Here is a 57,671-nt window from a genome sequence, read left to right as displayed (position 1 = left end):
CCGGTTCTACGAGGAGCCGCCCGCCGAGGGGATGGAGGTCACCACCCACTGGGCCGACCTCTGGCTGAGCGCCGAGGACTGGTCCGACGCGTTCGACGCGCCGGACCCGGGCACCCCGCACAACGAGGCCCGCGAGCAGATCTGGGAGGAGCTGGCCACGATCCTGATGGACAAGCTGGACGAGGACGCGGGGGTCTCGCCCGAGCTGTTCGGCCGGTCGCTGCGGCAGGACCGGGAGCTGGCCGAGACGCTCAACCGGGCCTGGCCGCTGATCGACGCGGCCGACCTGGTCGGTGACCTCTGGTCGGTGCCCGCCTACCTGCGGATGTGCGCGCCCTGGCTCGCCCCCGAGGAGGTCCGCAGGCTCCAGCGCAAGGACGCGCCCCAGGCCTGGACGGTGTCCGACCTGCCGCTGCTGGATGCGGCCCGGCAGCGGCTCGGCGATCCGGAGGCGGACCGGCGCCGGCGCCGTCGGGAGGCCGCGGCCGCCGCCGAGCGCGCGCGGATGGCCGACGTCATCGGCGACCTGCTGCAGGCCGACGACGACGGCGAGGGTGCGGTGACGATGCTGCGCGGGCGCGACCTCCAGGACACCCTGGTCGACGAGACGGCCCTGCCCGGTGCCGACCCGGAGCCGCTCGCCGGGCCGTTCGCGCACATCGTGGTGGACGAGGCCCAGGAGCTGACCGACGCGGAGTGGCAGATGCTGCTGCTGCGCTGCCCGTCCCGGAGCTTCACCATCGTCGGGGACCGGGCGCAGGCCAGGCACGGGTTCACGGAGTCCTGGCAGGAGCGGCTGGAGCGGATCGGGCTCGACCGGAGCACGGTGGCCTCGCTGAGCATCAACTACCGGACGCCGGAGGAGGTCATGGCCGAGGCCGAGCCCGCGATCCGGGCCGCGCTGCCGGACGCCAACGTGCCGACCTCCGTCCGCAGCAGCGGCATCCCCGTTGTGCACGGGTCGGTGGCGGAGCTGGACGCCGTCCTGGACGGCTGGCTCGCCGAGCACGCCGAGGGGGTCGCCTGTGTGATCGGCGCCCCCGGCTTCGAGGCGCGGCCAAGGGTCCGGTCGCTGACCCCGGAGCTGTCCAAGGGGCTGGAGTTCGACCTGGTCGTGCTGGTCGACCCGGAGGCGTTCGGCGGGGGTGTCGAGGGGGCGGTCGACCGCTACGTCGCGATGACCAGGGCCACCCAGCGGCTGGTGGTCCTCAGGAGCGTGTGAAGCGTCAAGCGTCGGAAGAGACGGCGAAGAGACGGCGAAGGGAGCGGGGTGCGGACGGAGGGAGCGGAGGGGCTGGAACGCGCGTCGCCCGGTCGGGTGACGCAGGTGTCGGGTGACGGCGTCGGGAGGCCAGACTGGGGCGATGGACGAGGAGGAACCGCTGGCGTCGTGGGCGGCCAGGCGGGAGCAACGGCTGCGGCCGGTCGGGCAGTTGCGGGTCGTACGGCTCACGGTCGGGCGGCAGCGGGGCGCCCATGTGCTGCCGGGCGAACCGAGGCTGATCGTGCGTTGGGACGGCTACCAGTGGCTGCCGGAGACGGTGGCCGAGGACTACGCCACCGCCCAGCGGATCCTGTACGGGGCCGAGGGCGCGGGAGCGCCGCGGCCCGGGCGCCAGGCGCGGCGGCCGGGGAAGGCACCGGGGCGCCACCGCAAGCCCTGAGGCCCGCGCGGGCCCGGGCCTCGGCCCGGACGTCGGGCTGTAACGGGACCCCGGGCTGTAACGGGACCCCGGGCGGTAACCGGCCCCCGAGAGGCGACCGGACCCCGAGAAGCGGGCGGGGTCCGGCGCCACCCGGGCGCCGGACCCCAACGACCTCCGACCGAAGGTCAGTTGTGGGCGTGCAGGTCGGCGTTCAGGCCGCCCCAGGAGCCGGAGCGGGCGATGACCTCGACCGCGCCGCTCTGCGAGTTGCGACGGAACAGCAGGTTGTCCTGGCCGGACAGCTCGACGGCCTTGGCCACCGTGCCGTCCGGGGTGGTGACCCGGGTGCCGGCGGTCACGTACAGGCCGGCCTCGACCACGCAGTCGCTGCCGAGCGAGATGCCGATGCCCGCGTTGGCGCCGAGCAGGCAGCGCTCGCCGACCGAGACGACCTGCTTGCCGCCGCCGGACAGGGTGCCCATGATCGAGGCGCCGCCGCCGATGTCGCTGTGGTCGCCGACGACGACGCCCGCGCTGATCCGGCCCTCGACCATGGAGGTGCCCAGCGTGCCGGCGTTGAAGTTGACGAAGCCCTCGTGCATCACGGTGGTGCCGACGGCCAGGTGGGCGCCGAGCCGGACGCGGTCGGCGTGGGCGATGCGCACACCGGTCGGGGCGACGTAGTCGGTCATCCGCGGGAACTTGTCGATCCCGTAGACGGCCAGCTGGCCGCCCTGGGCGCGCACGGCGAGCCGGGCCTGCTCGACCTTGTCCACCGGGACGGGGCCGATGCTGGTCCAGGCGACGTTGGCCAGCAGGCCGAAGACGCCGTCCAGGTTCTGGCCGTGCGGTTTGACCAGGCGGTGGCTGAGCAGGTGCAGGCGCAGGTACACGTCGTGGGTGTCGAGCGGCTTCTCGTCCAGCGAGGCGATGGTGGTGCGCACGGCGACCACCTCGACGCCGCGGCGGGCGTCGACGCGCAGCGCCTCGGCCGCGCCGGCGCCGAGCTCGGCCTCGGCCTGCTCGGCGGTCAGACGGACGGTGCCGGCCGGGCCGGGCTCGGCGGCCAGCACGGGGGCGGGGAACCAGGTGTCGAGGACGGTGCCGTCGGCGGCGATGGTGGCCAGACCGGTGGCCACGGCGCCGTTCGCCGGGGAGGTGGATTCGAGCGAGGTGGATTCAGCAGTCACACCGTGCACGTTAACCAATGCGGGGCCCCGGTGCCGAACACGCCCACCGGGCGGACGCGCCCGGCGAACGCGCCGGTCGGCGGCCCGCGGGGCGGGAAAACCCGGTGCCCGGCGTTCGGGCGCTGGGCAATACTTCAGCGGGTGTTCATGTCGATCTCCACCACCGGCAGCGCCGAGGACCCGGCCACGGACCTCGGGTTCCTGCTGCACAAGCACCCCGACAAGGTCCAGCGGTTCACCACGTCGCACGGTGAGGCCCACGTCTTCTACCCCGAGGCGGGGGACGAGGTCTGCACGGCGGCGCTGATGCTGGACGTCGACCCGATCGCGCTGGTCCGCAAGGGCCGGGGCGATGGCAGGGGGCGCGGCGGCTCGCCCGACTTCGCGCTCGCCCAGTACGTCAACGACCGCCCGTACGCCGCCTCCTCGCTGCTCGCGGTGGCGCTGCGGACGGTGTTCCGGTCCGCGATGAAGGGCGACTGCCCGGCCCGGCCCGAACTGCCCGGGCGGGCCCGTCCGCTGCGGATCGAGCTGCCCGCCGTGCCCGCGAACGGTGCGGGCGGGGGCGGCGGCCCGGCCCTGGTGGTCCGGCTGTTCGAGCCGCTGGGCTGGCGGGTCGAGGCGACGGCGGTCCCGCTGGACGAGTCGTTCCCCGAGTGGGGCGAGTCCCGCTACGTCCGGATCGCGCTCTCCTCCGGGACGGTCCGGCTCGCCGACGCGCTCCAGCAGCTGTACGTGCTGCTGCCGGTGCTGGACGGCGCCAAGCACTACTGGGTCGCCCCGGACGAGGTGGACAAGCTGCTCGCGGCCGGTCAGGGCTGGCTGGCGGCCCACCCCGAGCGCGCCCTGATCACCCGCCGCTACCTGGCCCGGCGCTGGTCGCTGACCCGCGCCGCGATGGAGCGCCTGGAGCTGGCCCGGCTGGCGGAGGCCGACGACCGCGAGGTCGAGGAGATCGACAACGCGGTCGACGACCGGTCCGAGGAGGAGGCGCGGGACGATCCGGAGCCCCGGCAGCCCTCGCTCGCCGAGCAGCGCCGCACCGCGATCCTCGCCGCGCTGCGCGAGACCGGTGCCGCCCGCGTCGCCGATCTCGGCTGCGGCCAGGGCGAGTTGATCGGCGAACTGCTCAAGGACGCCCGGTTCACCGGAATCCTCGGCGTGGACGTCTCCGCCCGGGCGCTGCGGTCGGCGAGGCGCAGGCTGGGCCTGGAGCGGATGCCGGAGCGTCAGGCGGCCCGGGTGACGCTGGCGCAGGGAGCGCTCACCTACACCGACGCCCGGCTCAAGGGCTTCGACGCGGCGGTGCTGTGCGAGGTGATCGAGCACCTGGACCTGCCGCGGCTGCCCGCGCTGGAGTACGCGGTGTTCGGCGCCGCCCGGCCGAGGGCGGTCGTGGTCACCACGCCGAACGCCGAGTACAACGTCCGCTGGGAGAGCCTGCCGGCGGGCGCCGTCCGGAACGCCGACCACCGCTTCGAGTGGTCCCGGGCCGAGTTCCGGGCCTGGGCCGGGAAGGTCGCGGCCGCGTACGGCTACACCGTGGAGCTGCGCCCGGTCGGCCCGGAGGACGAGGAGGTCGGCGCCCCGACCCAGCTGGCCCTGTTCACCACGACGCCGACGCCCGCGACCACCACGACCCAGGGATCCACCACGACCCCGGGATCCACCACGACCCCGGCACCCACCGCGACCACCGTGCCCATCACGACCGCGACGCCCGAAGGAGGCGAGCCCCGATGACCGATGACCCGACCGACACCCCCGGCGAGAGCCGGGACCAGGACCGCGCGGAGAGCACCGCCCCCCGCCGCCTCCCCGTCACCGACGTCTCCCTCGTCGTCCTGGTCGGCACCAGCGGCGCGGGCAAGTCCACCTTCGCCCGCCGCCACTTCCTGCCCACCCAGGTGGTCTCCTCCGACTTCTGCCGCGGCCTGGTCGCCGACGACGAGAACGACCAGTCCGCCTCCGCCGAGGCCTTCGACGTCCTGTACTACATCGTCGGCAAGCGCCTGGCGGCCGGCCGGCTGACCGTCGTGGACGCCACCAACGTCCAGCCCGAGGCCCGCCGCCGGCTGGTCGAGATCGCCCGCGAGCACGACGTGCTGCCGATCGCGATCGTCCTGGACGTCCCGCCGGGGGTGTGCGCCGAGCGCAACCGCTCCCGCCCGGACCGGCAGCTGCCGGCCCATGTGATCCCCCGCCAGCACCGGGAGCTGCGCCGCTCCCTCCGGGGGCTGGAGCGCGAGGGCTTCCGCAAGGTGCACGTCCTGCGCGGCGAGGCCGAGGTGGCGGCCGCCGGGATCGAGCTGGAGAAGCGCTACAACGACCTGCGCCACCTCACCGGCCCGTTCGACATCGTCGGCGACATCCACGGCTGCCGCTCCGAGCTGGAGACCCTGCTGACCCGGCTCGGCTACACCCTGACCCGGGACGCCGGGGGCCGCCCGGTGGACGCCGTGCACCCGGCGGGCCGCACCGCCGTCTTCGTCGGCGACCTGGTCGACCGCGGCCCCGACACCCCGGGCGTGCTGCGCCTGGTGATGGGCATGGTGGCGGCCGGCCACGCGCTCTGCGTGCCGGGCAACCACGAGAACAAGCTCGGCCGGGCGATGGACGGCAAGAAGGTCAACGTCGCCTACGGCCTCCAGGAGTCGCTGGACCAGCTGGCGGGGGAGAGCGAGGAGTTCCGGGCCGAGGTCCGAGCGTTCATGCGCGGCCTGGTCAGCCACTACCTGCTGGACGGCGGCGCCCTGGTGGTCTGCCACGCAGGCCTGCCGGAGCGGTACCACGGCCGCAACTCCGGCCGGGTCCGCTCGCACGCGCTGTACGGGGAGACCACCGGTGAGACCGACGAGTACGGCCTGCCGGTGCGCTACCCGTGGGCGGAGGAGTACCGGGGCCGGGCGCTGGTGGTCTACGGCCACACCCCGGTGCCGGCCGCGAGCTTCGTCAACAACACCGTCTGCCTGGACACCGGCTGCGTCTTCGGCGGCAGCCTGACCGCGCTGCGCTACCCGGAGCGCGAGCTGGTGGGCGTCGAGGCCGAGCGCGAGTGGTACGCCCCGGTGCGCCCGCTGATCACCGACGCGCCGGGCGCCCGCGAGGGCCGTCCGCTGGACCTCGGCGACGTGGCCGGGCGCCGGACCGTCGAGACCGGGCTGCACGGGCGGGTGGCCGTCCGGGAGGAGAACGCGGCCGCCGCGCTGGAGGTGATGAGCCGCTTCGCGCTGGACCCGCGGCTGCTCGCCTACCTGCCGCCGACCATGGCACCGAGCGCCACGTCCCGCCGGGACGGCTACCTGGAGCACCCGGAGGAGGCCTTCCTCGGCTACCGGGCGGACGGCGTGCGGCACCTGGTCTGCGAGGAGAAGCACATGGGCTCGCGCGCGGTGCTGCTGGTGGCCCGGGACGGGGCCGCGCTGGAGCGCCGTTTCGGCGTGGCCGGCCCCGGCGCGATCTGGACCCGGACCGGCCGCGCCTTCCTCGCCGACGAGGAGCTGACCGGCGCCGTGCTCGACCGGGTCCGGGCGGCCGCCGAGCGCGCCGGGCTGTTCGAGGAGCTGGCCACCGACTGGCTGCTGCTGGACGCCGAGCTGATGCCCTGGTCGCTGAAGGCGGTGGAGCTGCTGCGCCGCCAGTACGCGGCGGTCGGCGCGGCGGCGGGCGCCGCCCTGCCGGAGGTGCTGTCCGCGCTGGAGCGGGCGGCCGGGCGCGGCCTGGACCTGGCCCGGCTGACCGACCGCCAGCGGCGGCGCGCGGCCGACGCGCGGGCGTTCACCGAGGCGTACCGGCGCTACTGCTGGCCGACCGAGGGCCTGTCGGGCATCCGGCTCGCGCCGTTCCAGCTGCTCGCGGCCGAGGGGGCGAACCTCGCGGTGCGCCCGCACGACGAGCACCTGGCCTGGATCGACCGCCTGGCCGCCGCCGACGAGACCGACGGGATCGACGAGGCCGACGAGGCCGACGGGACCGACACCGCCGTCACGGCCGAGGGGACCGGCACGGAGGAGCCGGAGCGCCGCGAGGGGCCCCTGCTCCAGCGCACCCGTCGGATCCTGGTGGACACCGAGGACGAGGCCTCGATGGCCGCCGCCACCGCCTGGTGGGAGGAGCTGACCGAGGCGGGCGGCGAGGGCATGGTGGTGAAGCCGCTGGTCTCGCCGGTGCGCACGGCGCGCGGCAAGGGCCGGCCGGGCGGCCTGGTGCAGCCCGGGGTGAAGGTGCGCGGCCGGGAGTACCTGCGGATCGTCTACGGCCCGGACTACACCGAGCACCTCGACCGGCTGCGCCTGCGCGCGCTGGGCCACAAGCGCTCGCTGGCGCTGCGCGAGTACGCGCTGGGCCTGGAGGCGCTGGACCGGCTGGCGGCGGGGGAGCCGCTGTGGCGGGTGCACGAGCCGGTCTTCGCGGTGCTCGCGCTGGAGTCGGAGCCGGTCGACCCGCGGCTGTGACGGAGGCGGAGGCGGAGGCGGAGGCGGAGGAGGGGAGCCCACGGAGCCCACGGAGCCCACGAGGAGGGAGCCCACGGAACCGACGGAGCCCCCGTGGGCGCCCCTCCTCCGCCCAGCCTCCGTATATAAATTCCGAGTATCGTATAGACTTGCCGCTTTCCGCAGTCCGTCAGTCCCGTCACCCCAGGAGCCCGGCATGGCCTTCAACCTCCGGAACAGGCACTTCCTCAAGGAGCTCGACTTCACGCCCCAGGAGTTCCGCTTCCTGGTGGACCTCGCCGCCACGCTCAAGGCGGCGAAGTACGCGGGCACCGAGCAGCCCCGGCTGCGCGGCAAGAACATCGCGCTGATCTTCGAGAAGACCTCCACCCGCACCCGCTGCGCCTTCGAGGTCGCCGCCCACGACCAGGGCGCCACCACCACCTACCTGGACCCGGCGGGCTCGCAGATCGGCCACAAGGAGTCCGTCAAGGACACCGCCCGGGTGCTCGGCCGGATGTTCGACGGCATCGAGTACCGCGGCCACGGCCAGGAGATCGTCGAGGAGCTGGCCGAGTTCGCCGGCGTCCCGGTCTGGAACGGCCTGACCGACGAGTGGCACCCCACCCAGATGCTGGCCGACGTGCTCACCGTCACCGAGCACACCGCCAAGCCGCTGCCGGAGGTCGCGCTCGCCTACCTCGGCGACGCCCGCTCCAACATGGGCAACTCGCTGCTGATCACCGGTGCCCTGCTCGGCATGGACATCCGGATCGTCGCCCCGCGCGCGCTCTGGCCGACCGAGGAGGTGCAGGAGTCGGCGAAGGCCCTGGCCGGGACGACCGGCGCCCGGATCACCCTGACCGAGGACGTGGCCGAGGGCGTGGCCGGCGCCGACTTCCTCTACACCGACGTCTGGGTCTCGATGGGCGAGCCCAAGGAGGTCTGGGCCGAGCGGATCGAGCTGCTCAAGCCGTACCAGGTCTCCATGGACACCGTCCGGGCCACCGGCAACCCGGACGTGAAGTTCCTGCACTGCCTGCCGGCCTTCCACGACCTCGGCACGGCGGTCGGGCGGCAGATGCACGAGGCGACCGGCATGACCGAGCTGGAGTGCACCGACGAGCTGTTCGAGTCGGCCCACTCCATCGTGTTCGACCAGGCCGAGAACCGGCTGCACACCATCAAGGCGGTGCTGGTCGCCACCCTCGGCTCCTGAGGCACCGGCTCCTGAGTGCCCGCTCCTGGGCGCCCGCCCCGGCGGCCGCGCGGCTCAGCCGTCCAGCCTCACGCAGGCCACCCGGTCGCCCGCCGCGTGCGGGCCGGCCGGGGTGCCCGTGTGCAGCACCAGCGAGCGCGCCTCGCCCGGTCGGGGCTGCCAGCCCACCACGGTGGTGGCGCTGCCCCGGCCCCGCCCGTCGGTGCGCAGCGCCAGCCGCAGCTCGTTGCGCTCGTTGGCGTACGCCGGGTCGGTGGACGGCTGCACCGGGTCGACCTCGTCCTGGTAGTGCGGCCCCGAGGAGGCAGGGTCGGCCCCGCAGCGGCCGGTGTGCAGGTGTGCGGGGAACTCGTGGTCGGGGGCGAGTCCGGAGGCCTTCAGGGTGAGCACCGTCCGCCCGGGTACCGAGCGGTCGGTGACGACCCGGACGTGGGCGCCGTACGGCACCAGGTCGCTCGCGTAGCTGATCGCCGCCGGGGGGACGAAGGCGGTGGCCGGGTCGAAGTCGGCCTCGACGACCGAGACCGGTGAGGCGGCGGGGGCGAGCAGGGCCAGCGGCAGCAGGGCGGCGGCGAGCGGAGCGGTCATCGGTCGGGCCTTCCGGGGGCGGGGCGACGGGGTCCCCCTGCTAACGGCGCCCCGGCCCGGAGGACACCGCTCCGGGCTCCCGGGACCCCGGCACGTCAGGCGGACGGCCCGCACCGAACCCCGCGCCGGACCCCGCACCAGACCCCGACCGGACCCCGCACCGGACCCCGTGCGGGCGAGCCGCCACACCCGCCCGGGCCCGGGCGTGGGGGTGAACGGGGGCCAGGGGCGAACCGGGCGCGAACAGAGGGGAAAGAGTGCGGACGGCCCCGCCGGCCGACGCCGCCCCCTCGCCGACCGGCGGTTCCGGTGGTGAGCTAGTGGTGGTGCCGCTGGCGGCGGCCGCCGTCGTGGCCGGTGCGGTCCGGCTGAAGAGGCCGGAGCGCGAGCGGTGCGGCCCGGACGAGAGGTGTCCCGAGGCATGCACTATGGTTTATCTCGACATCGAGATAACTGCCGCCTAGGATATATCTCGACATCAAGATACTTGCCGAGAGGCGCTCGCCGGCGATGCGGGCAAGGCAAGCCTAAGTAAGGCTGACCTTACCACCGCGTGACGGCCGGATACCGCACGAAGCACCCAGAAGGAGTCAGTCGTGTCCGCGAACAGCTTCGACGCCCGCAGCTCGCTGCAGGTGGGCGACGAGTCGTACGAGATCTTCAAGCTCTCCGCCGTCGAGGGTTCCGCTCGGCTGCCGTACAGCCTCAAGGTGCTGCTGGAGAACCTGCTCCGCACGGAGGACGGCGCGAACATCACCGCCGACCACATCCGCGCCCTCGGCAACTGGGACGAGAACGCCCAGCCGAGCCAGGAGATCCAGTTCACCCCGGCCCGCGTGATCATGCAGGACTTCACCGGTGTGCCGTGCGTGGTCGACCTCGCCACCATGCGTGAGGCCGTCAAGGAGCTGGGCGGCGACCCGGCCAAGATCAACCCGCTGGCCCCGGCCGAGCTGGTCATCGACCACTCGGTCATCGCCGACAAGTTCGGCACCAAGGACGCGTTCACCCAGAACGTCGAGATCGAGTACGGCCGCAACAAGGAGCGCTACCAGTTCCTGCGCTGGGGCCAGACCGCCTTCGACGAGTTCAAGGTCGTCCCGCCGGGCACCGGCATCGTCCACCAGGTGAACATCGAGCACCTGGCCCGCACCGTCATGGTCCGCGGCGGCCAGGCCTACCCGGACACCTGCGTCGGCACCGACTCGCACACCACCATGGTCAACGGCCTGGGCGTGCTGGGCTGGGGCGTCGGCGGCATCGAGGCCGAGGCCGCGATGCTCGGCCAGCCGGTCTCCATGCTGATCCCGCGCGTCGTCGGCTTCAAGCTGACCGGCGAGCTGCCGGCCGGCACCACCGCCACCGACCTGGTGCTCACCATCACCGAGATGCTGCGCAAGCACGGTGTGGTCGGCAAGTTCGTCGAGTTCTACGGCGACGGCATCGGCTCCATCCCGCTGGCCAACCGCGCCACCATCGGCAACATGTCGCCGGAGTTCGGCTCGACCTGCGCGATCTTCCCGATCGACGCCGAGACCATCAACTACCTGAAGCTCACCGGCCGCGACGAGCAGCAGCTCGCCCTGGTCGAGGCGTACGCCAAGGAGCAGGGTCTCTGGCACAACCCGTCGCACGAGCCGGTCTACTCCGAGTACCTCGAGCTGGACGTCTCCACCGTCGTCCCGTCGATCTCCGGCCCGAAGCGCCCGCAGGACCGCGTGATCCTGGCCGAGGCCGCCGAGCGGTTCGCCGAGGCGCTGCCGACCTACTCCGCCGAGGCCTCGAAGCCGACCGCCGTCACCGCCCCCGACGGCTCGTCCTACGAGATCGACAACGGCGCGGTCGTGATCGCCTCGATCACCTCCTGCACCAACACCTCCAACCCCTCCGTCATGCTGGGCGCCGCCCTGCTGGCGAAGAAGGCCGTGGAGAAGGGCCTGCACGTCAAGCCCTGGGTCAAGACCACCCTGGCGCCGGGCTCCAAGGTCGTCATGGACTACTACGAGAAGGCCGGCCTGCTCCCGTACATGGAGAAGCTGGGCTTCAACCTGGTCGGCTACGGCTGCGTCACCTGCATCGGCAACTCGGGCCCGCTGCCCGAGGAGGTCTCGGCCGCCGTCAACGAGGCCGACCTCGCGGTCGTCTCGGTGCTCTCCGGCAACCGCAACTTCGAGGGCCGGATCAACCCGGACGTCAAGATGAACTACCTGGCCTCCCCGCCGCTGGTGGTCGCCTACGCCCTCGCCGGCAACATGAACATCGACATCACCCGGGACGCCCTGGGCCAGGACGCCGACGGCAACGACGTGTTCCTCGCCGACATCTGGCCGTCGGAGCAGGAGGTCGCCGACACCGTCGCCGGCTCCATCGACGAGGCCATGTTCGACAAGGGCTACCAGGACGTCTTCGCCGGCGACCACCGCTGGCAGTCGCTCCCGGTCCCGACCGGCAACACCTTCGAGTGGGACGCCGAGTCCACCTACGTCCGCAAGCCCCCGTACTTCGAGGGCATGGCCAAGACCCCGAGCCCGGTGACCGACATCGCCGGCGCCCGCGTCCTGGCCAAGCTGGGCGACTCGGTCACCACCGACCACATCTCCCCGGCCGGCAACATCAAGCCGGGCACCCCGGCGGCGCAGTACCTGACCGCCAACGGTGTCGAGAAGCGCGACTTCAACTCCTACGGTTCCCGTCGTGGCAACCACGAGGTGATGATCCGCGGCACCTTCGCCAACATCCGCCTGCGCAACCAGATCGCGCCGGGCACCGAGGGCGGCTACACCCGCGACTTCACCCAGGCCGACGCGCCGGTGTCGTTCATCTACGACGCCTCGCAGAACTACCAGGCCGCCGGCGTCCCGCTGGTCGTCCTGGCCGGCAAGGAGTACGGCTCCGGTTCGTCCCGCGACTGGGCCGCCAAGGGCACCGCGCTGCTGGGCGTCAAGGCCGTCATCGCCGAGTCGTACGAGCGCATCCACCGCTCGAACCTGATCGGCATGGGCGTCCTGCCGCTGCAGTTCCCGGAGGGCGAGAACGCCGAGTCCCTCGGCCTGACCGGCGAGGAGACCTTCTCCTTCACCGGTGTGACCGAGCTCAACGAGGGCCGCACCCCGAAGACCGTCAAGGTCAAGGCCGGTGACAAGGAGTTCGACGCGGTCGTCCGCATCGACACCCCCGGTGAGGCGGACTACTACCGCAACGGCGGCATCCTGCAGTACGTGCTGCGTTCGCTGATCGGCTGAGCATGAGCCTCTGAGGAGGCCGGACCGCATCCCGCGGTCCGGCCTCCTCTTTTTTGCGACGGCTTCTCGCAACAGCTTTTTGCATACTGCGCCGGTTGCGGCCGCCCCCTTGTGCGGTGAACGGCGGATGGACTAAACCTCTGTGCCATCTGGTCCAGACCATTTGACGCCGCTTCAGAGAACAGGTCCGGTATGCCCACTCGCGCCTCAGCCCTGCTCGCCGCCGCCACCGTCGCCGCGCTGCTCGCCGCCCCCGCCACCGCCAACGCCGCCGACGGACGGCACGGCCCGAAGCTGAAGGGCCAACGGGTCGGCTACTTCACCCAGTGGGGCGCCGACAGCTCCGCGAAGAGGGTCCAGGAGTCCGGCCAGGCGGCCAGGCTCACCGTCATCAACTACGCCTTCGGCAACGTCTCCGCCGAGGGCACCTGCTTCGAGAGCAACGAGGCCGGCCAGGGCGACGCCCGCAACGACTACCAGCGCTCCTTCTCCGCCGCCGAGTCGGTGGACGGCGTGGCCGACGCCCCGGGCCAGAAGCTGAAGGGCCACCTCAACCAGCTGCGCAAGCTCAAGGCGAAGAACCCCCAGCTGCGCACGGTCATCTCGCTGGGCGGCTGGTCCTGGTCCAAGTACTTCTCCGACGCGGCCGCCACCGACGAGGCCCGCAAGAAGTTCGTCTCCTCCTGCATCGACCTCTACGTCAAGGGCGACCTGCCGGTCCTGGCGGACTCCCCGGAGGGCGGCAAGGGCGCCGCCGCGGGCGTCTTCGACGGCATCGACATCGACTGGGAGTACCCGGGCGGCGGCGGGGACGCGGGCAACGTGGTCCGCCCCGAGGACGGGCACAACTTCACGCTGCTGATGCAGGAGTTCCGCGACCAGCTGGACGCGCTGAGCGGCCGGAAGGGCAAGAAGTACCTGCTGACCGCCGCCGTGGCCGCCAACGAGACGGTCGCCGACCGGCTCGAACTGCCGCAGCTGAGCGAGTCGGTGGACTGGCTGAACCTGATGACCTACGACCTGCACGGCCCGTGGGAGGGCAAGGGGCCGGCCAACCACCAGGCCCCGCTGTACTCCGACCCGGCCGACCCGGACCCGCGCCGGCGCAGTGCCGACCAGGCCGCCGACCACTACCAGGAGCGCGGCCTGCCCGCCGAGCAGCTGGTCCTCGGCGCCCCGCTGTACGGCCACGGCTGGACCGGCGTCGCCCCCGGCAAGCGCGGCGGGCTCTTCCAGAGCGCCACCGCGTCCGCGCCCGACCACTCGTACCAGGAGATCAACGCGCTGCCGGGCAAGGTCTACCTGGACCGCGACCACGGCGCGTCCTGGAAGTACGACGGCACCACGTTCTACAGCTACGACACCGCCGAGGTGCTCACCCAGAAGGCGCGGTACACGCGCTGGAACGACCTGGCCGGGGTGATGGTCTGGTCGCTGGACGGCGACGACGCCCAGGGCAGCGCGATCGCCGCGCTGGACCGCGGCCTGAGCCGCGACTGACCGCTCCCCCCGCCCCGTACCCAGGGCCCGCCGCGGACGCCCCCGCGGCGGGCCCTGCTACGCCGTGGGACCGGCCGGCCCGGCCGGCTGCTCGTGCGGGCCCCGGGGCTGCCGGGCGGGCGGCGGGGAGCCGTCCAGGATGCCGCTCTGCGCCGTCAGGTAGGCGAGCTGGGCCCGGCTGTTGCTGCCGAGGATCTCCGACACCCGCTTGAGGTGGCTCGCCACGGTCCGCGAGCTGATGCCGAGCCGGCTGGCGATCGCGGCGTCCGTGTAGCCGTCCACCATGAGCTGGAGCACCCGCAGCCGGGTCTCGTCGGTGAGCAGCGGCGGGCGCTGCTGGTCGCTCTCGTAGACGACCGGCGCGGCCCGCTCCCAGGCGTGCTCGAAGACCGAGGCCAGGAAGTGCACCACGCCGGGGTCGGTGACCTTGAGCGCGTGGTTGTGGTGTTCGAGCTCCTTGTCGGGGATGAACGCCACCGAGCGGTCGCAGATGATGAGCCGGTCGAAGACCTCGTCGACGGTCCGCACCTCGATGCCGGCCTCGGTGACGGCCTTGATGTAGTCCAGCGTCGGGTAGTGCGCCCGGACGGAGTGCTGGTAGAGCGTGCGCTGGCGGACGCCCCGCTTCTGCGCGTCCAGGGCGAGGACCAGCGATCTGGCGAGGACGTCGGTCGGCCGGCTGCCGCCCGGGTGCGCGGTGAGCAGCTCCCGCTCGGTCGCCTGGGTCGTCTCGGCCACCGCGGCGGCGATGACCGCCGCGCCGCTGAGCCGCTGGACGTTGTCCCGGCCCTCCCGGCGCAGCGTCCGGTAGACGCTCTCGACCTGGGACATGGCGGTCCGGATCGCGGCCACCTGCTGCTGCTGTTCGAGGATCTGCTGCTCCATCGGGTGCAGCAGCGCCGTGGTCGCGACCTCGGGCGGGACCGGCACCAGGACCGAGGGGTCGCCCAGCGCCGCCGTCAGCAGCCCCAGCTCGGTCAGGCAGGCGGGCGGCTCCGCCGTCGGGGCCCTCCCCAGCAGGACGGCCTTGCGGTAGAACGTGATCCCCTCGTCACAGGGCCCGGGGTGGGCCTCCGGGCCACTGACGTCCGATATGTCGCACATGTGCCACCCCCTTCGGAATCTTGCAGTGCACGATCCTGAGCCATCGGATCTCTTCTGGCAAGGACCCATTCCCAGGCATTCTCTCTGTGTGCGGGGAAACCCCCCAGCACGAACGGATAGGTCTATCTAGGGGTGGAAATGAAGATCATGCGGTTCCCGGGTCGAATCCTCGCGTCCTTCGTTATGGCCGCCGTCGCGGTGATCGTCGTTTCCGCCGCGCCGGACGCCCCCAGCAGCGCCCCCACCGCTGCCGCCAGCGACGTGGCGCTCCTGCCGGGCGACCCCGGCTGGGCCTGATCGGCCGGGCGGGAATCCGCCACCCCTGGACAGTAGCGCCGATCCGCCGACCTGCGGGAGTGCTGCGAATCACGTTTCGCGGATATCGGCGCGCCGACATTCAGAAGGAGAGAGAAATGACCGCTGCGATTGCCGTACCGAAATGCCTGGTGTGCGACACCGACTTCGAGGTCGACGAGGCCTGGGAGCGGGGCGAGGTGACCGAGTGCGCGGCCTGCGGCCAGGAGCACGAGGTCGTCGAGAAGTCCGAGGCCGGCGTCCGCCTCGACCTGGCCCCCGAGGTGGAAGAGGACTGGGGCGAGTGACCTCCTCCGGCCGCGTCCTGCTGTCGGCCACCATGCTGCGCCCCGAGGAGAAACTCCTCCTCGGGGCGTTGCGCGGGGAGGGTCTGACGGCGACTCCACTGCTCATGGAGGATCTGGCCGACGTGGTGGCGGGTCGTACCGACCCGCCGGCCCTGGCCCTGATCCGCAACCTCTCGCACCGGGACGCGATCAGCGTCTCGTGCCGCCTGGAACACGCCGGGATCACCACGCTCAACCGGGCGTCGACCATCGAGACCTGCAACGACAAGGGCCTGCAGGCCCTGCTCTTCGCCCGGCACGGCATCCCCCACCCGCACACCCGGCACGCCTTCAGCTACGACCAGGTGCGCGCGATCGTCGCCGAGCTGGGCATGCCGGCGGTGGTCAAGCCGGTCAGCGGCTCCTGGGGGCGCGGTGTCACCAAGCTCGCGGACGCCGCGTGCCTGGAGGCCTGGGCCGCCGGGCGCGAGTCCGTCGACGCCGCGGGGAAGCTCTTCCCCGTCATCGTGCAGGAGTACATCGACAAGCCCGGCCACGACCTGCGCGTGGTCGTCGTCGGGACCACCCCGGTCGTGGCGATCCAACGGGTCTCGGACGACTGGCGCACCAACACCCACCTCGGCGCCGAGGTGCGGCGCGTCGACATCACCCCGGAGATGGAGAAGCTCTGCGTCCAGATCGTCGACGTGCTCGGCCCCGGCTTCTACGGGGTCGACCTGGTGGAGGACCGGACCACCGGTGACCTGCTCGTCCTGGAAGTGAACGCCAACCCCGAATTCGCCCGCTCCTCCGCCCTGCACGGAGTGAACGTCGCCGGCCACCTCGCCTCCTACGTGGCGGGGCAGCTGACGGCCGCGGCCGTGTGACCCGGAGAGGAACCATGGAACTGTTCGACACCGCGACGGTGCTCGCCCGCGTGCTCACCTCGGGCGTGGTCATGAGCATCGAGAAGAGCGACCGTGAACTGCCCGCCCTGGAGCGGCTGCTGACCAAGCGGACCGGCCGGGCCAAGGCCGTCCTGCTGAACAGCCGGACCGGGGCCCTGCACGCGGCCCTGGCCGGCCAGGGCATCGGCCACGGCGACACCGTCGCCCTGGCCGGGCCGGACGAGGCCACCACGGCCTTCCTGGCCTGGCTCGGCGTCACCGTCGAGGGGCAGGCCCCGGCCGCCTTCGACCTCGTCTCGCTGACCCCCGAGAACGCCGGCCGGCTGGACGAGCTGACCGCCGAAGCCACCGCCCCCGCGCTGGTGGTGGACCTGAGCGGGCTCGGCTTCGGCCCGGCCGCCGCCGTGCTCACCGACGACGAGCGGCTCTGGGCCCGGGCCGAGCGGCTGAAGATCTTCGGCGCCTACGACCTGCGCACCATGTGGACCCAGCAGGAGGCCGACGAGGACCTGGTGCCGGGGGTGCAGTTCAACTACCGGCTGAGCCCCCTGGTGGCCGGTTGCGTACGGATGGCCCTGACCCACGCGGCTCGCCCCGCCGCCGCAAGCTCCGGAGCACGCTGATGATCACCGACTTCCCGAACTCGCCCCTGCCCCTGCCCACCGAAGCCGACCTCGCCGACGAGCTCGCCGCCCTCGGCGGCGGCGCGATGATCCCCAAGGCCCAGCGCCGCACGCTCTTCCCGATCATCACCAAGGAAGACGTCTTCAACCTGATGCTCGCCCAGCGGCAGTCGTCCGACAAGGTCGTGGCCGACTTCGCCGAGGCGTACCGCGCCTACGTCGGCGCCGAGTACGCCCTGCCCACCGCCAGCGGCACCTCCAGCCTGCACATGGCCCTGGTCGGCGCTGGCGTGCAGCCCGGTGACGAGGTGATCGTCCCGGCGTTCACCTTCATCGCCACCGCGCAGGCCGTGGTCGCCGCCCACGCGATCCCGGTGTTCGTCGACATCGACCCGGACACCTACTGCATGGACCCGCGGGCCGCGGCCGCCGCGATCACCCCCCGGACCAGGGCGCTCATGCCGGTGCACGTCCACGGCCTGCCCGCCGACGTGCCGGCCCTGCGCGCCTTGGCCGACCAGCACGGCATCGCCCTCGTCGAGGACGCCTCGCACGCCCACTCCGCGAAGATCGGCGACCGGGTGGCCGGCTCCTTCGGCGACGCCGCCGGCCAGAGCCTGATGGCCGACAAGAACTTCCCGCTCGGCGGCGAGGGCGGCATCGCCTTCTACGCCACCGAGGAGGCGTACGGCCGGGCGGTCGCCTACCTGGAGCGCCACGCCATCGACTACGGCATGTCCTGGGTGGCCGCCGCCTTCGGCACCAGCCAGCTGGCCCGGCTGCCGTACTACGACGAGATCCGGGCCCGCAACGCCGCCCTGCTCGGCGAGGCCCTGGCGGGGACCGGCCTGTTCACGCCGCCGCACGTCCCGGACGGGCACGTGCACGCGTACAACATGTACCGGACCACCCTGCACCCGGAGGCCGTCGGCCTGGAGGACCTGCCGGTGCACGCCGTCAAGGAGGCGGTGCACGAGCTGCTGGTCGCCGAGGGCGTGCCGGCCCGCGAGTGGCAGAACACCCCGATCCCGTGCCACCTGCCGTTCCGGCACCGCGACGGCTTCGGCAACGGCTACCCGTTCTCGCTCAACCCGGACGCCGTGCGCGACCACCGCCCGGAGGACTTCCCGGTCACCCTGGGCATGCTCGACAGCACCCTGGTGCTCTGCCGCGAGCTGCGCTCCCCGGTCGAGTACGAGCGGATCCTGCGCTACGCGGACGCCTTCCGGAAGGTCGCCCGGCGCCCGGACGCCATCCGCAAGCTCGTCGAGAGCGGCGACTACCGCCGTCCGTGGGAGAAGGCGGCCCGCCTTGGCTGACCAGAAGATCCGCGTCGCCGTCATCGGCGCGAGCGGCTACACCGGTGGCGAGGTCATCCGGCTGCTGCTCGAACACCCCGGGGTGGAGCTCGCGTTCCTCTCCGCGGAGCGCAACGCCGGTGCCACGGTGGGCAGCGTCCACCCGTGGCTGCGCAACCACCCCAGGGCCGGCTCGCTGACGCTCCGGCCGCTGGCGCAGCTCGCCGAGGCCGGCCCCGTCGACGTCGCCTTCGGCTGCCTGCCGACCGGCACCCTGCCGGAGCAGCTGCCGCTGATCGCCGACAACGCCAAGCGGGTGCTCAACCTGGGCGGCGACTTCCGGCTCCGCGACGGCGACGACGTCCGCACCCACTACCCGAGGACGGCCGCGAACCCTCCGAGCGAGGATTTCGCCTACTACATACCGGAGTTGAGCCCCGAGGTCCCGCAGGAGCGGTTCATCAGCCTGCCCGGCTGCATGGCCGTCACCACCATCTACGCGCTCTACCCGATGTTCGCCGCCTCGCTCGCGACCGACCGGGTCGTGGTCGACGCCAAGACCGGCTCCACCGGGAGCGGTCGCGGCGGCGGCGAGCCGCACGCCGAGCGCAGCGGCAACATCCGGGTGCACAAGCTGCACGGGCACCGGCACGCCCCGGAGGTCCAGCAGGCGATCGCCGACCTGACCGGCGCCGCCGTGGACCTGCGGTTCTCCACCCACAGCCTGGACGTGTCGCGCGGCATCATGGTCACCGCGTACACCGAACTGCGGGACGGCGTCACGGCGTTGGACGTCAAGCGGGCCTACGCCAAGGCGTACCTCGGCAAGCCCTTCGTCCGGGTCCGGCCGGCCCCCAAGGCGGCGCAGGACTTCCCGATGCTCAAGGCGGTCGTCGGCTCGAACGTCGCCGAGGTGGCGGTCGCGGTGCGCGGCGACCAGTGCGTCGCGGTGGCGGCCCTGGACAACCTGGTCAAGGGCGCGGCCGGCCAGGCGATCCAGGCGATGAACCTGATCTCCGGCCTGGACGAGACGACCGGACTGCCCACCACGGCGGTGTCGCCGTGAGCCGTCCGCTGTACGTGATCAAGGTCGGCAGCGCCACGCTCGACCACGGCACGATCCACAAGGAGCTGGCCGACCTGGTGGCCCGGGGCGCCCGGGTGCTCCTGGTCGCCGGCGGTGCCACCGGCATCGAGGCCCACTACCGCGCGATCGCCCGCCCGATGCCGCAGCTGCGGCTCGCCAACGGCGACGAGGTGCGCTACTGCCCGCCCGAGGAGATGACCCACCTGGTCGACGCCTACGAGCGGGTCACCCTGCCCGCCGTGGAGCGGGAGGCCCGGGCCCTCGGGCTCGGCGTCTTCACCGCCGTCGCGGCGCGCGGCGCCCTGGTGACCGGCCGGGCCAACCGGCCGCTCAAGGCGCTGTCCGCCGAGGGCCGGCCGATCGTGGTCCGCGACCACCGGGCCGGCGTGCCCGCCCAGGTGGACACCGCCCGGCTGAACGCCCTGCTCGACACGTACGACCTGGTCTGCCTGTCCGCGCCGGTCGCCGACCCGGACGGCGGCGCCCCGCTCAACGTGGACGCCGACGTGCTCGCGGCGGTCCTCGCCAACGCGCTGGACGCCGACCACCTGCGGCTGGTCACCGGCACCGCCGGACTGCTGACGGACAAGGACGACCCGCGCTCCACGCTGGCCGACGCCTACCCGGGCGACGGAGCGCGGTACGCCGCGGGGCGCATGCGGCAGAAGGTCCGCGCGGCCGAGATCGCCCTGGAGGGCAGCGCCGACGTGGCCATCACCGGGCCGCACACCATGTCCGAGCCGGCCAACTGGACCAGGTTCTGGCGGGTGCGCGAGCCCTCCGCCGACCTGAGCCTGCTGACCCGGGTGGTCTCGGTGCCCTCGGTCTCCGGCGACGAGGCCGAACTCGCCACCCTGCTGGCCGAGTGGTGTCGCGAGCGCGGCATGGACGCCGCCGTCGACGAGGCGGGCAACCTCGTCGCCAGCCGCGGCATCGGGCCCCGGCGGCTGCTCCTCCTCGGCCACCTCGACACCGTGCCGCACCGCTGGCCGGCCGAGTGGCGCGAGGGCGAACTGTGGGGCCGCGGCAGCGTGGACGCCAAGGGCTGCCTGGCCAACTTCCTGGAGGTGCTCGCGCACGCGGACATCCCGGAGGACGGCCAGCTGTGCGTGGTCGGCGCGGTGGAGGAGGAGATCTCCTCCTCCAAGGGCGCGTTCCACGTCCGCGACCACTACCCGGCCGACGCGGTCGTCATCGGCGAGCCCAGCGGTTCGGAGAAGCTGACGCTCGGCTACTTCGGGCTCTTCAAGCTCAAGGTGACCGCCTCGGTGTCCAGCGGCCACTCGGCCGGACAGGACGCGGTCTCCGCCCCCGACCTGCTGATCGAGGCGCTCGGCGGCATCCGGACGGCCGTGCTGGCCCACGCGACCGACGCGCTGAGCGCGGTCATCGAGATCAGCAGCCGGACCGGGCGCGAGCACCACCACGCCACCGGGATCCTCAACTTCCGGGTGCCGCCCACGGCCGACCTCGACGCGCTGCGCTCAGCGGCGCTCGACCAGGTCCGGCCCGGGGTGGAGATCGAGGTGCTGCGGGCCACCCCCGGGTACGTCGGAGGCCGCTCCAGCTCCCTGGTCAAGGTCTTCAGCCGGGCCTTCGCGGACACCGGCATCCGGCCCCGCTTCGTCGTGAAGAAGGGCACCTCGGACATGAACACCCTGGCCACCACCTGGCGGGACGTGCCGATGGTCGCGTACGGCCCCGGCGACTCCTCGCTGGACCACACCGACGAGGAGCGGATCGGCGCCATGGAGTACCGCACCGCCCGCTCGCTGCTCGCGGACGCCGTCAACCGGTGGTTCGCCCTGCCCGAGGGGAGCCGTCGATGAGCACCCTGCTCGCCCCGCCGCAGACCGGGGACGACCTGCTGGCCACCCTGGCCGACCGGGCCGTACGGGCCCGCCGGCTGGTGGTCGACATGGCCGCCGGGCCGCGCGGCTGCCACCTCGGCGGCAGCCTGTCCGTCCTGGACATCCTGATCGCCGCGCTGCACCGGGCCTCGGCCGGGGACGGCACGGAGGTCGTGCTCAGCAAGGGCCACGCCGCCGCCGGGCTCTACGCGGCCCTGCACGTCAGCGGCGTCCTCCCGGAGGACCCGACACCGCGCTACGGCCTGGCGGGCGAGCCGTTCACCGGCCACCCGGGCCCCAAGGTCCCGGGCGTGCGCTTCCCCACCGGGAGCCTCGGCCACGGCGTCCCGTACGCCGCCGGCTGGGCGATGGCCCGCCGGATCGGCGGCCGGAGCGGACTCGGTATCGCCGTCGCCGGCGACGGCGAGCTCCAGGAGGGCCTGGTCTGGGAGACCTGCCAGGTCGCGGTGGCCCAGGAGCTGGGCAACTTCGTGCTGGTGGTCGACCGCAACGGCGGCCAGAACGACGGCATGGTGGCCGACATCTCGCCGCTGCCCCGGCTCGCCGAGCGGTTCGCCGCCTTCGGGTTCGAGGTCGCCGAGACCGACGGGCACGACCTGGCGGCGCTCACCGGGCTGCTCGCCGGGGACCGGGCCGGGGCCCGCAGGCCGCTGGCCGTCATCGCGAACACCGTCAAGGGGAAGGGCGTGCCCGCCGTGGAGGGCAAGGCCGGCTCCCACTACGTGACCATCGACGCCACGCGCGCCGCCAAGTGGAAGCGAGCGATCCGATGACCCTCTCGGGCCGTGACGCCTACCGCGACGAGCTGACCGGGCTCGCCGCCGAGGACGACACCATCCTCTGCCTGGAGGCGGACCTCGGCGGCAAGGGCCACCCGTTCCAGGCCGCCCACCCCGACCGCTTCTTCAACCTCGGCATCGCCGAGGGCGCCATGGTCGACATGGCGGCGGGCCTCGCCGCGGGCGGGTACAAGCCCTTCGTCAGCACCTTCGCGCCCTTCGCGGCGCTGCGCGCGGCGGAGAGCCTCAAGCTGACGCTGGGCTACCTGAACGCCGGGGTCACCGTGGTGGCGCCGTACGCGGGCGTCTCCGGCGCCTGGTTCGGCACCACCCACCACTGCCTGGAGGACCTCGCCGTCCTGCGCAGCATCCCGGGCGTGGTCATCGCCGCCCCCTACGGGGAGGCGGAGATGCGCGCGGTGGTCCGCGAGGCCGTGCGCTCCGGCCGGCCGCACTACATCCGCACCGGGCGCAACGCCCAGTACCGCTCGCTCGACCGGGAGGGCGAGCGGGCGCCGCTGGTCACCTGGGAGTCCCGGGCCGAGCCGGGCGAGGTCTGCCTGGTGTCGGTCGGCGAGGAGGGCACCCGACTGGCGCTGGCCGCGCGGGAGGCCCGCCCCGGCACCGGCCACGCCCACCTGGTCTACCTGGACCACCCGAACCTGGCCCGCGCCGCGGCCGAACTCTCCCGCCACCACCGGCGGTTCGTCGTGGTCGAGGAGCACCGCGCCCAGGGCGGGGCGGCCGAGGCCCTCGCGCTGCTGATGCCCGGGTGCGAGGTCACCGCGGCGAGCGCGGACCTGACCTGGCCGTCCACCGGCGGCGACCACGAGGAGGTCATGGCCGCGGTCGGGCTCACGCTGCCCGCCGTGCTCGCCGCGGTGGCCCGGGCCGGCGGCGCCGGCCGGCTGCCGGCCGCCTCCGGAGCCTGCGTCCGCTGAGCCGCCGGGGCCCGCGTCCGCCGCGCCCCCGCCCCCCGTCATCCCCTGATCCGCCACAGTCCGACAAGGAGCACAGCCATGCACATCCTCATGATCGAGTGCAACCCGAACGGGATCGCCGGTATCGCGAACGCCCTGGAACTGGGCCACGACGTCACCCTGGTCTCGGTCGACCCCGACTTCTACCTCAGCGTCTCGCCGCTGACCGAGGCCGCCTACGCCCACCCGAACTGCCAGGTCGTCAAGAGCGAGCAGGCCTTCTCCCTCGACGAGCTGACCGACCTGGCGCGGCGGCTGCACGAGGCCAAGCCGATCCACGGCGTCACCACGTACAGCGAGTACCACACCGTGCACACCGCCGCCGTCGCCGAGGCGCTCGGCCTGCCCGGCATGAGCGTCGACGGCGCCCGCAACGCCCGGCACAAGCACCTGACCCGCACCACCCTGGCCGGCACCGGCATCCGCCAGCCGCGCTTCGCGGTGGCCACCGACCCGGCCGAGGTGGAGGCCGCCGTCCGCGAGGTCGGCTTCCCCTGCGTGGCCAAGCCCTCCGACGGCACCGCCAGCCTCCACGTCCTGCACCTCAAGGACGAGGCGGACCTGCGCGAGTACCTCGCCGAGCTGGCCCAGGTCGCCGACTACGGGCGCGGCGTCGTGCGCATCCCGGAGATCGTCATCGAGGAGTTCGTCACCGGCGAGCTGATCTCCGTCGAGTCCTGCGTGCTCGCCGGGGGAGAGGTGGTCAACCTCGGCCTGACCGACCGCTCGCTCAGCGGGTTCCCGTACTTCATCGAGATGGGCCTCACCTACTTCAGCGGCCACCCGCTCCAGGAGGAGCTGTTCGCCGCCACCACCGCCGTGCTGAACGGGCTCGGCGTGGACTTCGGCTTCATCCACACCGAGTGGCTGCTCGGCCCGGACGGCCCGGTGCTGTGCGAGGTCAACGGCCGCCTGGCCGGCGGGATCGTGCCGACCCTGATGGAGATCACCTCCGGCGTGGACCCGTACCTGGAGGTCATCCGCCAGGCCCTCGGCGAGCGGCCCGAGCTGGCCTTCCCCCGCGAGACCACGGCCAGCGGCCACTGGTTCGGCTCCCCGGTCGCCGGGACGGTCGAGGCGATCGGCTTCGACGCCCTCACCGACCTGCCCGGCTTCCACAGCGCCCTCGGCTACAAGAAGCCCGGCACGGCCGTGAACCGGCTGTCCCGCAGCAACTTCGACTGGATCGGCCACATCATCTTCACCGGCGGCGACCGGGACGAGGCCGCCAAGCGCTGCCAGGACGGCCTGGACCGCATCGACCTGCGCCTGTCGGTCGAGGTGGCCCGGTGAGCGCGGCCACCCCCGAGCAGCGGCGGCCCGCCGTACTGTCGGGCGTGGCCGTCCCCGCCCTGGACGCCGAGGCGCTGTTCGACGTGACCGTCGAGGACGGGGTCTTCACCCGGATCGAGCCCTCGGGCACCCGTCGCGGCGAGGAGCCGGAGCTGTGGCCCGGCTACACCGAGACCCACGCCCACATCGCCCTGCCCGCCAACTTCGACGACACCGCCGAGGACCCGCGGATCATCGCCCTCCAGTACCTCTACCACGGCGTCACCCACGTGGTGGACATGTTCGGCTACCCGATGGTGGCCGACGCCTGGGAGGCCGGCCGGGCCGCTTCGGACCTGCCGTACCCCGAACTGGTCCACTGCGGCTACGCGGTGACGGCGATGACCAACGCGGCGGGCCTCTCCGGCCACGGCGTGGAGTTCCCGACCCCGGTGTACATGCTCGCGGTCGAGGCCGACCTCGACCAGGCGCTGCGCAACAACGCCGAGCGCGGCGCGACCTTCCTCAAGGTCATGTTCACCGACGGCACCGAGCAGCCGGGCTCCAAGGTGCGCTTCTCCCGGCTGTCGGAGCGGGTGCTGCGGTTCACCGCGCGGATCGCCGCCGAGCGCGGCATCACCGCGGTGATCGACTGCAACACCCTGGAGGAGACCCGCTGGGCCTACGACTGCGGCTTCCGGCTCTTCGCCCACACCGTCCGCGACCGCACCCTCGGCGACGCCGAGTGGAAGGACCTGGCCGGCGCCCGGTTCGTCTCCACCCTCTCCGGGCTGCGCCCGATGGTCATGACGGCCGACGACTTCCTCGCCGCGTACGGCCGCGAGGGCTTCGCCGAGACCCAGGACGTCCGCAACCTGGACGCCGTCCGCGGCCTGGAGCAGCCGTACGGGATCACCTACGGCCTCCAGGAGACCCGAACCGGCGCGCTGGGCGACATGCGCCGCAACGCGCTGGCCGCGCTGCGCGAGGGCAACCTGCTGGTCGGCACCGACTCGGGCAACACCGGTGCCTACCACGGCTACTCCCTGCTCGGCGAGCTCGACCTGCTGCGCGGGGACGACCCCTCGCTCGCCGACGCGCTGCGCCACCAGGCCACCGTCGGCGGCCGGCGCTACTTCGACGAGCTGCGCGGCGAGTCCGGCGCCGCCCACCCGATCAGCGTCGGGGCGCCGGCCACCTACAACCTGCACGCCCCGGGCCGGCCGCTCTCCGCGCTGCCCACCGCCACCGTCGTGCGGGGGACACCGATCGACCGCCAGGCGGTCGCCCGGGCCATCGCCGGGCTCCGCGCCGCCGCGGCGGCCGGCACGACGACGCACGACACGAAGGAGGGGGCGGCCCTGTGACCGTCGACCGCAAGCGGGCGCTGATCGGCGTCAACGCCGGCATCCTGCTCGCCAACACCGGCAGCTACATCTGGTTCCCCGTGCTGGTGGCCTCGCTCGGCGGGGTGGACAGCGGCTTCTGGGCCGGCGTCGTGATGGCCATGACGTACGTCGGGCGGCTGCTCGCCACCTTCTTCTACGAGGGCGTGGCGCTGCGCATCGGCATCCGCGGTGCGGTCTTCCTCGGTACCGCCCTGGAGGCGGTGGCGCTGGGCCTGATGGGCTTCGGCACCGGGGTGCTGGTCTACGCCGTGCTCGCCTTCTTCATCGGCTTCGGCTCCGGCACCTCCTTCCCCGGCCTGAAGAACGTCCTCGCCTCCTACCCCGACGACGAGCGCCCCAAGGCCTTCTCGACCTTCCAGATGGCCGGTCAGGTGGGCGTGTTCGGCGGCGCCATGCTGGGCGCCGTGCTCGCCGACGTCGAACTGCGCACCCTGTTCTCGGTGGTGTTCGCGATCTTCCTCGCGTTCTGCCTGGCGGCCTCGTCCTTCATCCCCCGGGACGGCTTCCAGCCCCCGGCGCCGGTGGAGCCCGGGGGCGGGGCGGCGGCCCGCAAGCCGCTGTTCTCCACCGCGGTGTTCAAGGGCATCGACATCCGGGGCGCCACCCGCTACTTCCTGCTGTCGGCGGTGTTCTGGTTCCTGTCGATCGGCTTCATCGTCGGCATCCCGCTGCACATGGAGCGGTACGTGCCGCAGTGGGCGCCGTCCTCGCCGTTCTGGATCACCGGGCTGAGCATCCTGGTGCTCCAGTACCCGGTGTTCAAGTTCCTGATCGGCCGGTTCAGCCCGGCCGTGGTGATGGCGATCGGCCTCACCGGCATGACGGTGGCGTTCACCGCCCTCGGCGCGGGGCGCGGCGCGGCCTGGGTGGTGGTCGGGGCACTGACGGTGGTGCTGGGCGAGATCCTCTTCGTGCCGTCCTTCGACATGTGGATCGCCCGCAAGGTCCCCGAGCGCCAACTCGCCAAGGCGATGGGGGCGATGCACTTCTTCCGCAGCGCCGGGAACATGGCCGGCTCGGTGCTCGCCGGTGTGCTGTTCGACCTGTCGCGCTCCGCCGGGGTGCCGGGCGCGAACTGGTACGTCGACGCGGTGGTGGCCGCCGGCTGCGCGGTGGTCTGCCTGGTGGGCCGGGCGGAGGGCACCGAGGCCGCGGCGGCCCAGGAGGCGGAGGCGGGCACCTCGGACGCCGTGGGCGCCGCGTCCGCCTGACAGAACCCGAGCGGTCGCGCGTCGCGGGGCCGCGGACGGAACGAGAGAGAAAGAGACAGGAAAGAGCAGATGGCAGACATTTGCGTCATCGGCGGGACCCGCTACTTCGGCAAGCTGCTGGTGCGCCGGCTGCTGGCGGCCGGCCACCGCGTCACCCTCGTCACCCGCGGCCGGACCCCGGACCCGTTCGGGGACTCCGTCCGGCGGCTGCGCGCGGACGTCAACCGTCCCGGCGAGCTGGCCGAGGCGGTCGCCGGGGAGCGGTTCGACGCCGTGGTGCACCAGATGTGCTACACCCCCAACGCCGCCGTGGAGGCCTGCGAGGCCTTCGGGGACCGGGCCGGGAAGCTGGTGCTGACCAGCACCATCGAGGTCTACAACCGGGACACCTTCCGCGGGCCGGTCGCCGCACCGGAGTTCGGCGCGCTCGCCCGCGAGGAGGAGCTCGACCCGGCCGGCTACCCGTACGACCTCACCCTGCCCTGGCAGGACGACGACTACCTGGAGGCCAACTACGGCGAGGGCAAGCGCCAGGCCGAGGCCGCGGTGACCGACCGCGCCCGGGTACCGGTGCTGCTGGCCCGGGTGGCCCACGTGCTGGCCGAGGAGGGCGACTTCACCGGCCGCTACCGCTTCCACGTCGACCGGATCCGGGACGGGCGGCCGATCGTGGCCCACGCCGGGCCGGGCCGGACCTCGCTGGTGCGGGCCGAGGACGCGGCCGGCTTCCTCGCCTGGGCGGCCGTGAACGAGGTGACCGGCGCGGTCAACGTGGCCTCCCCGGACACCGCCGACGTCTACGATGTCGTTGCCTCGGTGGAGGGGGCGACCGGGCTGACGGCCCAGGTCATCGAGAAGGAGGACCCGGCGGGCGACCCCGACCTGTCCCCGTTCTCCTGCCCGGCCGACTTCGCGATGTCGGCCGACCGGGCCGCCTCGCTCGGCTACCGGTTCACCCCCATCGCCGAGTGGCTGCCCGCGCTCGGCCGGGCCGCCGCCGCCGACACCGATCCCACCACCGCCAAGGAGCAGTGATGTTCGACCTCATCGTCATCGTCAGGGTCACCGAGCCGGACGGCGTCCCGGCGGTCGCCGACGCCCTGGCCCGGATGCGGCCGCTGTGCCTCGCCGAGGACGGCTGCGTCAGCTGGGAGGCGTACCACTCGCAGGACGACCCGGGCCGCTTCGTCCTGGTGGAGCGCTGGGCGACCCGGGAGGCCTGGGAGGCGCACGACGGCGGCGACGCGATCCAGAAGGTCTACATCCCGGACATCCTGCCGCGGGTCGAGCGCGAGGTGCACCCCAGCGTTCCGGTCTCCGTGAGCGCCGGCTGAGCACCGGCTGAGTGCACCGGCCGCGCCGGAGAACGGCCGTGGGCCCCGGCCCGCCCCTGGTTTCCAGGAGCGGGCCGGGGCCCACGGCCTTTACCGCGTACGGCTGTCGCGGCGCGGTCGGTGCGGCGTACGGCGGCCCGTCAGATCCGGTCGCAGGCCTGCGCCCGCAGCGCGCGGGCCAGGTCGTCCCGGCGCTCCAGCACCAGGCGGCGCAGCGCCGGCGCGGCCTGCGGGTGCCCGGCCAGCCAGCCGTCGGCCTCGGCCAGGGTCTGCTCGGAGGCCTGGGCGAGCGGGAAGAAGCCGCCGACGATCCGGATCGCGATCTCGATGGTCCGGTCGGCCCAGACCCGCTCCAGCAGCTTGAAGTACGGCGCCGCGTAGAGGGCCGTCAGGTCGCGCTGGGAGGGGATCGAGAAGCCCCCGGTGTTGGCCTCGACCAGGGCGCTCGGCAGCTCGTCCGAGTCGATGACGGCCGACCAGGCGGCGGCCTTGGCCTCCGCGGTGGGCCGGGCGGCCAGGCACTGGGTGTGGTGCCGCTTGCCGCTCGCGGTGTTGTCGGCGGCCAGCTCGGCGTCGAGCTCCTCGTCGGCGGCCTGGCCGGCCGCGGCCAGCGCCAGCCACAGCGACCAGCGCAGGTCCTGGTCGACCTCCAGGCCGTCGATCCGGGCGCTGCCGGACAGCAGGCCGCGGACCAGGCCGAGGTGCTCGGCGCCGCCCGCGGTCTGGGCGAGGAAGCGGGCCCAGGCCAGCTGGTGGTCGCTGCCGGGGACGGCCTCGCGCAGCTCGCGCAGGGCGCCGTCGGCGAGCAGCCGGCCGCCCTCGCCGCGCCAGGCCGGGTCGGCGTACAGGTCGACGGCGGTCTTGGCCTGGGCGTGCAGCGACTGGAGCACGCCGATGTTGCCCTCCTGGCCGGCGAAGCGCAGCACCAGGGCGACGTAGTCGCGGGCCGGCATCAGGCCGTCCCGGGTGAGGTTCCAGACCGCGGACCAGGTCAGCGCCCGGGCCAGCTCGTCGCGGATCTCGCCGAGGCCGGCCCGCAGGTTCTCCAGCGACTCCTCGTCGAAGCGGATCTTGCAGTAGGTCAGGTCGTCGTCGTTGAGCAGCACCAGCGCCGGGCGGGGCAGGCCGGCGGCCTCGGTGACGACGGTCCGGGCGCCGGTGACGTCCAGCTCGATCCGCCCGGTGCGCACCAGGGCGCCGTCCGCGTCCCGGTCGTACAGGCCGACCGCGATCCGGTGCGGGCGCAGCACGTCGCCGTCCTGGAGCACGGCCAGCTCGGTGATCCGGCCCTCGGCGTCGGTGGTGACCTGCGGGGTGAGCGCGTTGACCCCGGAGGTCTGCAGCCAGGCGGCGGCCCAGGCCTTGAGGTCGCGGCCGCTGGTCTCCTCCAGCACCTCCAGCAGGTCGCCCAGCTCGGTGTTGCCGAAGGCGTGGCGCTTGAAGTAGCGGCGGGCGCCCTCGAAGAACGCCTCCGAACCGACGTACGCCACCAGCTGCTTGAGGACGGAGGCGCCCTTGGCGTAGGTGATCCCGTCGAAGTTGAGCTTGGCGTCCTCCAGGTCCCGGATGTCCGCGGTGATCGGGTGGGTGGTGGGGAACTGGTCCTGCCGGTAGGCCCAGGCCTTGCGCTGGTTGGCGAAGGTGACCCAGGCCGAGGAGTAGCGGGTGCGGGCGCCGATCAGGCCGTAGGAGCCCATGAAGTCGGCGAAGGACTCCTTCAGCCACAGGTCGTCCCACCAGCGCATGGTGACCAGGTCGCCGAACCACATGTGCGCCATCTCGTGCAGGATGACGTTGGCCCGGGCCTCGTACGCGGCGTCGGTGACCTTCGAGCGGAAGACGTACTCCTCGCGGAAGGTGACGCAGCCGGGGTTCTCCATCGCGCCGATGTTGTACTCGGGGACGAAGGCCTGGTCGTACTTGCCGAAGGGGTACGGGTAGTCGAACTGCTCGTGGAAGAAGTCGAGTCCGAGCTTGGTGACGCCGAGGATCTCGTCCGCGTCGAAGTACGGGGCCAGCGACTTGCGGCACATCGCGGAGAGCGGGATCTCCAGCGCGGTGCCGTCGGCCAGTTCGCGGCGGTAGTGGTCGCGGGCGACGTGGTACGGGCCGGCGACGACGGCGGTGAGGTAGGTGGAGATCGGCCTGGTCGGCGCGAACTCCCAGGTGCGGGCGCCGTCCTGCTCGGTGACGTCCTCGTGCGGGGCGTTGGAGCGCACGTCCCAGGCGGCCGGGGCGGTCACGGTGAAGGTGAACGGGGCCTTCAGGTCGGGCTGCTCGAAGTTCGCGAACACCCGGCGGGCGTCGGCCGGCTCGTAGTGGGTGTAGAGGTAGGTCTCGCCGTCCACCGGGTCGACGAAGCGGTGCAGGCCCTCGCCGGTGCGGCTGTAGGCGCAGTCCGCCTCGACGGTCAGCACGTTCTCGGCGGCCAGGCCGTCGACGTGCACCCGGGCGCCGTCGTAGGCGGTGGCCGGGTCGAGGGCGCGGCCGTTGAGGGTGACCGAGCGGACGGCGGGGGCGAGCAGGTCGAGGAAGGTGTCCGCACCGGGCTGGGAGCAGCGGAAGGTGACGGTGGTGGTGGAGCGGAAGGTGCCGGCCTCCCGGTCCGGGGCCGAGGTCACGTCCAGCCGGACCTGGTAGCCGTCCACGGCCAGGATGCTGGCCCGCTGCTGCGCCTCGTCGCGGCTGAGGTTCTTGCCCGGCACGGCGGTACTCCTTTGTCCGGCTCGCACGGTGGTGCGCCTGTGGGTGGTGCGGTCTCGGCGCGGGGTGTGCCCCGCGCACGCGGGGTCATCCTTTCACGCCCCGCGGCGTCAGTACCATTGCACAGGCCGCCGCGTTCGCACCGGAATCAGCGGTGCGGGGCGGGTGTTGGCGTTCCCGGGGCGGAACTCCTCCGTGTCCCGGACCACCTCACGAAGGGCACCCGCAGTGACGACTGCCGCTGAGCGCAAGACCGCCGACTTCTGGTTCGACCCGGCCTGTCCGTGGGCGTGGATGACCTCCCGCTGGCTGATCGAGGTCCAGCAGGTGCGTCCGGTCGACGTGCGCTGGCACGTGATGAGCCTGTCGGTGCTCAACGAGCACCGGGACCTCCCGGAGAACTACCGGGAGCTGCTGGACAACGCCTGGGGCGCGGTGCGGGTCTGCGTCGCCGCCGCCGAGCAGCACGGGCCGGAGGTGCTCGGACGGCTCTACACGGAGCTGGGCGTGCGCTTCCACAACCAGGGCCTGCCGCAGAACCGGGAGACCGTCGAGGCCGCCCTGGTGGCCGCGGGCCTGCCCGCCGAGCTGGCCGGCGCGGCCGACACGGACGCGTACGACGAGGCCCTGCGCGCCTCGCACCAGGAGGGCATCACCCTGGTCGGCGAGGACGTCGGCACCCCGGTGATCGCGGTCGAGGGCGCGGACGGCGAGCGGGTGGCCTTCTTCGGCCCGGTGGTCACCCCCGCCCCGAAGGGCGAGGCCGCGGCCCGGCTGTGGGACGGCACCCTGCTGGTGGCCTCCACCCCGGGCTTCTACGAGATCAAGCGCACCCGTACGGCCGGCCCGTCCTTCGAGTAACGGCGCCGGACACGCGGCAGGGCCCGGTACCGCTCGGTACCGGGCCCTGCCGCGTGCGCGGGGAGGTCAGCGGAGCGCGGCGGCGTCCCGGCGCTGCTTGAGCAGCCCGGCGACGGTGAGCGCCGCGACCAGCACGCCGGCCGCGTACAGCTGCTGGCGGTTGCCGTCGGTGGTGGTCATCAGGGCGAGGATGCCGGCCACGGCGGCCATCGCGATCCAGGTCAGGTACGGGTAGCCCCACATCTTCACGGTGAGCAGCTCGGGGGCCTCGCGCTCCAGCCGGCGGCGCATCCGCAGCTGGACCACGCAGATGAACAGCCAGACCACCAGGATCGCCACGCCGGTGGTGTTCATCAGCCAGGTGAACACGGTGTCCGGCCAGAACTTGGCGGCCAGCACGGCGCCGAAGCCGAACAGACAGGAGGCCAGGACGGCTCTGCGCGGCACCCCGCCGCCGACCTTGGCCAGCGCCTTGGGGCCCTGGCCGCGGCCGACCAGCGAGTACGCCATCCGGGAGGCGCCGTAGATGTTGGCGTTCATCGCGGACAGCAGCGCGACCAGCACCACCACCTGCATGATCAGTCCGGCGGCGGGCACCCCGAGGTGGCTCAGCACGGTGACGTACGGGCCGTCCGCGACGACCTTCGGGTCCTTCCAGGAGACCAGGGTGACCACCAGGGCCATCGAGCCGATGTAGAAGATCGCGATCCGCCACACCGCGGTGCGCACGGCGTTGGCGACGTTCTTCTTGGGGTCGTCGGACTCGGCGGCGGCGATGGTCACGGTCTCCAGACCGCCGTACGCGAAGACCGAGGCGAGCAGGCCGACGATCAGCCCGCTGACGCCGTTGGGCAGGAAGCCGCCCTCGCCGGTGAGGTTGTGCGCGCCGGGGGCGCCGGGGCCGATCACCCCGGCGATGCCGAGCCCGCCGAGGACCAGGAAGGCGATGATCGCGGTGATCTTGATGGCGGCGAACCAGAACTCGAACTCGCCGAAGTTCTTCACCGCGGTGAGGTTGCTGGCGCAGAAGAAGGCCATGAACAGGGCGACCCAGACCCAGGCGGAGACGCCGGGTATCCAGCCGTTGACGATCTTCCCGGCGGCGGTGGCCTCGGCGGCGACGCCGCAGCAGAGCATCACCCAGTACATCCAGCCGGCCGTGATCCCGGCCCAGGGGCCGATCTCCTTCTCGGCGTGCACCGAGAACGAGCCGGAGGCGGGGCGGGCGGCGGACATCTCACCGAGCATCCGCATGATCAGCATGACCAGGAGGCCGGAGAGCACGAACGCCAGGATGATCGCCGGGCCGGCGGCCGCGATGCCGGTGCCGGAGCCGACGAAGAGGCCGGCGCCGATCACGCCGCCGAGGGCGATCATGGACAGGTGGCGCTGCTTCAGGCCGTGGGTGAGCTGCTGGCCACCCGGCGCCGGGGCCGCGGCCGGTCGGGTGCCGTCGGGGGTCCCGGGCGCCGGAGGGGCGGAAGTGGGGGCCATAGGGGTGGTTCCAGACTGTGCGGTATGCGACATGAGCTGTCCAATATCCGGCGCCGCCGCTGTCCATGCCAAAGATGATCGGTTCGGGCCCAGTATGCGGACCATGCCGAAACCCAAAGTGATCATGTTGTGACCAGGGGTTGTCCCGAGCCGGTTCCGACAACGCCCGAGGGCGGGGGTTTGTCCGAAACCGTGCCGTTCGCCCAGTGGATCACCGCGTAGGTTCACAGGTGTTCACTCACCTGGACTCTCACGGAGGAGCCCCGATGGCCACTGCCACCACCCCGATACCGCGCCGCGCCGTCCTCGCCGACCTGCTGCCCGCCGCCTCCACCCGCCTCGGCGCCCAGGCCCGCGACCTGGCCCTGGTGGCCGGCGGCGCCGCGCTGACCGGCGTGGCCGCCCAGCTGTCGGTCAACGTCCCCGGCTCGCCGGTCCCGGTCACCGGCCAGACCTTCGCCGCCCTGCTGGTCGGCACCGCGCTCGGCACCCGCCGCGGCGCCGCCTCGCTGGTGCTGTACCTGCTGGCCGGCATGGCGGGCCTGCCCTGGTTCACCGGCGGCGCCACCGGCTGGGCGTTCCCGACCTTCGGCTACGTGCTCGGCTTCGTCGTCGCCGCCGCCCTGACCGGTGCGCTGGCCCGCCGCGGCGCCGACCGCACCCCGGTCGACACCGCCGTCACCATGGTCCTCGGCAGCCTCGCCATCTACGCGGTCGGCGTCCCGTACCTCGCCCTGTCGCTGCACGTCCCGCTCGCCCGCGCCGCCGAGCTCGGCCTCTACCCGTACCTGGTCGGCGACGCCCTCAAGGCCGCCCTCGCCGCCGGCGCCCTGCCGCTGGCCTGGAAGCTGCTCGGCCGGCGCTGACCACCCCCGCCGCGCCGACCGCTCCCCGCCGGCGCCCCCGTTGTCGGGCCCGGGCGCACGCGCATGCCACACTCATGGCATGCGCGTGTACCTGGGCTCAGACCATGCCGGATACGAACTGAAGAACCACCTCGTGGAGTGGCTCAAGGGGGCCGGCCACGAGCCGGTCGACTGCGGGCCGCACATCTACGACGCCGAGGACGACTACCCGCCGTTCTGCCTGCGCGCCGCCGAGCGCACCGCCGCCGACGAGGACGCCCTGGGCATCGTCATCGGCGGCTCGGGCAACGGCGAGGCGATCGCCGCCAACAAGGTCAAGGGCGTCCGGGCCGCGCTGGCCTGGAGCGCGCAGACCGCCGAGCTCGGCCGTCAGCACAACAACGCCAACGTGATCTCCATCGGCGGCCGCATGCACACGGTCGAGGAGGCCACCGGCTTCGTCGAGGTCTTCCTCAAGACCCCCTACAGCGGCGAGGCCCGGCACACCCGCCGGATCGAGATGCTGAGCGAGTACGAGACCACCGGCGAGCTCCCGCCGATCCCGGCCCACCACCCGCAGGGCTGATCCCGCCACCCACCCTCTCCGGCGGCCGGCCGCACGCTCCCGTGCGACCGGCCGCCGCCGTCTCCGGGCCCCCGGAAGCGCGTGACGCGCCCGGAACGGCCCCGCGCCGCCTGTGGGATCGGCCACAGGCCCCCGCGCGCCGGAATCCCCGCGCGCGGGGCGCACGCGCCGCCCGCACGGTTCGTACGCCCAACCCGCGCAGGCCTCCTGACGGCACGCCCGCAACCGTTCCGATCGGCCGAAACCCGGTGGACGCCCCGCACTCCGGCACCACCGCCCGCCCCCGTCCCGTCGACGCCGGGCGGTGCCCGTGGATAGGGTCGGACCCCATGGCTGGCAGAGCGCCGGGCACACCGCCCCAGACGACTGCGACGAGGCCCGGCGCCGCCCCGGCGTCCGAGTCCGTGACGGCCCGGTTGCGCAAGAGGCTCCGCCGGGTCCGCCGAAGGCTGCGCACGGCCGGGGTGGACTACTTCCGCGGCGGCGCCGCCGACTGGCCGGTGCTCTGCGCGCTCGCCCTGCTCGTCCCGCTGCTGATCATGCTCAACATCTGGATCCCCGGCTGGGCCCCGCCCACCTCCCTGGTCCTGCCGATCCTGGCCGGCGCCCTGCTGCTGCGCCCCGGCAGCCTGGTGGTGCTCTACGCGCTGGCCGCCCTCGGCCTCTCCTCCGAGTCCGTGATCCACACCGGCCAGCGGGTCGCCAGCAACAACCCCGAGGCGTACCTCTACGGGGTGACCCCGGGCGCGGCCCTGGTGGTCGGCGCCGCCGGCGTGGGCGGCCTGCTGCTCGCCCAGTTCCGGGCCCGGGTCGGCGTGCCCTGGTGGGGCGGCTCCACCATGCTGTTCGACCTGCGCGAGCGGCTGCGGGTGCAGAGCCGGGTGCCCGAGCTGCCGGACGGCTGGCACGCGGACATGGCGCTGCGCCCGGCCGGCGGCCAGTCCTTCTCGGGCGACTTCGTGGTCGCCGCGCGCACCGGCCCCGGCCAGCGGCTGCTGGAGGTGGTCCTCGCGGACGTCTCCGGCAAGGGCATGGACGCCGGCTCCCGCGCCCTGCTGCTCTCCGGCGCCTTCGGCGGCCTGGTCGGCTCGCTGCCCGCGCACGACTTCCTGCCCGCCGCCAACGGCTACCTGCTGCGCCAGTCCTGGGAGGAGGGCTTCGCCACCGCCGTCCACCTGGTGCTGGACCTGGACACCGGCGAGTACGAGCTGCTCTCGGCCGGGCACCTGCCGGGCATGCAGCGGCTGGCCGGGGAGGGGCGCTGGGAGGTGAAGCAGGCCGAGGGCCCGCTGCTGGGGATCTACGACGGCGCCAAGTTCGAGGGCGTGCGCGGCCGGCTGAACCGGGGCGACGTGCTGATGCTGTGCACCGACGGCATGGTCGAGGCGCCGGGCCGGGACCTCGGGGAGGGCATGGACCGGCTGATGGGGGAGGCGGACCGGCTGGTGCCCGGCGGCGGACCCGGCACGGGCGCGGGCGCCGCGGGCGCGCTGATCGAGACGGTCGCCCGGGACATCAACGACGACCGCGCCGTGCTGCTGCTCTGGCGCGACTGACGCCCGCCGACGCCCGCCCGGCCCCCGCTGCCGGGGCACATGCCGGAGGCAGCCGCGGCTGTCAAGCCTGGCAGCTGATCTTCAGCCAAATCGGACGCCCCGTCGACTGACCGGACCACTGGCTTCCGTTACCCGCCCCCGACGGTTTCCCGGCCGCTCAGCACGGCCCCGCCGACGATTCGTCAGGACGGCTCCGCTATCGTCCCGGTCGGCGGAAACTCGTCTCGCATCGCAGGATATCGGCGTTGGGCTGACTTTCAGACCTTTACGCAATCGGCACGGTCGACCACACTGAGTCCGGGCGGGACTGTTCAGGATTCGGGGGATAGGGGGCGTCACGTGCGGCACGACAGACAGCGGTCGACCGCGGGCTCCCTCACCGGCGGTGTGCCGGACGGTCCGCGATTCCGCCTCGGGACCGTCGGACAGGCCGGGGTCCGGCTTTCGCAGGTGCCGCCGGGCGGCGGCACCACGCTATGAAAACGAGGAAGTGAGTCCGGGTGGCACTCTCCGTCTCCGCACTGGTCCTGTTCGCGATCCTGTGCATCATCTTCATCCGCAACAAGCAGATGAAGATCCCGCACGCGATCGTCGCCGCCCTGTTCGGCTTCATGCTGCACGAGACCACGGTCGCGACCTCCATCAACTCCCTGCTGGCCAACCTCGCGCACAGCATCTCCGGCATCACCGGAGGCTGATCCGGCCGGGCCGTCCGCATCCCCGCCGCGGGGCTACCGGCCGGCCCGTCTGGCTTCCCGCCAGCGAGCGAACAGTCCCCGGGGGCGCGCGGCCGCCGGGGCCGGGACACGCATCGGTGCGGGTGCCACGGCACCCGCCGACGTGTGCTGCCCCGACGCCGCCGGCTCGGCCGTCAGCAGGACGAACAGCCGGGCCCAGCACAGCCGTTCACCCCGCGGCCAGTCCAGCGCGCGCAGCGCCGCCGAGGCCGCCTCCGACACCTCGCCGCCCACCCGGACCTCGGCGACGTCGTCCCCCGCCTTGCCGCCCAGGAAGAGCTTGACGCCCACCGGCCCGGTCCCGGTCAACTCCGCGCGCAGCGCGGGCGCGAGCGCCGGCAGCACCCGGTGCTCGGCCAGCCAGCCCGCCAGGTGCTCGTTGCCGAAGCCGAACACCGCGGCCGGCCCCTGCACCGCCCGCCAGCCCGGGAGTTCGGGCAGGGCCGGGCGGTCGGCGTGCACCCCGCGGCCCTCCGCGAACTCGACCAGCACCGGGGCGGTGGTGGTCGCCCACATCTTCACCGCGTTGGCGAGCTTCTCCTCCTCGGTCTTGCCGAGGCCGGCCGCGCAGTCCCACACCACCGGGGCGTCCGCCCGGCCCAGGTGCAGCACGAAGCCGAGGTCCACGTGCCCGGCGCCGTCGTCCCCGGGGTGCTCGCGGACCGCCACCGCCGTGGTGCCGGGGCCGCGGACCACCTCGCCGTCCGGGCGGAACACCTGGCCCAGCCGCGCCATCTCGCGGACCACACAGCGCTGTATGACGGCCAGCCGCTCCTGAGGACCCACCGGGACTCCTCCACCTCGGGAGCGCGCGGATGAGGTCGCGCTCGAACTCCGCTCGAACGCCGCCGAGGCTATCGGCCTGGCAGCCCACCGGGAAACCGTGCGGACCCCGCGGCCCTCCGGTCGCGGAAATGTCCGGCATGCCCCACTTTGGGCAGCGGAACCTGAAGGCCGTCCGCCCGGAGGACCCGCATGCCCCGCAGTACCGCTCCGCCCCCGCCCGTCCTCCTCGCCCCCGGTCCGCCGCCGTTCGGCCCCGCGGACTCCGGACTGGTCGCCGAGATCGAGGCCTACCTCGCCTCGCTGCCCGCCCCCGCGCGCACCCCGGTGCCGTACGTCTGCCCGTACGGCAGCACCGTGCGGCCCTGGCAGGCCGGCCACCCCGAGCCCCGGGCCACCCTGCTCGACCGGGCGCTGGGCCGGCCCGCCCGGCCCGTCCCGGTCGCGGCGGCCGACCACCTCAGGCTCGCCTCCCGCTACATCGGGGCGCACGGCTGGCTCCAGGGCGCGATGTGGGACGAGGCCGGCCGGGTCTGCCTGCTCGGCGCGCAGGCCGCCGTCCTGGCGCACGGCTACGGCACCCCGGCCACCGTGCGCACCGCCCGGGTCCAGCTGATGGAGGTGCTGCACGCCACCGGCCGCCCGGCGCGCTCCCCGGACGAGTACAACGACCGCCCGACCACCCGGGAGGGCGACGTCCACCAGCTGCTGGACCGGGCCGCGGCCCGGGCCGCCCGGCTCGGGCTCTGAGGCCCCCGCGATGCCTCCGGGTGGCCCCCGCGACGCCTCCGGGGGCTTTCCGGGCGGGAAAACGTCGACGGCCCCGGTGTGCTGGGCACACCGGGGCCGGACCGGAGAGCGGGCGACGAGAATCGAACTCGCGTGACTAGTTTGGAAGACTAGGGCTCTACCATTGAGCTACGCCCGCACGACCTTCCCAGCCGTCACCGGCCGGAAGTTCGGGGGACAGCCTACCTGGTCCGGCCGCCCGCGTGCACACCGGATCGCGCACACCCCCTGCGCGCCCGCGCGGTATATCCCGCGTCGCGCCCGGGCGGATTGTGTCGGCGAGCCGCCCAGGCCCGGCGTGTACGCTTCCTCTCGGCACCACGGGGTGTGGCGCAGTTTGGTAGCGCGTCCGCTTTGGGAGCGGAAGGCCGTCGGTTCGAATCCGGTCACCCCGACAGTGCGGCAGGGTCTCGTCCGTAGGGGCGGGGCCCTGTTCTGTCTCGGCGCTCCCGGACGGCGGTACGGTGGCGCCTGGCGTCCGCCTTTGGTGGTACCGGTAGGATGGGGCGCTGGCGGTAGTCCCTGTGGCGTCAACCCAGGTCAACCGCACGAGGGCGAGGAGTCAAGCTCACCGTCCACCCCACGGGAGATGCAGCTCCAACCGCCCATCGCCCGTCTCGTCCGACCCCCCTTCCGGCTCCGTCCGGACGACGGGGACGGGCGGAGACAACCTGACCGCAAGCCCCTAGGAGACCTAACCGTGAAGAGCGCCGTCGAGACTCTGAACCCGACCCGGGTTCGACTCACCGTCGAGGTGCCCTTCGAGGAGCTCAAGCCCAGCCTCGACGCGGCGTACAAGAAGATCAACCAGCAGGTCTCGGTCCCGGGCTTCCGCAAGGGCAAGATCCCGAACCGGGTCATCGACCAGCGCTTCGGCCGTGGCGCCGTGCTGGAGGAGGCCGTCAACGACGCCCTGCCGCGCTTCTACACGCAGGCCGTCGACGAGGGCAAGATCGAGGTCCTCGGACAGCCCGACATCACCAACATCGAGGGTGTCGAGAAGATCGCCGATGGCGGCGACCTGAAGTTCACCGCCGAGGTGGACGTTCGTCCCGAGGTCACCCTGCCGGAGTTCTCCTCCATCGAGGTGACCGTCGACCCGATCGCCGTCTCCGACGAGGACATCGAGAAGTCGCTGGAGCAGCTGCGCGAGCGCTTCTCCTCGGTCAAGGACGTCGAGCGCGCCGCCGCCGCCGGTGACATCGTGGTCGTCGACCTGGTGGCCAAGGTCGACGGCGAGGTGCCGGAGGACGGCACCGCCAACGGCGTCAGCTACGAGATCGGCTCGGGCCGTCTGATCGACGGCATCGACGAGGCCGTCATCGGCCTGTCGGCCGGCGAGGAGAAGACCTTCGAGACCGAGCTCAAGGGTGGCACCCAGGCGGGCAAGACCTCCGAGGTCTCCGTCACCGTCACCGCCGTCCAGGAGAAGGAGCTGCCCGAGCTGGACGACGAGTTCGCCCAGCTGGCCAGCGAGTTCGACACCCTGGAGGACCTGCGCGCCGACTCCCGCAAGCGCCTGGAGCGCATGAAGGAGTACGACCAGGCCACCCAGGCCCAGGAGAAGGTCCTGGACGCGCTGCTCGCGCTGGTTGAGATCGAGTACCCCGAGAAGCTTCTCAAGGACGAGGTCGAGACCCGCAAGCACAACGTGGAGCACCACCAGCTCCAGCCGATGGGCCTCACCATCGACGCGTACCTGGAGACCCAGGGCAAGACCCGCGAGGAGTGGGACGCGGAGATCGAGGAGCAGGCGAAGAAGGGCATCAAGACCCAGTTCGTCCTGGACCAGATCGTCGCCAACGAGGAGCTGGGTGTTAACCAGGAGGAGCTCACCGAGCACCTCATCCGCCGCGCCGCCGGCTCGGGCCTGACCCCGGACCAGTTCGCGCAGCAGGTCGTCCAGGGCGGCCAGGTTCCGCTGCTGGTCGGCGAGGTCGCCCGCGGCAAGGCGCTGGCCACCGTGGTCGAGGCCGCCAAGGTCGTCGACACCGAGGGCAACGAGGTCAACTTCGACGACGAGGACGAGACGGCCGAGACCGTCGAGGCCGCCGCCGAGGAGACCGCCGCCGAGGAGAAGACCGAGGCCTGAGCGCCCCGGTAGCCCCTTCCGGCCGCAGCGGGCCCGGACGCCGTACGGTGTCCGGGCCCGCTGTCGTCCGGCCCGGCGGCCGCCGCGACCCTGCGCTCACAGCGAACAGTTCTGCGTGAGGGATTCTGCGGCCGGGCCTGCGCGTTAGGGTCCTTGGACAGCAACAATCACGACGTGATACCCGGAAGCTGTGCGACACCGCGACGGCCGTGGAGCGACCGTCCAAATCGACTGAGCAGGTGGCTAAGTGACGTTCCCGCAGATGCAGATGCCTGGCCCGATGGCACCGCACGCCGCCGCTGGTGACGTGCTCGGCGGCCTTGGCGACCAGGTCTACAACCGGTTGCTCAACGAGCGGATCATCTTCCTCGGCCAGGCGGTGGACGACGACATCGCCAACAAGATCACCGCGCAGCTGCTGCTGCTGGCCGCGGACCCGGAGAAGGACATCTTCCTCTACATCAACTCCCCGGGCGGCTCGATCTCGGCCGGCATGGCGATCTACGACACCATGCAGTACATCAAGAACGACGTCGTCACCATCGCGATGGGCATGGCGGCCTCGATGGGCCAGTTCCTGCTCACCGCGGGCGCCCCGGGCAAGCGCTTCTCGCTGCCGAACTCCACGATCCTGATGCACCAGCCCTCCGCGGGCCTCGGCGGTTCCGCCACCGACATCCGGATCCAGGCCGAGCAGCTGCTCCGCACCAAGAAGCGGATGTCCGAGCTGATCGCGCACCACAGCGGCCAGTCCTTCGAGCAGATCACCGCCGACTCCGACCGCGACCGCTGGTTCACCCCGGAGGAGGCCCTGGAGTACGGCCTCATCGACGCGATCATGCACAGCGCCGCGGACGTCCCCGGCGGCGGCGGCACGGGCGCTGCCTGAGCCTCGGCCCGGCCCGCGACACCACAGCCCCAACGCCTCGGAGGACAAGGACCCCCATGAACATCCCCAGCCTGTCGGCCGCCCAGGCCCGCGTCGAGGACATGCGCGCCGAGGGCCGCTACATCGTCCCGCGCTTCGTCGAGCGCACCACGCAGGGCATCCGCGAGTACGACCCGTACGCCAAGCTGTTCGAGGAGCGCATCATCTTCCTCGGCTCGCAGGTCGACGACGTCTCGGCGAACGACATCATGGCGCAGCTGCTGTGCCTGGAGTCGATGGACCCGGACCGCGAGATCCAGATGTACATCAACTCGCCCGGCGGCTCGTTCACGGCTCTGACGGCCATCTACGACACCATGCAGTACGTGAAGCCGGACATCACCACGGTCTGCATGGGCCAGGCGGCCTCCGCCGCGGCCGTGCTGCTCGCGGCCGGCACCCCCGGCAAGCGGATGGCGCTGCCGAACGCCCGGATCCTGATCCACCAGCCGTACACCGAGACCGGCCGCGGCCAGGTGTCCGACCTGGAGATCCAGGCCAAGGAGATCTTCCGGATGCGCGAGCAGCTGGAGGAGATGCTGTCCAAGCACTCCAACCGGACGGCGGAGCAGGTGCGCGAGGACATCGAGCGCGACAAGATCCTGACCGCCGAGGAGGCCGCCGAGTACGGCCTGATCGACCAGATCATCTCCACCCGCAAGACCTCGCTGACCTCCTGAGGTCGGCTCCCTCCGGCCCGCGAGCGGGTCGGCGGGGCCCGTCGGGGCGGGGTGTGCACACGGGTGCGCCCCCCGCCCCGGCCCATCGGCGGGCCCGTGCGACGGCATCTGTTCGGTATCAATTCGCCCAGGGCGTAGGGCAGACCTGGCGAAGAGGACGGAATCACGGGCCCGGCAGAGTACCGTCGGATAGCGAGACCGAGCGCCGTCGGCGTTGACGGTCCACAGCACCAGGCCCCGGAACCCCTGCGGGGCCCCTGGCGAAGGGGAAGCACCTCGTGGCACGCATCGGAGACGGTGGCGACCTGCTCAAGTGCTCGTTCTGCGGCAAGTCGCAGAAGCAGGTGAAGAAGCTGATCGCCGGCCCAGGCGTGTACATCTGCGACGAGTGCATCGACCTGTGCAACGAGATCATCGAGGAGGAACTCGCCGAGACCTCCGAGGTGCGCTTCGAGGAGCTCCCGAAGCCGCGCGAGATCTACGAGTTCCTGGACCAGTACGTGGTCGGCCAGGATCTCGCCAAGAAGGCGCTGTCGGTCGCCGTCTACAACCACTACAAGCGGGTCCAGGCGGGTGAGGCGGGCCGCAGCGGGGGCAACGGCCGCGAGGACGCCATCGAGCTGGCCAAGTCCAACATCCTGCTGCTGGGCCCCACCGGCTCCGGCAAGACGCTGCTGGCGCAGACCCTGGCCCGGATGCTGAACGTGCCGTTCGCGATCGCGGACGCCACCGCGCTGACCGAGGCCGGCTACGTCGGCGAGGACGTCGAGAACATCCTGCTCAAGCTGATCCAGGCGGCCGACTACGACGTCAAGAAGGCCGAGACCGGGATCATCTACATCGACGAGATCGACAAGGTCGCGCGCAAGAGCGAGAACCCGTCGATCACCCGGGACGTCTCCGGCGAGGGCGTGCAGCAGGCCCTGCTGAAGATCCTGGAGGGCACCACCGCGTCGGTGCCGCCGCAGGGGGGCCGCAAGCACCCCCACCAGGAGTTCATCCAGATCGACACCACGAACGTGCTGTTCATCGTCGGCGGCGCGTTCGCCGGCCTGGAGCGGATCATCGAGGGCCGCGCGGGTGCCAAGGGCATCGGCTTCGGCGCCAACATCCGCTCCAAGCGGGAGTCGGACGCCAGCGACCACTTCCGCCAGGTGATGCCCGAGGACCTGGTGAAGTTCGGCATGATCCCCGAGTTCATCGGCCGTCTGCCGGTGATCACCAGCGTGCACAACCTGGACCGCGAGGCGCTGCTCCAGATCCTCACCGAGCCGCGCAACGCGCTGGTCAAGCAGTACCGCAAGCTGTTCGAACTGGACGGCGTGGAGCTGGAGTTCTCCCGGGACGCGCTGGAGGCGATCGCCGACCAGGCGATCCTGCGCGGCACCGGCGCGCGCGGGCTGCGGGCCATCATGGAGGAGGTGCTGATGTCCGTGATGTACGAGGTCCCCTCGCGCCAGGACGTCGCCCGCGTGGTGGTCACCGGGGACGTCGTCTCCAAGCACGCCATCCCCACCCTGGTGCCGCGCGACATGATCAAGCGCGAGCGCCGGGAGAAGAGCGCCTGACCCGAGGCCGACGCCACGAGGAGGGGCCCCGCACCGGATCCGGTGCGGGGCCCCTCCTCGTGGCGTGCGCGCTACTTGGCGACGACCATGGCGTCGCGGATCGCCCTGGTCTGGTCGGCCGCCTGGGTCAGGGTGGTCTCCTGGCCGCCGGTGAGCTGGCCGTGGCTGTTCACGTTCATCTTGCTGAAGGTGACCCGGCCGGTGGTGGACCGGTCCGCCCACACGCAGACCGTCGGACCGGGCTTGCCCGCGATCCCGGCCACGCCGCAGGAGAGCTTCGCGGAGGAGTTCCTGGAGTCGCGGGCCGGGAAGTCGGTCAGCGGGGTGGTCCAGGTGACGTCGTCGTCGCCGGTGCTCTTCTTGGCGTCCGCGATGATCTTCCCGGGGTCGTTGAGCTTCCCGTAGACGCCGAGCACCGAGAAGGTGTCGAGGTCGGTGCCCCGGCTGTAGCTGGCCGCGATCACGTGGAGGTCCTTGCCGAAGTCCGCCGCCTCCGGCTTGTTCGGGTCGACTGCCTTGTCCTCGGCCGACTTCTGGGAGTAGCCGTCCGGGATGGTGTCCGGGGCGGACATCCGGTACCGGCCGCCCTGGTCGTTCCCGCCGAGGAACTTCCAGGCGGCGAAGCCGCCGCCGCCCAGCACCAGGGCGCCGACCACCAGCCCGATCACCAGGCCGCCCTTGCCCTTGCGCTGCTGCGGCTGCTGCGGGTAGCCCGGCTGGCCGTACGGGGCCTGCGGAGGCACGCCGTACGGCTGCTGCGGGGGCTGGCCGTACTGCGGTTGGCCGTACGGGGGCTGCGGCTGCGGTTGGCCGTACTGCGGCCGGCCGTACGCGGGCGGGGGCGGGGGTGCGCCGTACGGCTGCTGCGGCGGCGGGCCGTACGGCGGCTGACCCCCGTACGGCTGCGGCTGTCCCTGCGGGTACTGCTGTCCCTGGCCGTACATCTGCGTCCGTGCTCCCCCGCCGCACCCGCGGCCTGTCGTCTGTCCGGTCGTCCGTGCCCGTCCGGTCCACCGGACGAGTGCCCGGGCACGCTACCGCACGGCGCCGGGCCGGGCCCCGTCCGGTCCGCGCCGGGGCCGCGGGCCGGAAAGCGGTTCGTGACCCACCCCCCGGTTACGTAAACTGTGCGTCGTGACCGACACGACGAACCAGCGCCCCGTGAGCACCTTTGCCGGGGACGAAGCAGCGACCCTCCCGACGACCTACACCCCCGCGGACGTAGAGGGCGAGCTGTACGAGCGCTGGGTAGACCGTGGCTACTTCACCGCGGACGCGAAGAGCGACAAGCCCGCGTACACCATCGTCATCCCCCCGCCGAACGTCACCGGCGTCCTGCACCTGGGCCACGCCTTCCAGCACACGCTGATGGACGCGCTGACCCGCCGCAAGCGCATGCAGGGCTTCGAGACGCTCTGGCTGCCCGGCATGGACCACGCCGGCATCGCCACCCAGAACAAGGTCGAGCAGCAGCTCGCCGAGGAGGGCCTGTCCCGGCACGACCTGGGCCGCGAGGCCTTCGTCGAGAAGGTCTGGGAGTGGAAGAAGAGCTACGGCGGCCGCATCCTCGGCCAGATGCGCCGCCTCGGCGACGGCGTGGACTGGTCGCGCGAGCGCTTCACCATGGACGAGGGCCTGTCCCAGGCCGTCCAGACCATCTTCAAGCGGCTCTTCGACGACGGCCTGATCTACCGCGCCGAGCGCATCATCAACTGGTGCCCGCGCTGCCTCACCGCGCTGTCCGACATCGAGGTGGAGCACGAGGACACCCCGGGCGAGCTGGTCTCGATCCGCTACGGCGAGGGCGACGACTCGATCGTCGTGGCCACCACCCGGGCCGAGACGATGCTGGGCGACACCGCGGTGGCCGTCCACCCGGAGGACGAGCGCTACAAGCACCTCGTCGGCCGGACCATCAAGCTGCCGCTGACCGACCGTGAGATCCCGGTCGTCGCCGACGAGCACGTCGACCCGGAGTTCGGCACCGGCGCCGTCAAGGTGACGCCCGCGCACGACCCGAACGACTTCGCCATCGGCCAGCGCCACGACCTGCCCAACCTGTCCGTCATGGACGAGTGCGGTGCGATCACCGTGCACGGCCCCTTCCTCGGCATGGACCGGCTGGAGGCCCGCTCGGCCGTCGTCGGCGCGCTGCGCGAGCAGGGCCGGATCGTCGCCGAGAAGCGTCCGTACATGCACGCGGTCGGCCACTGCTCGCGCTGCCACACCGTGGTCGAGCCGCGGCTGTCGCTGCAGTGGTGGGTCAAGGTCGAGCCGCTGGCCAAGGCCGCCGGCGACGCCGTCCGCGACGGCAAGGTGGAGATCCACCCGAAGGAGCTGGAGCGCCGCTACTTCGACTGGGTCGACAACATGTACGACTGGTGCATCTCGCGCCAGCTCTGGTGGGGCCACCGGATCCCGGTCTGGTACGGCCCGGACGGCGAGGTCGTCTGCGTCGGCCCCGACGAGCAGCCGCCGACCGGCGAGGGCTGGCACCAGGACCCGGACGTCCTGGACACCTGGTTCTCCTCCGGCCTGTGGCCGTTCTCCACGCTCGGCTGGCCGGAGAAGACCGCCGACCTGGAGAAGTTCTACCCGACCGACGTCCTGGTGACGGGCCACGACATCATCTTCTTCTGGGTCGCCCGGATGATGATGTTCGGCCTGTACGCGATGGACGGCGAGGCGCCGTTCAAGACCGTCGCCCTGACCGGCCTGGTGCGCGACGAGTTCGGCAAGAAGATGTCGAAGTCCTCCGGCACCGCGGTCGACCCGCTGGACTGGATGGACGCCTACGGCGCCGACGCCGTCCGCTTCACCCTGGCCCGCGGCGCCAACCCGGGCGCCGACGTGCCGATCGGCGAGGACTGGGTCAAGGGCTCGCGCAACTTCTGCAACAAGATCTGGAACGCGACCCGCTTCGCGCTGATGAACGGCGCCACCGTCGAGGGCCCGCTGCCCGCGCCGGAGGAGCTGACCGCGGTCGACCGTTGGATCCTGTCGCGGCTGAACGCCACCGTCGCCGAGGTGGACGGGCTGTACGAGGACTACCAGTTCGCCAAGGCCACGGACGCGCTGTACCACTTCGCCTGGGACGAGGTCTTCGACTGGTACGTCGAGCTCTCCAAGACCACCCTGGCCAAGGGCGGTCCGCAGGCGGACGCCTCGCGCCGGGTGCTGGGCGAGGTCCTGGACGTCACCCTGCGGCTGCTGCACCCGGTCGTCCCGTTCGTCACCGAGGCGCTGTGGACGGCGCTCACCGGCGCCGAGTCGCTGGTCGTGACCGAGTGGCCGAAGGACAGCGGCTACCGTGACGCGGCCGCCGAGTCGGAGATCGCCACGCTGCAGCAGGTGGTCACCGAGGTCCGCCGGTTCCGTTCGGACCAGGGCCTGCAGCCCGCGCAGCGCGTCCCGGCCCGGCTGGAGCTGGCCGGCACCGTGCTGGCCGTCCACGAGGACGCGATCCGCTCGCTGCTGCGGCTGACCGCGCCCGAGGAGGGCTTCGCGGCCACCGCCTCGCTGCCGGTGGCCGGTGCCACCGTGTCGCTGGACCTCTCCGGCACCATCGACGTCGCGGCCGAGCGCAAGCGCCTGGCCAAGGACCTCGCGGCCGCCGAGAAGGAGAAGGCCCAGACCACCGCCAAGCTCGGCAACGAGGCGTTCCTCGCCAAGGCGCCGGACGAGGTGGTCGCCAAGATCCGGGGCCGCCAGGAGGCCGCCGAGGCCGACATCGCCCGGATCACCGCCCAGCTCGCGGCGCTGCCGCAGGGCTGACCGCCCGTCCCCGCCGAAGGGGCCGTACTCCGCGACGCGCGGGGTGCGGCCCCTCGGCGTTTTCCGGGTTCCGGTTCCGGTTCGGCTTCCCCGGCCGCTTTCCTTACACCAAATAGCCCAGGAACATTGCTCCCTTCCGGCGAATTATCATCCTGCGACCGGGTGAGGTCCTATTCCGAGCGAATTGATTCCGGTCTTGCCCGCGCGGGTTCGCGGAAGTTTGCAGGTCCGCTGTGTACCGTGTGCACGGAGTTTCCGAATGGGCGTTTCCGCTGAGCGTTCCTGCTGAGCGACGGACGGGAGGGCATGGCGTGGTGGTGACCGAGGAGTTGGCCGACGAACTGCCTCTGGAGGCGGTCGAGGAGGCCAAGGCCAGGGCGGCGACCCTGCTGCTCGCGTTCCGGCACGGCAACCAGATCGCGTTCGACCACGAGCTGGACCTGCTGTTCGCCGAGCACGCCGAGCGCGAGGTGACCACCCTGCTCGCCTGGATCGCCGCCGAGGCCGTCCGCAAGGCGTACGCCCCCGAGGTCGGCGACCGGGTGCTGCGGGCGATGGCCCGGCGGGCCCCGGAGGACACCGGCGGGGTCGCGGTGGACGAGGAGACCGCGAACGCGGCCCAGCTGATCGAGGCGGTGGCGGCCGGCGAGGTGGCCGAGGTCCGCGGCCTGGTGGCCGCGACGCCCGACACCACCTTCCTGCTCGGCGGTCTGCTGCAGGGCGTCGCGATGATGCTGCCGCTGCTGCCCGACGGTGAACTGGCCGAGATCACGGCCGAGTTGCGCCGTCGGCACGGCGGCGCCGCGCACGTCCCGGAGGCCCGGGCCGGGGTCTGAACCCGGGCCTCCGGCAGACCGGCCGCGCCGGTTACGGCATGGCGTGCAGGTGCGAGCCGATGGTGCCGGCCACCGGGTTGCCCGCCTTGGCGTCCCAGTTGGTCGACCAGGTCATCGCGCCGCCGATGCCCGGCCAGGTGGTATCCGGCTTGTAGCTGCCGCAGTTGGTGCCGGAGGCCAGGCAGTCCAGCGCGTTGTTGACGGTGCCGGCGGCGAGGTACCCGCCGCCCGCGGCGCTGGTGGAGGCCGGCACCCCGAGGCCCACCTGGTCGGGCCGCAGCCCGCCCTTGAGCTGGATGCAGGCCAGTGCGGTGAGGAAGTTCTCGGTGCCCTGGGAGTAGACGTTCCCGTCACAGCCGTTCATCGCGCCGGAGTTGTAGTACTGCATGTTGACGATGGTGAGGATGTCCTTCACGTTCAGCGCCAGCTTGAAGTACTCCATGCCGGTCGACTGCATGTCGATCGTCTGCGGCGCCATGGTGAGGATGAATCCGCTCCCCGCCTTCGCCGCCAGGGCGTGCAGCGCCTGGCCCATGTAGGTGGAACTGATGCCGTTCTCCAGGTCGATGTCGATCCCGTCGAAGCCGTAGCTCTGCATCAGCGCCCAGGCGGTGCTGGTGAAGGTCGCGGCGGAGGCGGAATCGCCCACCCAGACCGTGCCGTTCTGGCCGCCGATGGAGAGCACCACCCGCTTCCCGGCCGCCCGCTTGGCCGCGATGTCGGCCTTGAACTGGGCGTCGGTGTAGCCGCCGAGGCGGGAGGAGAGCGCCGGGTCGAGGGTGAAGCTCAGGCCGCCGCGGGTGGCGGTGGCGTCCGCGAAGGAGACCGCGATGATGTCGTAGGCGGCCGGGACGTCGCTGATCCGCTGGACGGTGGCGCCGTTGTCGAAGTTCTGCCAGTAGCCGGTGAGGATGTGCTTGGGCAGGTCCGGCGGCTTGCCGGTGGAGGTGGGGGTGGGCGTGCCGCTGTCCGTGGGGGTGGCCGTCGGACTCGGCGAGGCGGTGGAGGTGGCGGTGGCCGTCGGGCTCGGTGACGGCTGCGGTCCGCCGGGGCCGAGCAGCGAGACGTCGTCGGCGGCGAAGGCCGGCTGCCCGTACCAGCCGTGCAGGTAGACGGTGACGCTGGTGGTGTTGGGGCCGGTGGTGAAGCTCGTGGTCAGCTGGGTCCAGCCGCCGGCGCCGGGGGTCCAGGTGCTCGGATCGGTGCCGCCGGTGCCGCGGGCGCCCAGGTAGACGTACGAGCCCTGCACCCAGGAGCTCAGGGTGTACGCGGAGGAGGGCTTCACCTGGACGGTCTGGGTGCACTCGCCGGTGTCGCTCCCGGCCGGGGTGGACTGCAGGGCGTACGTGCCGGAGTGGACGGTGGTGCGCTGGACCGTACCGCTCGAACAGGTCCAGCCGGACAGGTTCCCGGTCTCGAAGCCGCCGTTGACGATCAGGTCGGTGTCGGCGGCGTGGGCGCCGGTGCCGCCGGCCAGGACGAGTCCGCCCAGGCCGATGACCAGGGCGCTCGCTCCGGCGAGCAGGGAGTGGACGGCGCGCGGGCGCCGGTGTCGGGCAGGTGGCATGACTCCGTCTCCAGTGGGGGAGGCCCGGCGGGCGCCTCGTGGGGGAGGAGCGCCGTCCGGGGTGTCGATGGTGCGCGTGCGGGAGCTACCGACAACTCAAGTCCCGGTCGGGAACGGAGACTTGCCTCACAAGGTGGAGTAGACCAATTCTGCTGTCAAGAGGACCTACGCCGCCGACGGCAAGGCCTGCCGGCCGGCCGGGCCGGCAAGTGCCGCGGTCAGCGCGGCGATCCGGGCCGAGGCCAGGCCGTCGCCGTACGGGCTCGGGGTGGCCGCCAGCCGGGCGAGCAGCTCGGGGGTGTCGGAGAGCCAGGCGCGGGCCAGGGTGCCCAGCTCCTCGCCGGGCCGCACCAGCGCGGCGAAGCCGGCCGCCACCGCCTCCGGACGCTCGGTGGAGCGGCGCACCACCAGCAGCGGGCGGCCGAGCACGGTGCACTCCTCTTGCACGCCGCCGGAGTCGGAGACCAGCAGCGCCGCGTGGCACGCCAGGCCCAGGAAGTCGCCGTAGCCGACCGGGCCGGTGACGGCGAGGCGCTCCAGCAGGCCGTCCAGGCCGAAGCGTTCGACGGCGGCCCGGGTGCGCGGGTGCATCGGGAACAGCACCGGGGTGCCGGCCCGGGCGATCCGGTCCAGCTCGGCGAGCACCGCGCCGAGCGCCTCGGCGGTGTCGGTGTTCTCCGGGCGGTGCACGGTGGCCAGCACGTACGCGTCCGGGCGCAGGCCGTGCGCGGCGAGCAGCGCGGCGCGGGCGGCCCCGTCCGGCAGCTGACGGCGGACCACCTCGACGACGGTGTTGCCGGTGAGCTCGATCCGGTCCTCGGCCAGCGACTCGGCGCGCAGGTTGGCGACGTTCTCCCCGGTGGCGGCGCAGAGCAGGTCGGAGACGTGGTCGACCATCACCCGGTTGTGCTCCTCGGGCATCGCCCGGTCGAAGCTGCGCAGCCCGGCCTCGACGTGGACCAGCGGGATCTCCCGGGCGTTGGCGGCCAGCGCCCCGGCCAGGGTGGCGTTGGTGTCGCCCTGGACGACCACGGCGGCGGGGCGGTCCTCGGCGAAGGCGGCGTCCAACTGGCCGAGGGACTGGGCGATCTGACCGGCCCGGGGGCGGCCGCCGACCCCGGTGAGCAGCTCCGGCCGGGGCAGGTCCAGGTCGCGCAGGAAGCGGCCGGACATCGCCTCGTCCCAGTGCTGGCCGGTGTGCACCAGCCGGGTGGCGTCGCCGAGTTCGTGGATCAGCGGGGCGAGCTTGACCAGCTCGGGGCGGGTGCCGAGGACGACGGCGACGCTGGACGGGGGCAGGCACATGCTCATGCGGGGCTCCGGTGGCGTGGGGGAGGGGCGGCGCGAAGGGGGAGGGGCGGGCTCAGGACTCGAGCGCGGTGGGGGCGCCGAGGGCGGTCTTCTCGGCGTTGCGGCGGGTCTTGGCCCAGCCGTTGCGGCCGAGCAGCATCCGGACCGCGGCCCGGGTGGCGACCACGAACAGGTGGTAGGCGTAGAGCCAGACCAGGACGCCCCAGAGCAGCCCGGTGAGCCGGCCGCGGTCGGGGTGGACGGCCCGGCGGTAGGCGAAGCCCCAGAACACCATCGGCAGCGTGGCGAGCACGAAGGCGAGCAGCATCCACGGGCCGAACCGGAGCTGGAACTCGGCGGTCTCCTCCGGGAAGAGCACCAGCCCGGCGCCGGTGATCCCGAGCGAGACGGGGAAGAGCAGCACCAGCAGCACGCAGACCACCGGCTGGAGGAAGGTGTACAGCACCTCGGCCTTGCCGGTCGCGGTGTAGTGCGGCGAGCGCAGCACCCGGCCGGTGTAGCGCAGGCACTGCATGTTGCCCTGGGCCCAGCGGGTGCGCTGGGTGAGGAAGCGGCGCGGCGAGATCAGGCCCTCCTGGGAGACCTGGGCCTCGGTGACGTGGGTGAGCCGCCAGCCGGCCAGGCGCAGGTCGAGGCCGGACTCGTAGTCCTCCAGCAGGGCGCGCTCCGGCCAGGGGCGACCGGCCCGGCCCTCCTCGGCGGTGAGCGAGTCGAGGGCGGTGAGCCGGACGAACTGGCCGTTGCCGCCGAGGCCGACGCTGCCGGTGCGGCGGCGCAGCAGCTGCATGCCGGTGTTGGTGGCCTGGAACTCGACGTCCTGCATCCGCACCAGCGCGCGGGCCAGGGCGTTGGCGATCCGGCCGCGGCCGGGCAGCGGGAGCTCGTCGTCGGCGTTGCGCATCCGGACGCCGATCTGGACGGCGCCGGTGTCGGGCCGGCCGAGGGCCTTGGGGTTGCAGACCCGGGCGAGGGTGCCGGGGTCGAGCTGCCCGTCGGCGTCGACCACGCCGATCACCACCCGGGAGCGGTCGGTGCCCTCGGGCAGCCGGGCGGAGATCTCCCGGTAGGCGGCGTTGAGGGCGGCGCCCTTGCCGATCCGGGCGTGCGGGCGGCGGCGCTGGACCAGGTGGATCCGCGGGTCGCGGGCCGCGGCGGCGAGGACCAGCTCGCGGGTGGCGTCCTCGCTGTCGTCGTCGATCACCCACAGGTGGGCCTCGGGCGCGCTGGTCCGCAGGCCGTCCAGGGTCTGGGTGACCACGGCCTCCTCGTCGCGGCAGGGGATCACCAGGTGCCACCGGAAGGCGGCGGGGTCGCCGGGCTCGGCGGGGCGGCCGTGCCGGAAGGCGTGGCGGGAGCCCGCCCAGTACACGAGGAAGCGTCCGAAGACGAGGGCCATGTAGCCGACGAGCGCCAGGGAGATCAGTCCGGCGACCCAGACGACGGCGTCCTGGCGAAGCACGATCCACTCGTGCAGGGCGTCGGGCATGGCGCAGCGCTCCCAGTGATCAAAGGCTGAAGGCTCCTATCGATTGCGAATCGATGCTTCATTGCGGTTCAAATCGCTAAATCAATAGTAAAGGGAGGAAACTAGCTGATCATGGGAAAGAACGGGCAAAGTGGTCGTTCTCACCCCGTGAGGAGGACCCGCCAGCGCTCCGTAGACTGTGGACGTGAGCGACAAGGCCGACCCGAACCCGTACACCATCCGCCCCGCCGACGGCGGTACCGGCGACGCCCTGCGCGACGTCGAGGTGGAGCTCTCCAAGCGCTGGCCGGAGAACAAACTGGAGCCCTCGCTCGACCGGATCGAGGCGCTGATGGACATCCTGGGCCAGCCCCAGCGGTCCTTCCCCTCCATCCACATCACCGGCACCAACGGCAAGACCTCCACCGCCCGGATGATCGAGCAGCTGCTCAACACCTTCGAGCTGCGCACCGGCCGCTACACCAGCCCGCACGTGGAGTCCGTCACCGAGCGGATCACCCTGGACGGCGCCCCGATCACCCCCGAGCGCTTCGTCGAGGTCTACCGCGACATCGAGCCCTACGTGCAGATGGTCGACGCGGCGCAGCCGGTGCCGATGTCCTTCTTCGAGGTGCTGACCGGCATGGCCTACGCGGCCTTCGCCGACGCCCCGGTGGACGTCGGCGTGGTCGAGGTCGGCATGGGCGGCTCCTGGGACGCCACCAACGTCATCGACTCCGCCGTCGCCGTGATCACCCCGATCGGGCTGGACCACACCGACAAGCTCGGTGAGACCACCGGCGAGATCGCGGTCGAGAAGTCCGGGATCATCAAGTCCGGCGCCGTCGCCGTCGTCGCCCAGCAGCAGCTGGACGCCGCCCAGAACATCCTGCGCCGCGCCGTCGAGGTGGACGCCACGGTCGCCCGCGAGGGCATGGAGTTCGGCGTGATCCGCCGCGAACTCGCCGTCGGCGGCCAGCTGGTGACGCTGCGCGGACTCGGCGGCGAGGAGTACGAGGACGTCTTCATCCCGCTGCACGGCGAGTACCAGGCGCACAACGCGGCCCTCGCCCTGGCCGCGGTCGAGGCCTTCTTCGGCGTCGGCGGCGCGCGCGGCGGGCAGCTGGACGTGGACAAGGTCCGCCAGGGCTTCTCCGGCGTCTCCTCGCCGGGCCGCCTGGAGGTCGTCCGCCGCAGCCCCACGATCGTCCTGGACGCCGCGCACAACCCGCACGGCGCCCGCGCCACCGTGGCCGCGCTCACCGAGTCCTTCGGCTTCACCCGGCTCGTCGGCGTGATCGGCACCTCCGGGGACAAGGACGTGGCCGGCGTGCTGGAGGCCTTCGAGCCGATCCTGGCCGAGGTCGTCATCACCCAGAACTCCACCCACCGCGCGATGGACGTCGACGCGCTCGCCGCCCTCGCCGTCGAGATCTTCGGCGAGGACCGCGTGCAGGTCGAGCCCCGGCTCGACGACGCCATCGCCGCCGCCGTCAGCCTCGCCGAGGAGGAGGGCGACCTCGGCGGCGCCGGGGTGCTGGTCACCGGTTCGGTCATCACGGTGGGCGAGGCCCGCCTGCTGCTCGGGAGGAAGTGACATGAGGACGCTCTGCTCCTCGACTCTGATCGGCGAAGTGCTGCTGGTCCTGTTCGCGGCGCTGGTCGCGATGCGGCTCACCGACGTCTCCAACGCGGAGATCTGGACGGTCAGCGGCATCGCGATGGCGCTGTGCGTCCTGCTCTGCGGCATGATCGACCGCCCCGGCGCGGTGCAGATCGGCTGGGCGCTGCAGATCGGGCTGATCGCCAGCGGCTTCGTGCTGCCGACCATGTTCGGGCTCGGCGTGGTCTTCGCCGGCCTGTGGTGGTGCTCGGTGCACTACGGCCGCAAGGTGGACGCGTTCAAGGCCGCCAGGGCCGCCGCGGAGGCCGCCGCCGTACAGGCCTGAGGCCCGGACCAGCGGACCGACACGCCGTGTACGCAAGGTAATCTCTGCCCTGTCGGCGCCGCCTGTCGACCCGACTGTCTGCCGAACCGAATCCCCAGGAGACGCACCGTGTCCCAGCGCACTCTCGTCCTGCTCAAGCCCGACGCCGTCCGCCGCGGCCTGGCCGGCGAGATCATCAGCCGCATCGAGCGCAAGGCCGGCTGGCGGTTCGCCGCCATCGAGCTGCGCACCTTCGACCGGGCGACGCTGGAGCAGCACTACGCGGAGCACGTGGGCCGCCCGTTCTACGAGCCGCTGCTGGAGTTCATGACCACCGGCCCGTCGATCGCGCTGATCGTCGAGGGCGAGGAGGTCGTCAAGGGCATCCGCATGCTGGCCGGCGCCACCAACCCGCTGGAGGCCGGGGCCGGCACCATCCGCGGCGACTACGCGACGATCACCCGCGAGAACCTGATCCACGCCTCCGACTCCCCGGAGTCCGCCGAGCGCGAGATCAAGATCTTCTTCCCCGCGCACGCCTGATCCGGCGAGCGGGACCCGGGCGACACGCCCGGGGGGACGTTCGTACCGCCCCGGTCGGGACCATTGGCCCGGCCGGGGCATTCTTATCGTGAAATAGGGAACTGGCGGCGCCGACACGGCGTCCCAATCCTCGGAGATGCGATCACGCCCCGGACAATGGACGGTATGCCCCACGCCGACGTCCGTACCGAGTGGCGTGGCTACGATGGACGCGACTCAAGGGCCCGGTAAGACAGCTCAGCTGTTCTCCGCCACGCGTGGACGCGCGCATTCGTCCACCCCCCCATGAACTCCGAGCCCGGGAAGGCACCCACACCCCATGGCGAGCAACCTGTCGTTCATCGGCCGCGACTTGGCGATCGACCTCGGAACAGCCAATACGCTGGTGTACGTCAGGGGCAAGGGCATCGTTCTGAACGAGCCGTCCGTCGTCGCGGTGAACACCAACACCGGCGGCATCCTCGCCGTCGGCGCCGAGGCCAAGAAGATGATCGGCCGCACCCCGGGCAACATCGTCGCCATCCGCCCGCTCAAGGACGGCGTGATCGCCGACTTCGAGATCACCGAGCGGATGCTGCGGTACTTCATCCTCAAGATCCACCGCCGCCGCTACCTCGCCCGCCCCCGCGTCGTGGTCTGCGTGCCCTCCGGCATCACCGGCGTCGAGCGCCGCGCCGTCATCGAGGCCTCCTCGCAGGCCGGCGCCCGCCAGGTGCACATCATCGAGGAGCCGATGGCCGCCGCGATCGGCGCCGGCCTGCCCGTCCACGAGGCCACCGGCAACATGGTCGTCGACATCGGCGGCGGCACCACCGAGGTCGCCGTGATCTCCCTCGGCGGCATCGTCACCGCCCAGTCCATCCGGGTCGCCGGCGACGAGCTGGACAACGCGATCGTCCAGCACATCAAGAAGGAGTACTCGCTGCTCCTCGGCGAGCGCAGTGCCGAGCAGATCAAGATGAGCATCGGCAGCGCCTTCGGCCTGGAGGGCGAGAAGGACGAGCACGCCGAGATCCGCGGCCGCGACCTGGTCAGCGGTCTGCCCAAGACCGTGGTCATCTCCGCCGCCGAGGTCCGCGAGGCCATCGACGAGCCCGTCAACGCGATCATCGACGCGGTCAAGACCACCCTCGACCAGTGCCCGCCCGAGCTGGCCGGCGACGTCATGGACCGGGGCATCGTGCTCACCGGCGGCGGCGCCCTGCTGCGCGGCCTGGACGAGCGGCTGCGCCGTGAGACCGGCATGCCGATCCACATCGCGGAGAACCCGCTCGACTCCGTCGCGCTCGGCTCCGGCAAGTGCGTCGAGGAGTTCGAGGCGCTCCAGCAGGTACTCGACGCTTCGCCGCGTCGTTGACAGGTCGCCGCACCACCGGCACCACGCGTCACATCAGACACTCGACTGAACGGGCCGCCGCCCGGGCCCCACAGCCCCGGGCGGCGGCCAGGTACGAAGGGGCAGTACCAGCACCGTGAGGGACACACGAGAGAGCCGGCTGCTGCTGATCCTGCTGGTGGCCGTCGCCTTCGCGCTGATCACCGTGGACATCAAGGGCGGTGAGGACTCCCCGCTCGGGCCCGCCCGGCACGCCGCCGCCAGCGTCCTCGGACCGGTCGAGCGCGGAGCCGCCACCGTCGTCGATCCGGTCGCCGACACCGTCCGCGCCTTCCGCGACGCGGCCACCGACAGCGGCCGCACCGACCAGCTCGCCCGCGAGAACACCGAACTCCGGCAGAAGCTCGCCTCCTCCGACATGGCCACCGGGCGCACCAAGCAGCTGGACGACCTGCTGCGCACCGCCGGCGCCGGCGGCTACACCGTCAAGGCCGCCCAGGTCATCGCGATCGGCCCGGCCCAGGGCTTCTCCTGGACCATCACCATCGACGCCGGCAGCGACGACGGCCTCACCCGCGACATGACGGTGATCAACGGTCAGGGCCTGGTCGGCCGGATCACCACCGTCGCGCCCACCACCGCCACCGTGCTGCTCGCCTCCGACCCCGGCTTCTCGGCCGGCACCCGGCTGGAGGGCACCGGCGAGATCGGCTTCGCCTCCGGCGGCGGCGACAGCCCGATGAAGGTCTCCCTGCTCAACGGCAAGGCCCAGGTCAAAGCCGGCGACCGGCTGGTCACCTTCGGCTCGCAGAGCGGCCGCCCGTTCGTCCCCGGCGTCCCGGTCGGCAAGGTCGTCGAGGTCCAGGCCAACGCCGGCCAGCTGACCAAGACCGTCCTGGTCGAGCCCTTCGTCCAGTTCACCCGGCTGGACCTGGTCGGCGTGGTGGTCGTGCCGCCGCGCGCCGACCCGCGCGACGCCGTCCTGCCGCCGGCGCCCGCCGCGGGCCAGCCGGC

48 protein-coding genes and 2 tRNA genes (1 of these 50 running past the window's edge) are annotated in these 57,671 nt (G+C 72.6%); 39 read left to right on the top strand and 11 right to left on the bottom strand.

Features of this window, described 5'->3' with window-relative positions:
• Window positions 1–1,222, top strand: partial view of an RNA polymerase recycling motor ATPase HelR gene (helR, locus tag AE652_RS00245; protein WP_049648982.1) — the 3' portion only. The gene continues 935 nt to the left of window position 1, outside the view; the window shows 1,222 of its 2,157 coding nt (coding positions 936–2,157); its start codon lies off the left edge, out of view; the stop codon is at window positions 1,220–1,222.
• Window positions 1,223–1,364: 142 nt separating this feature from the next.
• Window positions 1,365–1,664 (top strand): DUF6087 family protein, encoded by a 300-nt coding sequence (locus AE652_RS00240; protein ID WP_063780004.1) that lies wholly within the window; start codon window positions 1,365–1,367, stop codon window positions 1,662–1,664.
• A 167-nt stretch (window positions 1,665–1,831) separates the two neighbouring features.
• Here the strand turns inward: AE652_RS00240 and dapD are convergent, their stop codons facing one another.
• The gene (gene dapD, locus AE652_RS00235) at window positions 1,832–2,836 is read right to left on the bottom strand and encodes a 2,3,4,5-tetrahydropyridine-2,6-dicarboxylate N-succinyltransferase (protein WP_049648981.1); all 1,005 of its coding nucleotides are present in this window, start codon (window positions 2,834–2,836) and stop codon (window positions 1,832–1,834) included.
• A 141-nt stretch (window positions 2,837–2,977) separates the two neighbouring features.
• Here dapD and AE652_RS00230 point away from each other — a divergent pair, with 141 nt between their 5' ends.
• The 3 genes from AE652_RS00230 (at window position 2,978) to argF (ending at window position 8,488) form a co-directional block, all read left to right on the top strand.
• On the top strand, window positions 2,978–4,579 hold the full coding sequence (locus AE652_RS00230; RefSeq protein ID WP_082345129.1) for a 3' terminal RNA ribose 2'-O-methyltransferase Hen1: 1,602 nt from the start codon (window positions 2,978–2,980) through the stop codon (window positions 4,577–4,579).
• Complete coding sequence (locus AE652_RS00225; protein WP_049648980.1) at window positions 4,576–7,290, top strand: polynucleotide kinase-phosphatase; 2,715 nt, start codon at window positions 4,576–4,578, stop codon at window positions 7,288–7,290. The genes AE652_RS00230 and AE652_RS00225 overlap by 4 nt, the downstream gene beginning before the upstream one ends.
• Window positions 7,291–7,486: 196 nt before the next feature.
• Entirely contained in the window at window positions 7,487–8,488 is a 1,002-nt protein-coding gene (gene argF, locus AE652_RS00220; RefSeq protein WP_049648979.1) for an ornithine carbamoyltransferase, read from the top strand.
• 54 nt (window positions 8,489–8,542) lie between these two features.
• Here argF and AE652_RS00215 read toward each other — a convergent pair whose 3' ends face one another.
• A complete protein-coding gene (locus AE652_RS00215; protein ID WP_049648978.1) occupies window positions 8,543–9,076 on the bottom strand; it encodes a hypothetical protein in 534 nt (177 codons plus the stop codon).
• Between the two features lie 596 nt (window positions 9,077–9,672).
• On the opposite strand from AE652_RS00215, the gene acnA reads away from it, so the two are divergent.
• Together acnA and AE652_RS00205 are read left to right on the top strand one after the other, a co-directional pair.
• On the top strand, window positions 9,673–12,318 hold the full coding sequence (acnA, locus tag AE652_RS00210; protein WP_049648977.1) for an aconitate hydratase AcnA: 2,646 nt from the start codon (window positions 9,673–9,675) through the stop codon (window positions 12,316–12,318).
• Window positions 12,319–12,510: 192 nt separating this feature from the next.
• Window positions 12,511–13,818 (top strand): glycoside hydrolase family 18 protein, encoded by a 1,308-nt coding sequence (locus AE652_RS00205; protein WP_049648976.1) that lies wholly within the window; start codon window positions 12,511–12,513, stop codon window positions 13,816–13,818.
• 57 nt (window positions 13,819–13,875) lie between these two features.
• On the opposite strand, the gene AE652_RS00200 is transcribed toward AE652_RS00205, so the two are convergent.
• Window positions 13,876–14,922 carry a LuxR C-terminal-related transcriptional regulator gene (locus AE652_RS00200; protein ID WP_049648975.1) on the bottom strand — a complete coding sequence of 349 codons (1,047 nt, stop codon included), beginning with the start codon at window positions 14,920–14,922 and terminating at the stop codon, window positions 13,876–13,878.
• A 138-nt stretch (window positions 14,923–15,060) separates the two neighbouring features.
• On the opposite strand from AE652_RS00200, the gene AE652_RS46020 reads away from it, so the two are divergent.
• The 14 genes from AE652_RS46020 (at window position 15,061) to AE652_RS00135 (ending at window position 28,275) form a co-directional block, all read left to right on the top strand.
• Window positions 15,061–15,219: a hypothetical protein gene (locus AE652_RS46020; RefSeq protein WP_158077651.1), complete on the top strand. Its 159-nt coding sequence runs from the start codon at window positions 15,061–15,063 to the stop codon at window positions 15,217–15,219.
• 116 nt (window positions 15,220–15,335) lie between these two features.
• A complete protein-coding gene (locus tag AE652_RS00195; protein WP_049648974.1) occupies window positions 15,336–15,524 on the top strand; it encodes a lysine biosynthesis protein LysW in 189 nt (62 codons plus the stop codon).
• Entirely contained in the window at window positions 15,521–16,390 is an 870-nt protein-coding gene (locus AE652_RS00190; RefSeq protein ID WP_049648973.1) for a RimK family alpha-L-glutamate ligase, read from the top strand. Before AE652_RS00195 ends, AE652_RS00190 begins: the two co-directional genes overlap by 4 nt.
• Before the next feature lie 14 nt (window positions 16,391–16,404).
• Window positions 16,405–17,034 (top strand): DegT/DnrJ/EryC1/StrS family aminotransferase, encoded by a 630-nt coding sequence (locus tag AE652_RS00185; RefSeq protein ID WP_049648972.1) that lies wholly within the window; start codon window positions 16,405–16,407, stop codon window positions 17,032–17,034.
• A complete protein-coding gene (locus tag AE652_RS00180) occupies window positions 17,034–18,353 on the top strand; it encodes a DegT/DnrJ/EryC1/StrS family aminotransferase (protein ID WP_049648971.1) in 1,320 nt (439 codons plus the stop codon). Before AE652_RS00185 ends, AE652_RS00180 begins: the two co-directional genes overlap by 1 nt.
• Window positions 18,346–19,398 carry an N-acetyl-gamma-glutamyl-phosphate reductase gene (gene argC, locus AE652_RS00175; RefSeq protein ID WP_049648970.1) on the top strand — a complete coding sequence of 351 codons (1,053 nt, stop codon included), beginning with the start codon at window positions 18,346–18,348 and terminating at the stop codon, window positions 19,396–19,398. Before AE652_RS00180 ends, argC begins: the two co-directional genes overlap by 8 nt.
• Window positions 19,395–21,248, top strand: a complete 1,854-nt coding sequence (locus AE652_RS00170) for a M20/M25/M40 family metallo-hydrolase (protein ID WP_049648969.1) — start codon at window positions 19,395–19,397, stop codon at window positions 21,246–21,248. Before argC ends, AE652_RS00170 begins: the two co-directional genes overlap by 4 nt.
• Window positions 21,245–22,063 carry a transketolase gene (locus AE652_RS00165; RefSeq protein ID WP_049648968.1) on the top strand — a complete coding sequence of 273 codons (819 nt, stop codon included), beginning with the start codon at window positions 21,245–21,247 and terminating at the stop codon, window positions 22,061–22,063. Before AE652_RS00170 ends, AE652_RS00165 begins: the two co-directional genes overlap by 4 nt.
• Window positions 22,060–23,010 carry a transketolase family protein gene (locus AE652_RS00160; RefSeq protein WP_049648967.1) on the top strand — a complete coding sequence of 317 codons (951 nt, stop codon included), beginning with the start codon at window positions 22,060–22,062 and terminating at the stop codon, window positions 23,008–23,010. Before AE652_RS00165 ends, AE652_RS00160 begins: the two co-directional genes overlap by 4 nt.
• Window positions 23,011–23,088: 78 nt before the next feature.
• Entirely contained in the window at window positions 23,089–24,342 is a 1,254-nt protein-coding gene (locus tag AE652_RS00155) for an ATP-grasp domain-containing protein (protein WP_049648966.1), read from the top strand.
• Window positions 24,339–25,688, top strand: a complete 1,350-nt coding sequence (locus AE652_RS00150) for a hydrolase (RefSeq protein ID WP_107086316.1) — start codon at window positions 24,339–24,341, stop codon at window positions 25,686–25,688. Before AE652_RS00155 ends, AE652_RS00150 begins: the two co-directional genes overlap by 4 nt.
• The gene (locus AE652_RS00145) at window positions 25,685–26,941 is read left to right on the top strand and encodes an MFS transporter (protein ID WP_049648965.1); all 1,257 of its coding nucleotides are present in this window, start codon (window positions 25,685–25,687) and stop codon (window positions 26,939–26,941) included. Before AE652_RS00150 ends, AE652_RS00145 begins: the two co-directional genes overlap by 4 nt.
• A gap of 69 nt (window positions 26,942–27,010) precedes the next feature.
• Entirely contained in the window at window positions 27,011–27,976 is a 966-nt protein-coding gene (locus AE652_RS00140; RefSeq protein ID WP_049648964.1) for an NAD-dependent epimerase/dehydratase family protein, read from the top strand.
• Complete coding sequence (locus AE652_RS00135) at window positions 27,976–28,275, top strand: putative quinol monooxygenase (RefSeq protein WP_049648963.1); 300 nt, start codon at window positions 27,976–27,978, stop codon at window positions 28,273–28,275. Before AE652_RS00140 ends, AE652_RS00135 begins: the two co-directional genes overlap by 1 nt.
• 140 nt (window positions 28,276–28,415) lie before the next feature.
• On the opposite strand, the gene pepN is transcribed toward AE652_RS00135, so the two are convergent.
• Window positions 28,416–30,980 (bottom strand): aminopeptidase N, encoded by a 2,565-nt coding sequence (gene pepN / locus AE652_RS00130; RefSeq protein ID WP_049648962.1) that lies wholly within the window; start codon window positions 30,978–30,980, stop codon window positions 28,416–28,418.
• Window positions 30,981–31,206: 226 nt separating this feature from the next.
• Here pepN and AE652_RS00125 point away from each other — a divergent pair, with 226 nt between their 5' ends.
• Window positions 31,207–31,839, top strand: coding sequence for a DsbA family protein (locus AE652_RS00125; RefSeq protein WP_049648961.1), 633 nt, complete (start codon window positions 31,207–31,209; stop codon window positions 31,837–31,839).
• 66 nt (window positions 31,840–31,905) lie between these two features.
• On the opposite strand, the gene AE652_RS00120 is transcribed toward AE652_RS00125, so the two are convergent.
• A complete protein-coding gene (locus tag AE652_RS00120) occupies window positions 31,906–33,333 on the bottom strand; it encodes an amino acid permease (RefSeq protein WP_049648960.1) in 1,428 nt (475 codons plus the stop codon).
• Window positions 33,334–33,599: 266 nt separating this feature from the next.
• Here AE652_RS00120 and AE652_RS00115 point away from each other — a divergent pair, with 266 nt between their 5' ends.
• The 4 genes from AE652_RS00115 (at window position 33,600) to AE652_RS00100 (ending at window position 37,018) form a co-directional block, all read left to right on the top strand.
• On the top strand, window positions 33,600–34,199 hold the full coding sequence (locus AE652_RS00115; protein ID WP_049648959.1) for a biotin transporter BioY: 600 nt from the start codon (window positions 33,600–33,602) through the stop codon (window positions 34,197–34,199).
• Between the two features lie 79 nt (window positions 34,200–34,278).
• The gene (locus AE652_RS00110; protein ID WP_049648958.1) at window positions 34,279–34,764 is read left to right on the top strand and encodes a ribose-5-phosphate isomerase; all 486 of its coding nucleotides are present in this window, start codon (window positions 34,279–34,281) and stop codon (window positions 34,762–34,764) included.
• A 329-nt stretch (window positions 34,765–35,093) separates the two neighbouring features.
• Window positions 35,094–36,320, top strand: a complete 1,227-nt coding sequence (locus tag AE652_RS00105; RefSeq protein WP_079271718.1) for a PP2C family protein-serine/threonine phosphatase — start codon at window positions 35,094–35,096, stop codon at window positions 36,318–36,320.
• Between the two features lie 500 nt (window positions 36,321–36,820).
• Entirely contained in the window at window positions 36,821–37,018 is a 198-nt protein-coding gene (locus AE652_RS00100) for a hypothetical protein (RefSeq protein ID WP_049648957.1), read from the top strand.
• 33 nt (window positions 37,019–37,051) lie between these two features.
• Here the strand turns inward: AE652_RS00100 and AE652_RS44695 are convergent, their stop codons facing one another.
• Window positions 37,052–37,843 carry a DUF6348 family protein gene (locus AE652_RS44695; RefSeq protein ID WP_143204453.1) on the bottom strand — a complete coding sequence of 264 codons (792 nt, stop codon included), beginning with the start codon at window positions 37,841–37,843 and terminating at the stop codon, window positions 37,052–37,054.
• A gap of 189 nt (window positions 37,844–38,032) precedes the next feature.
• Between AE652_RS44695 and AE652_RS46015 the strand changes: the two genes are divergently transcribed.
• On the top strand, window positions 38,033–38,590 hold the full coding sequence (locus tag AE652_RS46015; RefSeq protein WP_049648955.1) for a hypothetical protein: 558 nt from the start codon (window positions 38,033–38,035) through the stop codon (window positions 38,588–38,590).
• 107 nt (window positions 38,591–38,697) lie between these two features.
• Here AE652_RS46015 and AE652_RS00085 read toward each other — a convergent pair.
• Window positions 38,698–38,768: transfer RNA gene (locus tag AE652_RS00085), tRNA-Gly, on the bottom strand.
• A 182-nt stretch (window positions 38,769–38,950) separates the two neighbouring features.
• On the opposite strand from AE652_RS00085, the gene AE652_RS00080 reads away from it, so the two are divergent.
• The 5 genes from AE652_RS00080 to clpX all read left to right on the top strand — a co-directional run bounded on the left by AE652_RS00080 (window position 38,951) and on the right by clpX (window position 43,897).
• A tRNA-Pro gene (locus AE652_RS00080) sits at window positions 38,951–39,024 on the top strand.
• 305 nt (window positions 39,025–39,329) lie between these two features.
• Entirely contained in the window at window positions 39,330–40,721 is a 1,392-nt protein-coding gene (gene tig / locus AE652_RS00075; RefSeq protein WP_049648954.1) for a trigger factor, read from the top strand.
• Window positions 40,722–40,989: 268 nt separating this feature from the next.
• The gene (locus tag AE652_RS00070) at window positions 40,990–41,610 is read left to right on the top strand and encodes an ATP-dependent Clp protease proteolytic subunit (RefSeq protein ID WP_049648988.1); all 621 of its coding nucleotides are present in this window, start codon (window positions 40,990–40,992) and stop codon (window positions 41,608–41,610) included.
• A 56-nt stretch (window positions 41,611–41,666) separates the two neighbouring features.
• The gene (locus tag AE652_RS00065; protein WP_049648953.1) at window positions 41,667–42,329 is read left to right on the top strand and encodes an ATP-dependent Clp protease proteolytic subunit; all 663 of its coding nucleotides are present in this window, start codon (window positions 41,667–41,669) and stop codon (window positions 42,327–42,329) included.
• A 278-nt stretch (window positions 42,330–42,607) separates the two neighbouring features.
• Complete coding sequence (clpX, locus tag AE652_RS00060) at window positions 42,608–43,897, top strand: ATP-dependent Clp protease ATP-binding subunit ClpX (RefSeq protein ID WP_045696864.1); 1,290 nt, start codon at window positions 42,608–42,610, stop codon at window positions 43,895–43,897.
• Window positions 43,898–43,968: 71 nt separating this feature from the next.
• On the opposite strand, the gene AE652_RS46010 is transcribed toward clpX, so the two are convergent.
• Entirely contained in the window at window positions 43,969–44,841 is an 873-nt protein-coding gene (locus tag AE652_RS46010; protein WP_049648952.1) for a hypothetical protein, read from the bottom strand.
• A 190-nt stretch (window positions 44,842–45,031) separates the two neighbouring features.
• On the opposite strand from AE652_RS46010, the gene AE652_RS00050 reads away from it, so the two are divergent.
• Window positions 45,032–47,671 (top strand): valine--tRNA ligase, encoded by a 2,640-nt coding sequence (locus tag AE652_RS00050; RefSeq protein WP_049648951.1) that lies wholly within the window; start codon window positions 45,032–45,034, stop codon window positions 47,669–47,671.
• 311 nt (window positions 47,672–47,982) lie between these two features.
• The gene (locus tag AE652_RS00045) at window positions 47,983–48,507 is read left to right on the top strand and encodes a hypothetical protein (RefSeq protein ID WP_049648950.1); all 525 of its coding nucleotides are present in this window, start codon (window positions 47,983–47,985) and stop codon (window positions 48,505–48,507) included.
• A gap of 31 nt (window positions 48,508–48,538) precedes the next feature.
• On the opposite strand, the gene AE652_RS00040 is transcribed toward AE652_RS00045, so the two are convergent.
• From AE652_RS00040 to AE652_RS00030, 3 genes are all read right to left on the bottom strand, one after another.
• Entirely contained in the window at window positions 48,539–50,074 is a 1,536-nt protein-coding gene (locus AE652_RS00040; RefSeq protein ID WP_049648949.1) for a chitinase, read from the bottom strand.
• Between the two features lie 165 nt (window positions 50,075–50,239).
• On the bottom strand, window positions 50,240–51,385 hold the full coding sequence (gene wecB / locus AE652_RS00035) for a non-hydrolyzing UDP-N-acetylglucosamine 2-epimerase (RefSeq protein WP_369808239.1): 1,146 nt from the start codon (window positions 51,383–51,385) through the stop codon (window positions 50,240–50,242).
• Window positions 51,386–51,437: 52 nt separating this feature from the next.
• Window positions 51,438–52,871: a glycosyltransferase family 2 protein gene (locus AE652_RS00030; RefSeq protein WP_082345126.1), complete on the bottom strand. Its 1,434-nt coding sequence runs from the start codon at window positions 52,869–52,871 to the stop codon at window positions 51,438–51,440.
• A gap of 184 nt (window positions 52,872–53,055) precedes the next feature.
• Here AE652_RS00030 and AE652_RS00025 point away from each other — a divergent pair, with 184 nt between their 5' ends.
• The 5 genes from AE652_RS00025 to mreC all read left to right on the top strand — a co-directional run.
• Window positions 53,056–54,447 (top strand): folylpolyglutamate synthase/dihydrofolate synthase family protein, encoded by a 1,392-nt coding sequence (locus AE652_RS00025; RefSeq protein ID WP_079271806.1) that lies wholly within the window; start codon window positions 53,056–53,058, stop codon window positions 54,445–54,447.
• A gap of 1 nt (window position 54,448) precedes the next feature.
• The gene (locus tag AE652_RS00020) at window positions 54,449–54,799 is read left to right on the top strand and encodes a DUF4233 domain-containing protein (protein ID WP_049648948.1); all 351 of its coding nucleotides are present in this window, start codon (window positions 54,449–54,451) and stop codon (window positions 54,797–54,799) included.
• A 108-nt stretch (window positions 54,800–54,907) separates the two neighbouring features.
• Window positions 54,908–55,321, top strand: a complete 414-nt coding sequence (gene ndk / locus AE652_RS00015; protein ID WP_049648947.1) for a nucleoside-diphosphate kinase — start codon at window positions 54,908–54,910, stop codon at window positions 55,319–55,321.
• A 331-nt stretch (window positions 55,322–55,652) separates the two neighbouring features.
• Window positions 55,653–56,678, top strand: a complete 1,026-nt coding sequence (locus tag AE652_RS00010) for a rod shape-determining protein (protein ID WP_049648984.1) — start codon at window positions 55,653–55,655, stop codon at window positions 56,676–56,678.
• A 115-nt stretch (window positions 56,679–56,793) separates the two neighbouring features.
• Window positions 56,794–57,671: rod shape-determining protein MreC (gene mreC / locus AE652_RS00005; RefSeq protein WP_049648946.1), on the top strand; the 878-nt coding region annotated here is incomplete at its 3' end.

Source organism: Kitasatospora sp. MY 5-36 (genome assembly GCF_001182915.1).
In the GTDB taxonomy this organism is placed as follows: Bacteria; Actinomycetota; Actinomycetes; order Streptomycetales; family Streptomycetaceae; genus Kitasatospora.
Note: the sequence above shows the minus strand (reverse complement) of the source record. Positions and strands in the feature narration are given on the sequence as shown.

Excerpts from the sequence above, each read along its gene's own strand:
- AE652_RS00240 (WP_063780004.1), top strand. The coding sequence starts at position 1,365 with ATGGACGAGGAGGAACCGCTGGCGTCGTGGGCGGCCAGGCGGGAGCAA.
- AE652_RS00225 (WP_049648980.1), top strand. The coding sequence starts at position 4,576 with ATGACCGATGACCCGACCGACACCCCCGGCGAGAGCCGGGACCAGGAC.
- argF (WP_049648979.1), top strand. The coding sequence starts at position 7,487 with ATGGCCTTCAACCTCCGGAACAGGCACTTCCTCAAGGAGCTCGACTTC.
- AE652_RS00215 (WP_049648978.1), bottom strand. The coding sequence starts at position 9,076 with ATGACCGCTCCGCTCGCCGCCGCCCTGCTGCCGCTGGCCCTGCTCGCC.
- AE652_RS00205 (WP_049648976.1), top strand. The coding sequence starts at position 12,511 with ATGCCCACTCGCGCCTCAGCCCTGCTCGCCGCCGCCACCGTCGCCGCG.
- AE652_RS00200 (WP_049648975.1), bottom strand. The coding sequence starts at position 14,922 with ATGTGCGACATATCGGACGTCAGTGGCCCGGAGGCCCACCCCGGGCCC.
- AE652_RS46020 (WP_158077651.1), top strand. The coding sequence starts at position 15,061 with ATGAAGATCATGCGGTTCCCGGGTCGAATCCTCGCGTCCTTCGTTATG.
- AE652_RS00195 (WP_049648974.1), top strand. The coding sequence starts at position 15,336 with ATGACCGCTGCGATTGCCGTACCGAAATGCCTGGTGTGCGACACCGAC.
- AE652_RS00185 (WP_049648972.1), top strand. The coding sequence starts at position 16,405 with ATGGAACTGTTCGACACCGCGACGGTGCTCGCCCGCGTGCTCACCTCG.
- AE652_RS00180 (WP_049648971.1), top strand. The coding sequence starts at position 17,034 with ATGATCACCGACTTCCCGAACTCGCCCCTGCCCCTGCCCACCGAAGCC.
- AE652_RS00165 (WP_049648968.1), top strand. The coding sequence starts at position 21,245 with ATGAGCACCCTGCTCGCCCCGCCGCAGACCGGGGACGACCTGCTGGCC.
- AE652_RS00160 (WP_049648967.1), top strand. The coding sequence starts at position 22,060 with ATGACCCTCTCGGGCCGTGACGCCTACCGCGACGAGCTGACCGGGCTC.
- AE652_RS00155 (WP_049648966.1), top strand. The coding sequence starts at position 23,089 with ATGCACATCCTCATGATCGAGTGCAACCCGAACGGGATCGCCGGTATC.
- AE652_RS00140 (WP_049648964.1), top strand. The coding sequence starts at position 27,011 with ATGGCAGACATTTGCGTCATCGGCGGGACCCGCTACTTCGGCAAGCTG.
- AE652_RS00135 (WP_049648963.1), top strand. The coding sequence starts at position 27,976 with ATGTTCGACCTCATCGTCATCGTCAGGGTCACCGAGCCGGACGGCGTC.
- AE652_RS00120 (WP_049648960.1), bottom strand. The coding sequence starts at position 33,333 with ATGGCCCCCACTTCCGCCCCTCCGGCGCCCGGGACCCCCGACGGCACC.
- AE652_RS00115 (WP_049648959.1), top strand. The coding sequence starts at position 33,600 with ATGGCCACTGCCACCACCCCGATACCGCGCCGCGCCGTCCTCGCCGAC.
- AE652_RS00110 (WP_049648958.1), top strand. The coding sequence starts at position 34,279 with ATGCGCGTGTACCTGGGCTCAGACCATGCCGGATACGAACTGAAGAAC.
- AE652_RS00105 (WP_079271718.1), top strand. The coding sequence starts at position 35,094 with ATGGCTGGCAGAGCGCCGGGCACACCGCCCCAGACGACTGCGACGAGG.
- AE652_RS46015 (WP_049648955.1), top strand. The coding sequence starts at position 38,033 with ATGCCCCGCAGTACCGCTCCGCCCCCGCCCGTCCTCCTCGCCCCCGGT.
- AE652_RS00070 (WP_049648988.1), top strand. The coding sequence starts at position 40,990 with ATGCCTGGCCCGATGGCACCGCACGCCGCCGCTGGTGACGTGCTCGGC.
- AE652_RS00065 (WP_049648953.1), top strand. The coding sequence starts at position 41,667 with ATGAACATCCCCAGCCTGTCGGCCGCCCAGGCCCGCGTCGAGGACATG.
- AE652_RS46010 (WP_049648952.1), bottom strand. The coding sequence starts at position 44,841 with ATGTACGGCCAGGGACAGCAGTACCCGCAGGGACAGCCGCAGCCGTAC.
- AE652_RS00040 (WP_049648949.1), bottom strand. The coding sequence starts at position 50,074 with ATGCCACCTGCCCGACACCGGCGCCCGCGCGCCGTCCACTCCCTGCTC.
- wecB (WP_369808239.1), bottom strand. The coding sequence starts at position 51,385 with ATGAGCATGTGCCTGCCCCCGTCCAGCGTCGCCGTCGTCCTCGGCACC.
- AE652_RS00030 (WP_082345126.1), bottom strand. The coding sequence starts at position 52,871 with ATGCCCGACGCCCTGCACGAGTGGATCGTGCTTCGCCAGGACGCCGTC.
- AE652_RS00020 (WP_049648948.1), top strand. The coding sequence starts at position 54,449 with ATGAGGACGCTCTGCTCCTCGACTCTGATCGGCGAAGTGCTGCTGGTC.